The following is a 57503-nucleotide window of genomic DNA, read 5'->3' as shown; positions in this document are numbered from 1 at the left end:
CTCAACGTGGTTCCGGGCCGCATCTCCACCGAAGTGGATGCGCGTCTGTCCTTCGACCAGGATGCAATCCTCAAGCGTGCGCATCGCCTGATCGAGCTGTACGACAAGGCCGGCGTCGGCCGCGACCGCGTGCTGATCAAGATCGCCTCGACCTGGGAAGGCATCCGCGCTGCCGAGATCCTCGAGAAGGAAGGCATCCAGACCAACCTGACCCTGCTGTTCTCCTTCGCCCAGGCCGCCGCCTGCGCCGATGCCGGGGTGTTCCTGATCTCGCCGTTCGTGGGCCGTATCTACGACTGGTACAAGAAGGCCAACGGCAACGACTACACCGGCGCCGATGATCCGGGCGTGCAGTCGGTGACGCGCATCTACAACTACTACAAGGCCAATGACTACAAGACCGTGGTCATGGGCGCCAGCTTCCGTAACATCAACCAGATCGAGCAACTGGCCGGCTGCGATCGTTTGACCATCAGCCCGGAACTGCTGGAGAAGCTGGCCGCCGACACCGGCAAGCTGGAACGCAAACTGGCGCCGGGCAATGCCGGTGAAGCGCGTCTGAGCCTCAATGAAGCGCAATTCCGCTGGTTGTCCAACGAAGACGCGATGGCCACCGAGAAACTGGCTGAAGGCATCCGTCAGTTCGCCCGCGATCAGGAGAAGCTCGAAGCGCTGTTGCAGGCCAAGCTGTGATTTGAGTTTGTAGAATGCAAAAAGGGCGAACCTGTGAGGGTTCGCCCTTTTTCATTCTGCATTGAGAGGCGCCTTGACCGAACTGAAGCCTTCGCGAGCAAGCCCCGACACCATCAATTCACGAGATCAGTGTCTTTCCAGCGCATTCACCAGATCATGAAACGCTTCACGATTGGAATCGTTAAGGCCCATGAGAATCTTGTGCGCTTCCAGCACTTTGATCCGCACCACTTCTTCGGATTGGTCCTGGTCCGGCAAATCGTCCAGGCACTCCGGGCAAGGCACCGGGTGATTGACGATGTTGAACACCTGCTCGAAACCCATCGACTGCAACAGCCGAGTAATGTCTTCGTGGGTGGTGACAACCGTCGGCAACAGGCCGACCTTCTGCCGCGACAGGATCGACAGTTTGGCCAGCAGGCCCAACGTCGTGCTGTCGATGCTGCGGGTTTCGGTCAAATCGATCACGATCGCGTTGAAATTCAGCGCGGTGAAGATTTTCTCAATAGTCGCATCCAACGCCGAACACAGGGTCAGGCGAACTTCACCGACGAACTTCAGGACGAACGTGCCGTCCTGCTCGGCGAACTGGATTCTACCGGTACTCATTGAAGATTCCTGCTCAACACCAACAGGGCGATATCATCCGGCATCTCCCCTAGCGTGGCCAAACCAAACACTTGCCGCAGACCATCCAGGCTGCCGCCCGCCAACTTCACCCGCTCGGGCAAAGCAGCTTCTTTTTCTTTGAGCGTTGCTTCTGGCAAAAGATCCAGAATGCCATCAGACATCAGCGTCAGGCTGAACGTCGGTGGCAGCTCGAGCACGTGGTCTTCGTAGGTGGCTTCATTGAACAGCCCCACCGGCAGACCACGGCCTTCGAGATAACGAACACTGTCAGGCGTGTACAACACAGGCAAAGGCAGATGGCCGCCAATGCTATAGGTCAACAAACCGGTCTCCTCGTCGATGACTCCACCGACCATTGTGACGTGTTTACCCAGCTTACAACTGATCAGCCCCCGGTTGATATGACCGAGCACTTCCGAAGGCTTGAACTCCGGCAAGGTACCGCTGCGTTTCGACTCGAAGAGCAAACGCGTGGTCATGAATTTCAACAGCACGGTGACGAAGGCTGATGACGCGCCGTGACCGGAAACATCCGCCAGGTAAAACGCGACCCGGCGCTCATCGACGCGGAAATAGTCGACAAAATCACCCGACAGGTACAACGACGGGATGATCTGGTGGGCAAAGTGGAATTCGTCAATGCTCCACGGACTTTCCGGCAGCATGTTCATCTGCACCTGGCGACCGGCGTTCTGGTCTTCCTGAAGCAGGTTCAGGCTGGCTTCCAGCTCCCGGTTGGCCTTCTCCAGCTTCTCGCGGTAACGCTGGTTTTCCAGCAACAGCCGCGCACGATCCAGGGCCCGGCGCACGGAGTGCTCGAGCACAGCCAGACCTTCGAGAGGCTTGATCAGGTAATCCGCCGCGCCCAGGCGCAGGGCCTCGACCGCGTCGTTCATCACCCCGGCACCGGAGACGACGATCACCGGTGTCTCTGGCGAGCGCTCGGTGACCTGACGGATCAGTTCCAGACCGCCCATCTGCGGCATGCGCAGATCGCAGATGACCAGATCGGGCTCGTCTTGCTCGAATACCTGAAGACCCTGTTGACCGTTGCCGGCCTGCAGGACGCTGAAACCACTGTCTTCCAGATAGGCCGCGAGACTCGCGCGCACTACCTCGTCATCATCGATTATCAGCAGCGTGGCACTGGTTTTTGGCATGTGGGCAAACGGCGCCAGAATTAGGTTGGCGTAGTGAGCGGGGCAACGGCCCTGCGCAGACTACTGGATTCGCTTTCTAGCCTCTCTGCTGCAACGCTTTCAAGCATTCGCCTGGCGCGCGGTTTTAAACAGAGGTGCCCTTCTAAGGCGCAGACGGTACTCCCATCCGCAGAGCGTTTCAAGCATGCGCCGATTGTCGCTTGACGACTTTGTTTGTCAAATCACCGGGAGTTATAAGAACCGCTCTAACCGTAACCCGATGGAAGGTAGCGGCCGTTGCAGGCGACGCTCTGGCGCGGACAAAAAAGGCGACCCGAGGGTCGCCTTTCTGTCACCGGTCGAAATCAGAAATCGTCTTCGACCTGACCGTCCTTCACCTTGAACTCGCGGTTCTGCAGGTAAGCGTTGCGGATGAAGGTGTATTTGTCGCCGCTGATCAGCTTCTCGCTCGACAGCAGGCTGGCGCGGGTGTCGACGATGTTCAGGCCGAAGATCGAGTTACGCGTCGGCACGTGATCGATGTAGCGGTACATGCCAGTGTAGCTGTCGACGTACTTGGACGGCGCGTCCCGCAGGGTGCTCGGGCCCATCAGCGGCAACATCACGTAGGGACCGCTGCCCACGCCCCAGTAGCCGAGGGTCTGGCCGAAATCTTCGTCGCTGCGGTTCAAGCCCATTTTGGTGCCGACGTCGAAGAAGCCGAGCAGACCGAAGGTAGTGTTGAAAATCAATCGGGCGGTATCAACGCCCGCGGCAGCCGGTTTGGCCTGCAGAATGTTGTTCGCCAGGTTGGTGACGTCACCGACGTTGCGGAACATGTTGTGGATGCCGTCTTCGACAAACTGCGGGGTGACGAACTCATAACCTTGCGCCAAAGGCTTCAGCGCGTAGGTGTCAACGAAGTCGTTGAACTGGAAAATCGGCCGGTTGACGCTTTCCCAAGGGTCTTCTTCGGTGGCCGCCTGGGTGGCGAACGGCGCCAGCAACAGGCTGGCACATACACTTAGCTGAGTGAGCGAAGGGCTCCAGCGCATAGAAAAACTCCTTGGATTTGATACTGGCGCGGCCCTCTCGGCCCGCGCATTAAGGCCGCTAGTATAAGCGCAAACGGCGATTTGGGCAGTGCGCCGCTGCAACGATATGCAGGAAGTTTCCTACGTCGACTTTCACAGGGCTGTCATGCAACTGTCACCCGCGCGCCTTAGTCTTGGCGTTATTTCAGGGACGTTGCCATGACTCACGCCGAAACCTTGCCCGTCGCCGCGCCCAGTCTGACTGCCGTACTGTTCGGCCTGAGCGGTTGCCTGGTGGATTTCGGCGCCCGCGCCGCGCAAGAGCTCGACGCCCAGCCGGAACATGCCAAAACTACGCCCGGCGCACTCGATAGCCTGAAAAGTTTGCAGCGCCAGGGAATTCCCTGCGCGTGGCTCGACGAACTGCCCGCTGCCCTCGCTCGGTCACTGGCCGCCGCGCTGCCGGACTGGATCAAACCCACGCAACATTCAGCAACAATGAATCCGTGGCCAGCCCCCAATGCGTGCTGGCAAGCGTTGATGGATCTGAACATCGACCGCCTCGACGGTGGCGTGCTGGTCAGCGGTGAGCCGCGTCTGTTAAAGGCCGGCCTGAACGCAGGGCTATGGACGATTGGCCTGGCGTCCTGTGGATCACTGTGCGGCCTGAGCCCACGCGAATGGCAGGCCCTCTCGCAAAAGGAACGCGAACAGTTGCGCGGCAGGGCCACCGTGCAGTTGTTCAGCCTGGGTGTGCATTCGGTGATCGATCACCTCGGCGAACTCGATGCCTGTCTCGCCGACATCAGCCTGCGCCGTGCCAAAGGCGAAAAGCCCTGACCGGCGTCATGCAGGTTTACCGAGAGTGGATTAATCTAAAGGTCAGCCATAGACCTTTGGCGCGCGGCTGCGGTCAATGCCAGTGCCTATTGATAAAAGGAAACCACCATGCCCGCCCAAGAACTGCAAAAACAGCTCGATACCCTGCGCGAGCAGCTGGAACACAATCCACCGCTGTCGGAAGCCGAACGTGAAGATCTGCATGCGCTGATGGCGCAGATCGAATCGGAAATCCAGTTGGAAACTGCCACTCAGGACGCGAGCATCGCCGATGGCGTGAACCTGGCGGTCGAGCGCTTCGAAGTCGAACACCCGGCGATCGCCGGCACCCTGCGCAATATCATGAATACGCTGGGCAGCATGGGCATCTGAGCCCCGCCGGAAAATAGCCCTGCCAGCGATGGCAGGGCTTTTTCATATTGAAACGCGGTCAAATGTTTGAGCGGGCTTGCTCGCGAATGCGGGGTTTCATTTAACAATGATGTCGACTGACACAACGCTTTCGCGAGCAAGCCCGCTCCCACATTGGGTAGTTTATTGGCGTACGAGGCGATGGTTCGGCAGCTGTACGCTTTCGGTACTGCGATACGGATTGATATCCAGCCCACCCCGCCGCACATAGCGCGCAAACACCGTGAGTTTCTCCGGCTTCAACAACCGCTGCAGATCAAGAAAGATCCGCTCCACGCATTGCTCATGGAAGTCAGAGTGCTGGCGGAAGCTGACGATGTATTCGAGCAGGCTGGCGTGATCCAGCGCTGCGCCGCGATAGTCCACTACCACGCTGCCCCAGTCCGGCTGGCTGGTCACCGGACAGTTGGATTTGAGCAGATGGCTGTGCACGCTCTCTTCAACAATTCGCGAATCGTCGCAACGCAGCAGCTCCGGGCGTGGGTGTTCGTAGTTGCTGACGCTGATATCCAGATCGTCGATGCACACACCCGGCAATGCCACAACGCCTTCAGCTTCCACGTCTTTCAAACTGCGCACCCGCACGCCCACCGGTTTGCCGGCAGCGGCGGACAGATCCTTGACCAGCGTCGCTTCCAATGTCGCGACGTCGGCGAACGGCGTTTGGTTCAGCGAGTTGAGGTAGAGCTTGAACGACTTCGATTCGATGATGTTCGGCGAGTCCGCCGGGATGCTGAATTCAGCGATCGCCACCACCGGTTTGCCCGAGGGCAGCAGCCACGACAGTTCGAAGCAGTTCCAGAAATCCACACCTTTATAAGGCAGGGTTTCGGCGGTCAGGCCCAGCTCGGCCCATTTCGCGGTGCGCGGAATCGGGAACAACAGGGACGGCGTGTAAGTGGCGATGTATTCGCTGGATTTGCCCAGCGGCGAATGTTCGGCTGCGGGATGCATGGCGGAAACCTGACTGAAGAATCAGCGGATTCTACCAGCCTTTGCCCGCGCCTTTGAGTGCTTACTGACTGACTGTCAATTTGCCGACCATCCCCGCCTGATAATGCCCGGGAATATTGCAGGCAAACTCGAGCGCCGTGGCCTTGCTGAAAGTCCAGGTCAGCTCGGCGGTTTTACCCGGCTCGACCAACACGCTGTTGGGGTCGTCATGCTGCATGCCATGGCCCATCGCTGCGTGATCCATGCCTGCCACGTCGTGGGACATTTCCTTAATTCCAGTAGGCGTGAGCATGCCGCTTTGCTGCATCTGCAACATTTCCTGCTGGTGACTGGCATGCATCGCCGCATCACCGAGGTTGAATTCATGCAGCAACTGGCCTTTATTCACCAGCACAAAGCGAACCGTCTCACCGGCCTTGATCTGTATGGTTTTCGGATCGAAGTTCATGTCGCCCATGACGATCTCGATACTGCGTGAGGCCTGACTCGCGGCAGCCGGCTGGCCGAAGGCGAAGGCGTGCGCCGGTGTCGCCGAGACGGGCGAGCTCAATGCGAGCAGACAGGCGGCTAACGTCAGGGATAAACGAAAAAACATGGTCAGGCTCCAACAAGAGGAAGTTCAGCTTGTGGGAAACTCTAACCACCCTGCACTGGCATCGACCTGACAGGCAGATTACAACTTTGTCAGCTTGGCGCTTATTGCTCGCTCTCAAGGTATAACGCCCTCGCCCGTTATTCATCCCGAACCAGCCCCGAGTCGCCCATGAAACTGTTGATCGTCGAAGACCAAGCGAAAACCGGCCAATACCTGCGCCAGGGCCTGACCGAGGCCGGGTTCAATACCGAGCTGGCGGCCGACGGCTACAGCGGCCAGCAATTGGCCTTGAGCGGCGAGTACGCGCTGCTGATCCTCGATGTGATGCTGCCCGGGCGCAGTGGCTGGCAGATTGTCCAGGCGGTACGCAGTGCCGGGCTGGACACACCGGTACTTTTTCTGACCGCCAAAGACGCGGTGGATGACAGGGTTCACGGCCTTGAACTGGGCGCCGATGATTATCTGGTCAAGCCCTTCGCCTTTTCCGAACTGCTTGCGCGGGTGCGCAGCCTGTTGCGCCGCGGCAGCGCCACGCCGCCGGAAACCAGCCTGCAACTGGCTGATCTGCGTCTGGACCTGATCCGCCGCCGCGTCGAACGCAGTGGCCAGCGCATCGACCTGACCGCCAAAGAGTTCGCCCTGCTGGAAATGCTCTTGCGCCGTCAGGGCGAAGTGTTGCCGAAGTCGCTGATCGCTTCGCAGGTCTGGGACATGAATTTCGACAGCGACACCAATGTCATCGAAGTAGCGATTCGTCGGTTGCGCCTGAAGGTCGACGACGATTTCCCCAACAAGCTGATCCACACCGTGCGCGGCATGGGTTACGTGCTCGAGGAGCGCGCGCTGTGATGCGTCGATTGTCCTTGAGCACACGTCTCGCCCTGCTGTTTGCCGCCTGCACCGCAGTGGTTTCGCTGCTCGCCGGGGTCCTGTTCGACCGCGCCAGCGAGGCGCACTTCATCGAACTCGACCAACAGCAACTGGAAGCTCAGCTGATCGGCCTGCGCCGCGCCTTGCAGGATCTGCAGCCTGCTCAGCGCGAAGCGCGGCTGGCCGATGAACTCAGCCGTCAGGCGGATCTGTCGCTGCGCATTACCAGCGGCGACGGTCAGCACTGGTACGACAGCTCGGTTCAAATCCCGAAGAATCTGCCGCTGCTAACCGGACTGTCGACCATCAGCCATGAAGGGACCGACTACCGCGTACTTCGCGCCCCACTCTACCCGGAGACCATGGATACGCCGCAGCTGACGTTGCTCCTGGACATCACCCATCACCAGCATTTTCTTGAGCGCATGCAGCATCTGATCTGGCTCACCGTCGGCCTGTCAGCGCTAGCCACGGCCCTGCTCGGTGCCTGGGCCGCGCGCAGCGGTCTGCGCCCGTTGCGACGAATGAGCGCGGTGGCCCGTGGGATTTCTGCGCAATCGCTGAATGCCCGACTGCCTGAAGAGAAGATGCCGCCAGAGCTTGCGGAAATGGCCCACAGCTTCAACGCCATGCTCGCACGCCTCGACGACTCGTTTCAGCGTCTTTCGGCGTTCTCTGCCGACATAGCCCATGAACTGCGCACCCCACTGTCGAACCTGCTGACACACACTCAGGTCACCCTCACCCGCCCTCGCCCGCTCGAAGACTATCGCGAAGCGCTGCACAGCAACCTTGAAGAACTGCAATGGATGGCGCAACTGGTCAACGACATGCTCTATCTGGCCAAGGCTGACCACGGTTTGCTGATGCCCACCCGCGAACCGCTGGAATTGGCGGATGAGGCGGACATGTTGCTGGAGTTTTTTGCACCATTGGCCGAAGACGCCGGCGTGAGTTTGAGTCGTGAGGGCGAGGCGCACATCGATGGTGATCGCGGCATGTTGCGCCGGGCCTTGTCGAATCTGCTGGATAACGCGCTGCGGTTTACCCCGCCTCAAGGTTATGTGCGGTTGAGCATCGTCGATCAGGCGAACGCTGTTCGCGTCTGCGTCGAGAACAGTGGTCAGGGAATTTCAGCGCAGGTGTTGCCACGTTTGTTTGACCGATTCTATCGAGCGGATCCGGCGCGGCAGGAAGGCAGTAGTGAGCATGCCGGGTTGGGCTTGGCGATCACTCAGTCGATCGTGCGGGCCCATGGCGGGACGATTCATTGCGAATCTGGAGCGGGTTGGACGCGGTTTGTAATCGAGTTGCCTCGGACCTGATCGTTCCCACGCTCTGCGTGGGAACGCAGCCCGGGACGCTCCGCGTCCCTTCAAGAGCCGAACGCAGAGCGTCCGTTGAGACATTCCCACGCAGAGCGTGGGAACGAGCATGGAGTGGCTTACGAATATCTCAAGGCATGCGCCGGTTCGATCTTCGCCGCTCGCCATGCCGGATACACCGTCGCCAGAAAGCTCAGAATGAAACCTGCCGAGCAGATCAACAGCACATCGCCACTCTGCAGCTCCGAGGGCAGGTTGCTGACGAAGTACACGTCCGAACTGAAGATGTGCTGGCCTGTCACGCGCTCGACCCAGCCGACCATCTCGCTGACATTGAGCGCGGCAATCACGCCCAGCACACCGCCAATGATGGTGCCGACAATGCCGATCACCGTGCCCTGCACCATGAAGATCGCCATGATCTGCCGCGGCGTAGCGCCGATGGTGCGCAGGATCGCGATGTCGGCGCCTTTGTCGTTCACCACCATGATCAACGTCGCGATGATGTTGAACGCCGCTACCGCGACGATCATCAGCAACAGCAGGCCGATCATGGTTTTTTCCATCTTCATCGCGCTGAACAGGCTGCCCTGGGTGTGGGTCCAGTCGTCAGCCTTGAAGTCGGCACCGAGGCCAGCGGCAATGTCCGCAGACACCTTCGGCGCGGCGTACAGATCCTTGACCGCCAACCGCACGCTCTGCACCTGATTCGGCTGCCAATGCTGCATGGCCGCAGCGTCGGCAACGTGGATCAGGCCCATCGAGCCGTCCAGCTCGGCGCCGACCTTGAACACGCCAACCACATTCAGGCGCTGCATGCGCGGGGTGATACCGCCCGGCGCGGTACTGACTTCCGGAACGATTAGGGTGATCTTGTCGCCAACATTGAGGCGAAAACGCCGCGCGGTGATTTCACCGATCACCACACCGAATTCGCCCGGCTTCAAGGCATCCAGACGCCCTTGGACGATGTGCTGAGCAACGATCGAGACCTTGCCTTCCTGCGCCGGATCGACGCCGCTGATCTGGATCGGCTGCATCGAACCCTTGTAGGAAAGCATGCCTTCCATTTCAGTGAACGGCACGGCGGCGGTCACTTCTGGGTTTTTCATCGCGGCGGCGGCCACCGGCTGCCAGTCGTCGATCGGCTTGACGCCGACGATGGTCGCGTGCGGCACCATGCCGAGGATGCGCGAGCTCATTTCGCGCTGGAAGCCGTTCATCACCGACAGCACCACGATCATCGCCAGGACGCCGAGGGCGAGGCCGATCATCGAGGTCATCGAAATGAACGAAACAAAGCGATTGCGGCGCTTGGCGCGGGTATAGCGCGTGCCGATAAAGATCGATAACGGTCTGAACATTCGCTGGGGCACCGTATAGAAATAAAAGACCCGGCGCCCTTACGGGCGCCGGGTTTCAGCCAGTCAGATGGGAGTCAGGCAACCTTCCTGCAATTGCAGGACGCGGTCCATCTGCCGAGCCAGGTTCATGTCATGCGTCACCACCAGGAACGCCGTGCGCATCGACGTGCTCAGCTCCAGCATCAGATCCTGAATGCCTTCGGCGGTGTGCAGGTCGAGGTTGCCGGTTGGCTCGTCGAGCATCACCAGCCCCGGGTTGTTGACCAGGGCGCGGGCGATGGCCACACGCTGACGTTCGCCGCCGGACAGTTCCGCCGGCTTGTGTTCCAGACGATGGCCGAGACCGACACGCTCCAGCAATGCCGTGGCACGCTGACGCGCCTCCGGGATTGGCGTCTTGCCGATCAACAGCGGCATGCAGACGTTTTCCAGCGCGGTGAATTCCGGCAGCAAATGGTGGAACTGGTAAACGAAACCAAGGGCGCGGTTACGCAGCAAACCGCGCTTCTTCTCGCTCAGGGCCGAAAGCTCTTCGCCATCGAGCCAGACGCTGCCCTTGCTCGGCGTATCGAGACCGCCGAGCAGGTTGAGCAACGTACTCTTGCCGGAACCGGATTTGCCAACGATCGCCACACGCTCGCCCGGGTGCAACTCCAGTTGCAGGCCGGCCAGCACTTGTACCGACTCAGGCCCCTCCTCGTAGGATTTGCCCAGGTTACGGCAGCTCAGAATTGCTTGTTCACTCATGCCCGACTCACTCATAACGTAACGCCTCCGCCGGCTGGGTGCGCGCGGCACGCCAGGCGGGATACAGGGTGGCGAGGAAACTCAGGACCAACGCAGCGGCGCAAACCATGACGACGTCCTGGCTTTGCACCTGCGAAGGAAGATAATCGATGAAATACACGTCAGCATTAAGGAATTTGTGGCCGATCAACCCTTCAAGCGCCGAAATGGCCGCACTGACATTCAGCGCCGCAAGGATCCCGACCACCGCGCCGATGGCCGTGCCGACCACGCCGATCACCGTGCCCTGAACCATGAACGTGCGCATGATGGTGCCCGGCGTCGCGCCGAGGGTACGCAGAATGGCGATGTCACCCTTCTTGTCGTTCACCACCATCACCAGCGTGGAAATGATGTTGAACGCGGCGACGGCGACGATCAGCAGCAACAGCAGGCCGATCATGGCTTTTTCCATGCGGATCGCCTGATACAGGTTGCCGTGAGTGCGAGTCCAGTCGCGGGCGTAGTAACGATCTTCGCCGAGCTGCTGGGCGATGTTCCACGCCTCGCGCGGGGCCTGGAACAGATCGTCGAACTTCAGCCGCAGACCCTGCACCTGATCGGCTTTCCAGCGGTGCATCTTGGCCAGGTCCTGCAGGTTGGTCACGCCCAGGTAGCCGTCGAGCTCGCCGGCGCCGACGTGGAAAATCCCGACCACGGTGAAACGCTTCATGCGCGGGAACATGCCTGCCGGGGTGACGCTGACTTCGGGCGCGACGAAGGTGATCTTGTCACCGATACCAACGCCGAGCTTGGTCGCGGCCTTGTCGCCGATGACGATGCCGAAGCTACCCGGTGTCAGGTCGTCGAGTTTGCCCTGCTTCATGAAGTTGTCGATGATCGACACATTGCGCTCGAGCGCAGGATCAATGGCATTGAGCAGCACTTTGGAGACCTGACCATTGTTGGTCAGCAAACCCTGCATCTGGGTGAACGGCGCTACTGCCGTCACCTGCCGGTTCTGCTTGACCTTGTCGGCCAGGCTCTGCCAGTCGTTGATCGGCTCGCCGGTCTCAAGGGTGGCGTGGGGCACCATGCCCAGCACGCGGGTGCGCATCTCATGATCGAAGCCATTCATCACCGACAGCACGACAATCATCACGACCACGCCAAGGGCGAGTCCGATCATCGAAGTCAGGGAAATGAAGGACACAAAATGATTGCGACGCTTTGCACGGGTATAACGCGTGCCGATAAATACGAAGAGAGGTCTGAACATGTCGGGGCTTGTTCGGAGGGAAAAGGAACGTCCTTGTGGCGGGGGTCGAAAACCAGCTTTACACTCAGACCACCGCCGCTACCATGGGTTCGCCATGTCGACATTAGATGAAGAAGATCGCCGCGAATACTACCGTATCGAGGACATGATCGCACTGGAAATTCGGCCCCTGTCCGCTCCCGAAGCCGCAGGCGAGGAAGTGTTGCAGGATGCTTCCCCACTCTTCAACCTGCTCAGCGAATTACACCTGAGCGAATTCGAGTCGCAGCACCTGCTGCGCCAGATCAGCGAGCGCGACCGCGCCATCGCTGCGTTCCTCAAATCGCAGAACAAACGCATCGACCTGCTCAGCCAGGTGGTCGCCCTGACCGTGCTCGGCCACATCGGCGAGCCGCAACCGGTAATCATCTCCGAGGGCGGAATCGATTTTCAGTACCCGACCCCGATTGCCACTGGCGCGCACCTGTCGGTGAAACTGGTGCTGATGCCGCAAGCCTTGGGCCTGCTGTTGCGCGCCCGGGTTACCCATTGCGATCCGAAGGGCGATGGCTATGACGTCGGCACCGAGTTCGAGCGCCCGACCGATGCCCAGCGCCAGTTGCTTGCGCGCTACATCTTGCAAAAGCAGGCCCAGGAACGCCGTCTGGCCCGCGAACAGAACGACTCTGGCATTTAACTTAAGGAAGCACCGTGACCCTCATCTACGGCCACCGCGGCGCCAAGGGCGAAGCACCGGAAAACACCCTGAGCAGCTTTCAGGAATGCCTCAAGCACGGCGTGCGCCGCTGCGAACTGGATCTGCACCTGTCCAGGGACGGTGAACTGATGGTCATTCACGACCCGACGCTCAAGCGCACCACCGAGCGCCGCGGCAAAGTCGTCGAGCACACCGCCGCCGAACTGGTGACCTACGACGCGCGCAAGGGTGGCCCGGGCTGGATCAAGCCGTGCCCGATTCCGACGCTGGAAGAGTTGTTCGAGAAGTGTGATTTCGAGCACTGGCAGCTGGAAGTCAAAAGCGCTTCACGCACCCGCGCGGCAACTACCGTGCTGGCGATTCGGGAAATGGCTCAGCGCCATGGCCTGCTCGACAAGGTCACGATCACCTCGAGTTCGCGGGAAGTCTTGAAGGCAGCGCTGGATCTGGTGCCGGACGTGTCGCGTGGCCTGGTGGCCGAGTACGCCTGGCTTGATCCATTGAAGGTTGCGGCCAGTTACGGTTGCGAGATTCTCGCGTTGAACTGGACGCTGTGTACGCCGGAACGCCTGCAAAAAGCGCAACGTCAGGGCCTGCATGTGTCGGTGTGGACCGTCAACGAGCCTGCACTGATGCGCAGACTCGCCGACTTCGGCGTTGACAGCCTGATTACAGACTTTCCCGGTTTGGCCACTGCCACCCTTGAGAATTGCTGAAATCGGTCTCCCCGGCCGGCTCAGGCCACCGGCCGGAGCCCGTCAAAAAAGCCGGTTGAGGCCGTCGTACGCCGCTACCCGATAGGCTTCGGCCATGGTCGGGTAGTTGAACGTGGTGTTGACGAAATACTTCAGGGTGTTCAGCTCGCCCGGCTGGTTCATGATCGCCTGACCGATGTGAACGATCTCCGACGCCTGATAACCGAAGCAGTGCACGCCGAGCACTTCCAGCGTTTCGCGGTGGAAGAGAATCTTCAGCATGCCCTGCGGCTCACCGGCGATCTGTGCACGCGCCATGCTCTTGAAGAACGCCTTGCCGACTTCGTACGGCACTTTGGCCTGGGTCAGCTCCTGCTCGTTCTTGCCGATCGAGCTGATCTCCGGAATGGTGTAGATGCCGGTCGGCACGTCATTGACGAAGCGCCAGCTGCCATTGTCGACGATGCTGCCAGCGGCCGAACGGCCCTGGTCGTGGGCGGCACTGGCCAGGCTCGGCCAGCCGATCACGTCACCGGCGCCGTAGATGTTCTCTATGCAGGTGCGGTAGTTCTGGTCGACTTCGATCTGGCCACGGCTGTTGACCTTGACCCCGATGTTTTCCAGCCCCAGCGTGTCGGTGTTGCCAGTACGGCCGTTGCACCAGAGCAAGGCGTCGGCCTTGATCTTCTTGCCGGACTTCAGGTGCAGGATCACCCCGTTGTCCACACCTTCGACGCGGTCGTACTCCTCGTTGTGGCGCACGGTGATGTTGTTGTTGCTGAAGTGGTAGCTCAGCGCCTGGGAAATTTCCGAGTCGAGGAAGCTCAGCAACTGGCCACGGTTGTCGACCAGTTCGACCAGCACACCCAGACCACTGAAGATCGACGCGTATTCGCAACCGATCACACCAGCGCCGTAAACGATCAGTTTGCGCGGGGTGTGGCCGAGGCTGAGGATGGTGTCGCTATCGTAGATACGCGGGTGGTGGAAATCGATGTCCGCCGGGCGATACGGACGCGAACCGGTGGCGATGATGATGTGCTTGGCCACCAGCTTCTCGACCACGCCGTTGCCGCAGACCACTTCGATGGTTTGCTCGTCGGCGAAGCTGCCGGTACCGAAGAACACGTCGACGCGATTACGGGCGTAGTAGCCGGTGCGCGAGGCGACTTGTTTGGAAATGACTTTTTCGGCGCTTTTCAACACGTCCGGGAAGGAGAACCAGCGTGGCTCGCCGATCGCGCGGAACATCGGGTTGGTGTTGAACTGCATGATCTGCCGCACCGAGTGACGCAGTGCCTTGGACGGGATGGTGCCGAGGTGGGTGCAGTTGCCGCCGACCTGACGACGGCTATCGACCATCGCGACCTTGCGCCCCGCTTTGGCGGCGTTCATTGCCGCGCCTTCTCCCGCCGGGCCGGAACCCAGTACCACCACGTCGTAGTTGTAGACAGCCATGCGTACTCCTCAGAACAGGCCGCGGTGCCAACAGCACCGGCGGCTAAATCACGCCGAACGGCGGCGCGAAGGAACAATTGGGGGCCAGTGAAGAACCCGGACACAGTCTATAGAAGCGTCAACGCCGCGCACATTAACCCTTGGTCGCGTCGTAGGCTACTTTTGCCTGCACTACAACGCCAGCTTTCGTCTTGTCTTCGGTCAGTTTTTTTCACCGACAAGCTGCGTAAATGCCTGACTGCTGCGGGTGTCGAAACCTGTATCGGCACGCAGGACAAAGAATGCAGCAATGCCATGCTTTTGGGCATAGTCCCGCGCCCTTTCCGGCCCGAGAATCAGCAACAGCGTCGATAGTCCATCGGCCATCAACGCTGAAGGATGAATCACCGTGACTGACGCCAGGTCGTGTAGGACCGGCCGCCCGCTACGTGCATCGAAGGTGTGGGAATAACGCCGGCCGTCTTGCAGAAAGTAGTGGCGATAGTCACCAGAAGTGGAAACACCATAGCCATCGACATCGATAATCCGCTCGGCCACTTGCTGGTCATCCCGGGGTTCTTCGAGAGCGATGCGCCATGCTGAGCCGTCAGGCTTCTTGCCCTTGGCTTTGAGCTCTCCCGTGGCTTCGACCAGATAATTGTCGATGCCCATGTGCTGCAATCTGACCGCGATGACATCCACGGCATAACCGGCTGCGATGCTGTTGAAGTCGACTGCGACGGCGGCATCCTTGCACAAATGGTCACCGTCAATGCGCAGGTGTTGATGGCCGACCCGCTGCATGACTTCGGCCAGAGCGGCCGCATCGGGGACTTTTTCTTCGCGTCCTTGCGGGCCAAATCCCCAGAGGTCCAGCAGCGGCTCCACGGTCAGGTCGTAGGAGCCTTCGCTTTGTGTTGAAAGCTGGTCGCCGATGCGGACCAATTCGAGCACCGCCGCCGGCATGGACTGGCAGCTATCGGCGGGCAAGGAATTGAAACGTTCGATGACTGAATCACTGCGATAGGTCGACATCTGTTGATCGACTTCGCCAAGGACGGCTTCCACTTCGCCGCGCACCTGCGCAGGATCGGCGACCCCGGCGTGCCGTACATACTTGACCGACCAGGTGCTGCCCATGGTCGAGCCACCGATTTGTTCCACGCAAGCGCCGTTGCCACAGCCGGCCAATGCCATCGCGAGCACCACAAGCCCCAACCAGCATCCAGTTAACAATTCTTCATCTCCCGGCAAAACCACGGCGGCCATTATGAACTACAAGCGCCCGCTCGCTTCCCCATGGCTGCAACGCCTTTATACAAAATTGAACAGTGAGTACCTCCCATGTCCTCCACCACGGGCAAAGGCAAAGCGATCTTTCGTGTTGTCAGCGGCAACTTCCTCGAAATGTTCGACTTCATGGTCTATGGCTTCTACGCCACGGCCATCGCTAAAACCTTCTTCCCCACGGACAGCGCGTTCGCTTCACTGATGCTGTCGCTGGCGACCTTCGGTGCCGGCTTCCTGATGCGTCCGCTCGGGGCGATTTTCCTCGGCGCCTACATCGACCGTCACGGTCGACGCAAAGGGCTCATTATCACCTTGGCGATGATGGCCGCCGGTACAGTGCTGATTGCCTGCGTGCCCGGCTACGCGACGCTCGGCGTCGCCGCACCGCTGCTGGTGTTGTTCGGCCGCCTGTTGCAAGGTTTCTCGGCCGGCGTGGAATTGGGCGGCGTGTCGGTTTATCTGGCGGAGATCTCTACGCCCGGTCGCAAAGGGTTCTTTGTCAGCTGGCAGTCCGCCAGCCAGCAGGCTGCGGTCGTCTTCGCCGGTCTCCTTGGCGTCGGTCTCAACCATTGGCTGAGTCCGGAGCAAATGGGCGAATGGGGCTGGCGTGTGCCATTCCTGATCGGCTGCATGATCGTGCCGGTGATTTTCTTTATCCGCCGCTCGCTGGAGGAAACCCCGGAATTCCAGGCGCGCACCCACCGCCCTACCCTCGGCGAGATCGTCCGCTCGATCGGCCAGAACTTTGGCATTGTCATTGCCGGCATGGCGCTGGTGGTGATGACCACGGTGTCGTTCTATCTGATCACCGCTTACACCCCGACCTTCGGCAAGGCTGAGTTGCACCTGTCGGATCTCGATGCATTGCTGGTGACGGTGTGCATCGGCTTGTCGAATTTCTTCTGGCTACCGGTGATGGGCGCCGTGTCAGACAGGATCGGGCGAAAACCCTTACTGCTGGCAGCGACGATTCTGGCGATCCTGACGGCGTATCCGGCGCTGTCGTGGCTGGTGGCGAATCCGAGCTTCAGCCATTTGCTGGTTGTCGAATTGTGGCTGTCGTTCCTTTACGGCTCGTACAACGGCGCGATGGTCGTGGCGCTGACCGAAATCATGCCGGTGGAAGTGCGCACCACCGGCTTCTCGCTGGCCTACAGCCTGGCAACGGCGACGTTCGGCGGGTTTACGCCGGCGGCGTGTACCTATCTGATTCATGTGCTGGACAACAAGGCTGCACCGGGGATCTGGCTCAGTGGCGCAGCGGTATTGGGGTTGATTGCAACGCTGGTGTTGTTCCGTGGCAACCGACATGAGTTGCGCACGGCGCAAGCCGCTGTGGCCCGCGGCGTTAGTTAGATCGCACCCGCCAGCGCGATCGTTCCCACGCTCTGCGTGGGAATGCTTCAAGGGACGCTCCGCGTTCCAATGGGACGCAGAGCGTCCCGGGCTGCATTCCCACGCAGAGCGTGGGAACGATCACTCCACAAACAAAAACGCCCCGACACAGGTCGGGGCGTTTTCATTTTGCTAAGGCTTAGCGTGGGAACGCTGGCGGATTTACATCAGCCATGTCTTCCATCACGCGAACCACCTGGCAGCTGTAACCGAACTCGTTGTCGTACCAGACGTACAGCACAACGCGGTTGTCTTGCACGATAGTGGCTTCAGCGTCCACCACACCGGCGTGGCGCGAGCCAACGAAGTCGGTGGAAACTACTTCCTGCGAATTGACGAAGTCGATTTGCTTGTGCAGATCGGAGTGCAGCGCCATGTAGCGCAAGTACTCGTTCATCTCTTCACGGGTGGCGGCTTTCTCAAGGTTCAGGTTGAGAATGGCCATCGACACGTTTGGCGTCGGAACACGAATCGCGTTACCGGTCAGCTTGCCGGCCAGCTCAGGCAGGGCCTTGGCAGCAGCGGTGGCAGCACCGGTCTCGGTGATGACCATGTTCAGCGCGGCGCTACGGCCACGGCGATCGCCCTTGTGGAAGTTGTCGATCAGGTTCTGGTCGTTGGTGTACGAGTGAACGGTTTCGACGTGACCATTGATGATGCCGAACTTGTCATTTACGGCCTTGAGCACCGGCACGATGGCGTTGGTGGTGCAGGAAGCAGCCGAGACGATCTTGTCATCAGCGGTGATTTCACCGTGGTTGATGCCGTGAACGATGTTCTTCAGCTTGCCTTTGCCAGGTGCGGTCAGAACAACGCGGTCGATGCCCGGGCACGCCAGGTGCTGACCCAGGCCATCGGCGTCACGCCACACACCGGTGTTGTCCACCAACAGCGCGTCTTTGATGCCGTACTGGGTGTAATCCACCTCGGTCGGGTTCTTCGCGTAGATCACCTGGATCAGGTTACCGTTGGCGGTGATGGTGTTGTTTTCTTCGTCGATGGTAATGGTGCCGTTGAAGGAACCGTGTACCGAATCGCGACGCAGCAGGCTGGCGCGTTTGGTCAGGTCGTTCTCGGCGCCTTTGCGCACGACGATGGCGCGCAGACGCAGGCCGTCGCCACCACCGGTTTTCTCGATCAGGATGCGCGCCAGCAGACGGCCGATACGACCGAAGCCGTAAAGAACAACGTCGGTGCCTTTGCGGGCCGAGGCGTTCTGCTGGCCAACCACGTCCGCCATCTCTTCACGCACGAACTGCTCGGCGCTGCGGCCGTTGCCTTCGTTGCGGAATTTGAACGCCAGCTTGCCCAGATCCACCGACGCCGCGCCGAGCTTGAGCTCGCTCATGGCCTTGAGCAGTGGGAATGTTTCGTGGACGGAGAGTTCGCTGTCGTCGGAAGAACGGTGGCGAGCAAAGCGATGAGCTTTGAGAATCGCGATGACAGACTGGTTGATCAGGCTGCGGCCATAGATCGAGCTAACCACGTTGTTATTGCGGTAGAGCTGACCGATAAGCGGGATCATCGCTTCTGCGAGTGCTTCACGGTCGATCCATTCACCAAGACACTGGTCGGGCTTCTGAGTCACGGTAACCTTCCACATGTAGGGGCAGAAAAAAGGGGCTACATTATGCCGCCGACAAGCCCTTTCAGCAATGCGCGCTTGTCGCGCAATCGGTAACAAAATTCCGTTCAAAAAATTTACGCCCTTCTCCAGCCCAGTAAAACCGGGGCTTTCAGCACAGTCAATTTTTCGACGACTGTTAGACGATGTCTGTAACCCTCCGTAACACCGCCCGGTTTCGGCACTACATAACCACGAAAAAAGTGCTCGTTTTTATGGTTACCACTACATTTCGTCCAAACCGTGAAGATAGACGCAGTCTGCAACTGACAGGCGGCACCGGAGGCCGCTACAATTACCGACTTTGTCGCAACGCCTGGAGCTCAACCTTCCGTGCCTGTTCTGCGTCTACCGCTACTCCCTGCCGAGGCAGGTAAACAGCACTGGGGCAATCTGCCCGGTGCCGCCCTCAGCCTGGCGATTGCCGAGGCTGCAAGCGCTGCCAAGCGCTTTACCCTGCTGCTGACCGCCGACAGCCAAAGTGCCGAACGGCTGGAACAGGAGCTGAGTTTCTTCGCCCCGGATTTGCCCGTGCTGCATTTCCCCGACTGGGAAACCCTGCCCTACGACCTGTTCTCGCCGCACCAGGACATCATCTCCCAGCGCATCGCCAGCCTCTATCGCCTGCCAGAACTGGCTCACGGCGTGCTTGTGGTACCGATCACCACTGCCCTGCACCGACTGGCGCCAACCAAATTCCTGCTTGGCAGCAGCCTGGTGCTCGATATCGGCCAGAAACTCGACGTCGAACAAATGCGCGCGAGGCTCGAAGCCAGCGGCTATCGCTATGTCGACACGGTGTATGAGCACGGCGAGTTCACCGTACGCGGCGCGCTGATCGACCTGTTCCCGATGGGCAGCAAGCTGCCGTACCGCATCGACCTGTTCGATGACGAAATCGAAACCCTGCGCACCTTCGATCCGGAAACCCAGCGTTCGATCGACAAGGTCGAGTCGGTCAAGCTGCTGCCGGCCCGCGAGTTTCCATTGCAGAAAGACGCAGTCACCCGCTTCAAGGCGCGCTTTCGCGAGCGCTTCGACGTCGACTTCCGCCGCTGCCCGATCTTTCAGGATCTGAGCAGCGGCATCACCCCGGCCGGCATTGAGTACTACCTGCCGCTGTTCTTCGACGAAACTTCGACACTGTTCGATTATCTGCCCCAGGACACCCAAGTGTTCTCGCTGCCCGGTATCGAGCAAGCGGCGGAAAATTTCTGGAACGACGTGCGCAATCGTTACGAAGAACGTCGCGTCGATCCATCGCGTCCTTTATTGCCACCGGCCGAGTTGTTCCTGCCGGTAGAAGACTGCTTCGCGCGCTTGAAGAACTGGCCACGGGTTGTTGCCAGTCAACAGGACGTTGAAAGCGGCGTTGGCCGTGAGCGCTTCCCGGCGCACGCGCTGCCGGATCTGGCCATCGAAGCCAAGGCCACGCAACCGCTGGCGGCGCTGGCCGGCTTCCTCGAGGAATTCCCCGGTCGCGTGCTGTTCACCGCTGAATCGGCGGGGCGTCGCGAAGTCCTGCTGGAACTGCTGGAACGCCTGAAACTGCGGCCGAAAACCGTCGATAGCTGGCCGGATTTCGTCGCCAGCAAGGATCGTCTGGCGATCACCATCGCCCCGCTCGACGAAGGCCTGGTGCTCGACGACCCGGCGCTGGCGCTGGTGGCGGAGAGTCCGCTGTTCGGTCAGCGCGTCATGCAACGCCGCCGTCGTGAGAAACGCAGCGACGTCAGCAATGACGCGGTGATCAAGAACCTCACCGAGCTGCGCGAAGGCGCACCGGTGGTGCATATCGATCACGGTGTCGGGCGCTATCTGGGCCTGACGATTCTGGAAATCGACAATCAGGCTGCAGAGTTCCTCACTCTCGAATACGCCGAAAACGCCAAGCTCTATGTGCCGGTGGCCAACCTGCACCTGATCGCGCGCTACACCGGCAGCGACGATTCGCTCGCGCCGCTGCACCGCCTCGGCTCGGAAACCTGGCAAAAAGCCAAGCGCAAAGCCGCCGAACAGGTGCGCGACGTCGCGGCCGAACTGCTCGACATTTATGCCCGTCGCGCCGCCCGTGAAGGTTATGCCTTCGCCGATCCGAAGGCCGATTACGCAACCTTCAGCGCCGGCTTCCCTTTCGAGGAGACCCCGGATCAGCAAGCGACCATCGAGGCCGTGCGCGAAGACATGCTCGCGCCGAAACCGATGGACCGGCTGGTCTGCGGCGACGTCGGTTTCGGCAAGACCGAAGTGGCGATGCGCGCGGCGTTCATTGCCGTGCACGGCGGTCGGCAGGTGGCGATTCTGGTGCCGACCACCCTCCTCGCCCAGCAGCACTACAACAGTTTCCGCGACCGCTTCGCCGACTGGCCGGTGACCGTGGAAGTGATGAGCCGCTTCAAGTCCGCCAAGGAAGTGAATGCGGCGATCGCCGATCTGGCGGAAGGCAAGATCGACATTGTCATCGGCACGCACAAGCTGCTGTCCGACGACGTGAAGATCAAAAACCTCGGGCTGGTGATCATCGACGAAGAGCACCGCTTTGGCGTGCGCCAGAAAGAACAGCTCAAGGCCCTGCGCAGCGAAGTCGACATTCTGACCCTGACCGCGACGCCGATTCCGCGCACGCTGAACATGGCGGTGTCGGGGATGCGCGATCTGTCGATCATCGCCACGCCGCCGGCGCGTCGCCTGTCGGTGCGCACTTTCGTCATGGAACAGAACAAGAGCACGGTCAAAGAGGCTCTGCTGCGTGAACTGCTGCGCGGGGGTCAGGTTTATTACCTGCACAACGATGTGAAGACCATCGAGAAATGCGCCGCCGACCTCGCCGAACTGGTGCCGGAAGCGCGCATCGGTATCGGCCACGGGCAGATGCGCGAACGTGAACTCGAGCAGGTGATGAGCGACTTCTACCACAAGCGCTTCAACGTGCTGATCGCCTCGACCATCATCGAGACCGGCATCGACGTGCCGAGCGCCAACACCATCATCATCGAACGCGCCGACAAGTTCGGTCTGGCCCAGCTGCACCAGTTGCGTGGTCGTGTCGGCCGCAGCCACCACCAGGCTTACGCCTACCTGCTGACCCCGCCGCGCCAGCAAATCACCTCGGACGCGGAAAAGCGCCTCGAAGCGATCGCCAACACGCAGGATCTCGGCGCCGGTTTTGTGCTGGCGACCAACGACCTCGAAATTCGTGGCGCGGGCGAATTGCTCGGCGACGGCCAGAGCGGGCAGATTCAGGCCGTGGGCTTCACGCTGTACATGGAAATGCTCGAACGCGCGGTGAAGTCGATCCGCAAGGGCGAGCAGCCGAACCTCGATCAACCGCTTGGCGGCGGCCCCGAAGTCAATCTGCGAGTGCCGGCACTGATTCCTGAAGATTATCTGCCGGATGTGCATGCGCGGCTGATTCTGTATAAACGCATCGCCTCGGCCACCGACGAGGAAGGTCTGAAGGATCTGCAGGTCGAGATGATCGACCGTTTCGGCCTGCTGCCGGAGCCGACCAAGAACCTGGTGCGGATCACCGCGTTGAAATTGCAGGCCGAAAAGCTTGGCATCAAGAAAGTCGATGGAGGGCCACAAGGCGGACGCATTGAGTTCGAAGCGCAGACGCCGGTTGACCCGATGACCCTGATCAAGCTGATTCAGACGCAGCCCAAACGCTACAAGTTCGAAGGCGCGACGATGTTCAAATTCCAGGTGCCGATGGAGCGTCCGGAAGAACGTTTCAATACTGTCGAGGCGCTGTTTGAGCGTCTCATCCCGAAATCCGCTTGAAGGACGCCCAATGCGCCTGTTTCGCTCTGTGACTTTGTTGCTCGCACTTGCAGCACCGACGGCGTTTGCCGATGACACTTATCAGGTCGAAATGATCCTGGTGCGCCAGAATGCCGTGCCAGCGATTGTCAGCCGCGCCGCCCCGGAAGACTGGGCGGCTGGCGCTCAGCGTCTGGGCAACGACAGCCAGCGCACGCCGGCGCTGAATGACGTAGTGAGCAAACTCACCGCCAGCGGCGAGTACACCGTGCTGATGCACAAAGCCTGGCAGCAGACCCTCGGCGAAGCGCCGGCGAAAGTTGCAGTGAGCGAAGGTCAGGAACAGTTCGGCCAGTTCCCCATCGAGGGCACGCTGGAAATGAAACTCGGCCGTTTCACCGACGTGACCGCCGATTTCTGGGTCAATCAGATCGACGCCAATGGCCTGGTGACGGCCAGTGAGCGTCTGCGTCAGGACAGCCATACCAAGAACGGCCAGCTCAACTACCTCGACAACGGCCACTTGGCGTTGCTGATCAAGATCACTTCCCTGACCGCACCAGCGCCTCGCGAAGCGCCTGAAGTCGTGCCGGACTGATCGAAGTCCTTATGCCGCCACCCCTGAGCAAACCGCTGGCCCCGTCGTGGGTCAGCCGATTCAAAGAACAGAGTCTGGAGCGCGGCCGCCGCTACGCTTTGGAGAATCGAGTGCGCATCGCCCAGATCGGCGATGCGACCATCACCGCCAGTTGCGAAGGTTCTGGCGGTAGCGTTTACCGGCAGACCATCCATCTGCGCGAATCGGCCAAAGCCACCCTGCTACTGGTCGACGCCACCTGCACCTGCCCGGTGCGCAGCAACTGCAAACACTGCGCTGCGGTGCTGCTGAAAATCCAGGAAACCCTCGACTACCCCGCCGCCGCGAAAGATGCCGAACTGCTGGAAAAACTCCAGGCCGTGCTGGAGAACCGCAGCCCGAAAGCGCCGCCACAGGTACTGGTGGATAATGTGCAACCGGTGCCGCGCCTGTGGCTGGCGAGCGCCGAGTTCAGCGCCTTCGAGCCGCGCAACGGCAAGATGCAGCGCTACATTCAACACCGCGCGGCGCTGTCGTTCAGCTATCTGGACGAATACGTCAGCGGGCAAAAACACAGCGATATCCTGATCCGTCAGGAAGCCCAGACCCTGCGGATAAAACGCCACCCGGATGTCGAACAATCCTACCGCGAACAGTTGCGCATCCTCGGTTTCCGCATCGCCACCCGGCAGAGCAAAGCGCTGCCGGAAAGCGCCGGCGAACTGTATGAAATGGTCAACGACAGCGCCTGGCTGACCTTCACTCTCAATGACCTGCCGAAGTTGCGCAGCCAAGGCTGGGAGTTGCAGATCGATGAAGAATTCGGCTTCGACCTGACCGCCGTCGACGACTGGTACGCCACGGTCGAACAGGCGCCGGAGCGCGACTGGTTCGATCTGGAACTGGGCATCATCGTCAACGGTGAACGCCTGAGCCTGCTGCCGATTTTGCTGAACCTGATGCGCTCGCACGCCGAGATTCTCAACCCGGAGCGCCTGGCCCGTCGTCGCGATGACGAGCTGATTCTGGTGAACATTCCGCAACGCACCAGCGAGCATGGGCCGTTGCAAGTGGCGCTGCCGCTTGGCCGCTTGAAGCCGGTATTGATGACGCTGGGCGAGTTCTATTTGCAGGAGCCGGGCGAAACCACCCTGCGCCTGAGCAAGGCTGACGCCACCCGGCTCAATTCGCTGGAAAGCCTGCCGTTGCTTTGGGAAGGCGGCGAGCAGATCCGCACGCTCGCCCAGCGTTTGCGCGACATTCGCGACTTCAGCGCCCAAGCACCAGACGGTCTGAATGCGACTTTGCGCCCTTATCAGCTCGAAGGCTTGAGCTGGATGCAATCGCTGCGGCAACTGGAAGTCGGCGGGATTCTTGCGGATGACATGGGCCTGGGCAAAACCCTACAGACCCTGGCGCATATTCTCAGCGAGAAGAACGCCGGACGCCTCGATCGTCCCTGCATGGTAGTGATGCCGACCAGCCTGATTCCCAACTGGCTGGATGAGGCTGCGCATTTCACCCCGCAACTGAAAGTGCTCGCCCTATATGGCGCCAGCCGCAAGAAACATTTCGATAATCTGGCCGACTTCGACTTGCTCCTCACCACCTACGCCCTGCTGCCCAAAGATGTCGAACGTCTGGTCAAGCAGCCGCTGCACGTATTGGTGTTGGACGAAGCGCAATACATCAAGAACCCCAACAGTAAAGCCGCTCAGGCCGCGCGCGAGCTTAATGCGCGCCAGCGTCTGTGCCTCAGCGGTACACCGCTGGAAAACCATTTGGGCGAGCTGTGGTCGCTGTTTCACTTTCTGTTGCCGGGCTGGCTGGGCGACGTGAAAGGCTTCAATGCCGATTACCGCGTGCCGATCGAAAAGCGCGGCAGCGAAGTCAGACTGCAACACCTCAACGGTCGGATAAAACCGTTTCTTCTGCGCCGCACCAAAGAGCAGGTCGCCACTGAGCTGCCGCCGAAAACCGAGATCATTCATTGGATCGAACTCAACGAAGCGCAACGCGACGTGTACGAAACCATGCGTTTGGCGATGGACAAGAAAGTCCGTGACGAGATCACTCGCAAAGGCGTGGCACGCAGCCAGATCATCATTCTCGAAGCATTGCTCAAGCTGCGCCAGGTCTGCTGCGATCTGCGCCTGGTCAACGACGCCACCCTGCCCGCGCGCGGCAGCACCTCGGGCAAGCTCGATAGTCTGATGGACATGCTCGATGAATTGTTCGAGGAAGGCCGGCGGATTCTGCTGTTCTCGCAATTCACTTCGATGCTGTCATTGATCGAAGAGGAATTGAAAAAACGCAAGATCGCGTACGCCCTGCTCACTGGCCAGACCCGTGACCGGCGCACACCGGTGAAGGAATTCCAGAGCGGCAAGCGTCAGATCTTTCTGATCAGTCTGAAGGCTGGCGGCGTCGGCTTGAACCTGACCGAAGCCGATACCGTGATTCACTACGACCCGTGGTGGAACCCTGCGACCGAGAATCAGGCGACTGACCGCGCCTATCGCATCGGCCAGGAAAAACCGGTGTTCGTGTACAAGATGATTGCCCGGGGTACGGTGGAAGAAAAGATTCAGCACCTGCAGAAGGAAAAGTCCGACCTTGCAGCGGGCGTGCTGGATGGACGCAAAGCCGGGGACTGGAAGTTGCAGAGCGATGATATTGAAGCGCTGTTTGCGCCGCTGCCGGACAAGATCGACAAGCGCTGAGACTGGCGCTGCTGGTGTGATTGTTTTCGTGGCCAGGCTCGCTCCCACAGTGAATCCAGATGCACTGGAGACCCAATGTGGGCGCGACCTTCAAGCCGCTCGAGGAGAATGCTCAGGCGCTGTGATTAGCAGGCCAGCACCCGCGCCAGCGTTGATTTTACCTTGCCCATGCCATCGTGCAGTGCCTGCTCGATTTCGGCCATGGTGATCACTTCTGTGGTCTTGCCCGCGGCTGGATTCACCACCAGCGCCAAGCAGGCGTAATCCAGATCCAACTCCCGGGCCAGCGCGGCTTCCGGCATGCCGGTCATGCCAACGATGTCGCAGCCATCACGCTCCAGTCGCACGATCTCGGCGACCGTTTCCAGACGCGGGCCCTGGGTGCAGGCGTACACGCCTTGATCGCTGTATTCGCAGCCTTCGGCGGCGACCGCGGCAATCAGTTGCTGGCGCAACGGCTCGCTGTAGGGAAAGCTGAAATCGATGTGGGTGACGTGTTCCAGATCGTCGGCGAAATAAGTGTGTTCGCGCCCGCTGGTGTAGTCGACGATCTGGTGCGGCACGCAAAAATGCCCGGTACCCATGGCCGGGTGAATCCCGCCCACCGCATTCACCGCGATGATCGCTTCGGCACCCGCCTGCTTGAGCGCCCAGAGGTTGGCGCGGTAATTGACCTTGTGCGGCGGGTAACGATGCGGGTGACCGTGACGGGCGAGGAACAGCACTTCCTTGCCGGCGTACTCACCAATCTGCACCTCGGCCGAAGGCGCGCCGTACGGGGTGTCGACTGCCAGCGATTGGCGAATGCTCAGGCCTTCGAGCTGAGTCAGGCCAGTGCCACCGATGATTGCGTAAACGGTCATAACGAAAAATCCTTAATCGATCAGTTGAGCGTCTTTGAGCGCGCCGAGGGCGGTGAGCCAACGCGGGTCCTGACGATAATCAGTGCTGGCGAAGGCCTGACCGCGCATCTTCGCGATGCGCGCGGAAGGCTTGACCTTCATGCGCTGCGCCGCGCTTAGCGCCAGTTCGGCAGCGGCGCGATCGTTGCACACCAGCCCCATATCGCAGCCCGCAGTGAGTGCGGCTTCGATACGGCTGGCAGCGTCGCCGACCACGTGGGCGCCGGCCATCGACAGATCGTCGCTGAAGATCACGCCATCGAACTGCAATTCGCCGCGCAGGATGTCCTGCAGCCAGCGTCGGGAAAAACCGGCGGGCTGTGAATCGACTTGCGGATAGATGACGTGGGCCGGCATAACGGCGGCCAGTTGTTGACTGAGTCTGGCGAAGGGCACGAGATCGTTGGCGCGGATCTCGTCGAGACTGCGTTCGTCGTTCGGGATCGCCACGTGGGAGTCGGCTTCGGCCCAGCCATGGCCTGGGAAATGTTTGCCGGTGGCGGCCATGCCAGCGCTGTTCATGCCGCGAATGAATGCGCCGGCGAGCAAGGCTGCGCGCCCGGGATCCCCTTCGAAAGAACGGGTGCCGACCACGGCGCTGCGCTGATAGTCCAGATCCAGCACCGGGGCGAAGCTCAGGTCGAGCCCGACCGCCAGCACTTCGGTAGCCATGATCCAGCCGCACTGCTCGGCGAGATACTCTGCATTCGGGTTATCGGCAATGGCGCGCATGGCCGGCAGACGAACAAATCCCTGACGCAAGCGCTGCACGCGCCCGCCTTCCTGGTCCACCGCCAGCAACAGATCCGGACGAATCGCGCGGATAGCGGCGCTGAGTTCGCGCACCTGGCGTGGATGCTCGATGTTACGGGCAAAAATGATCAGGCCGCCCACTTCGGGCTGACGCAACAATTGGCGATCTTCGGCCGTCAGCCAGGTACCGGCGACGTCCACCATCAACGAGCCTTGCAGGCCAGCAGTCATAGAGATTCCTTGAAAACGAAAAACCCGATCCGCCTGTATTCGCTACCGCGGGCAGTGCCGGGACGGCCAACAGAATTCATGCAGATCGGGTTCAGTACGAGAGTCGGCATGGCCGGCTAGCTTAGCGGATACCAGCTGCCGCGCCCACCCGTGCGCGGTCAAACCTTGGCGGCGACCGGCGTGGACTTGCTGCGCGGCCGCAATTGCGCGCTGGCCATTGCGGTATCAGTAACGCCGGTCTCGGCGCGCATGCCGGCCGCGAGGAAAGGCACCATCAGGCGCATGACTTGCTCGATGGAGGTATTGACGCCGAAATCGGTCTCGGCAATCGCGCGCAAGGCTTTGATCCCGGACATACTGAACGCTGCAGCGCCGAGCATGAAGTGCACGCGCCAGAACAGCTCGATTGGTGGAATGCGCGGCGCCGCCTCGTTGACCAGCAGCATGTAGCGGCGGAACACCTTGCCGTACATGTCTTCCAGATAACGCCGCAAGTGGCCCTGGCTCTGACTGAACGCGAGGCCGAGCAAGCGCATGAAGATCGACAGATCGTTACCGCTGCGAGGCTGGACGACGAGCGCTTGCTCGACGAGGATTTCCAGCAGCTCTTCAAGCGTCGGCTTGTTTTCCGGTTTGGCTTGGCGGCGCTCCAGCTCTTTGTCAAGACTGACGCAGAACGGTCCGAGAAAACGCGAAAATACCGCCTGGATCAGCGCCTTCTTCGAGCCGAAGTGATAATTCACCGCAGCCAGATTGACGCCAGCCTTGCTGGTGATCAAACGCAATGAGGTTTCAGCGAATCCTTTCTCCGCGAACAACTGCTCGGCAGCATCAAGAATGCGTTCAACGGTTTCCGACTGGGCCATGGCTACTCCGCCTGACAAACACTTGTTTGAAACATACGTTTCAGCCTGTGCCTTGTCAAGCCTGCCGGTTCGTTTTGGGAATGGTGGGTCAGCTATTTAACCATATAAGGCGACAGCATTAATAAATGCTCTGGGCGACCACTCGGCGGGCAGCAAAAAAACGGCCATTGCCAAGAACGCTTCACTGTATATAATCCCAGTCACTGTATAAAAAGACAGAGCGATCAATATGCTAAAGCTGACGCCACGCCAAGCCGAGATTCTGGCCTTTATCAAACGTTGCCTCGAAGACAACGGTTATCCGCCCACCCGAGCGGAGATCGCTCAGGAACTGGGCTTCAAATCGCCAAACGCGGCGGAAGAACATCTCAAGGCGTTGGCCCGCAAGGGCGCGATCGAGATGACACCGGGTGCTTCCCGAGGCATCCGGATTCCCGGCTTCGAAGCCAAGGCCGACGATTCCACCCTGCCGATCATTGGCCGAGTGGCTGCCGGCGCGCCGATCCTCGCCCAGCAGCACATAGAAGAGTCCTGCAACATAAATCCGACCTTCTTCCATCCGCGCGCCGACTACCTGTTGCGTGTGCACGGCATGAGCATGAAGGACATCGGTATTTTCGACGGCGACCTGCTGGCAGTTCATACCACCCGCGAAGCGCGTAACGGTCAGGTTGTGGTTGCCCGCATCGGCGACGAAGTGACGGTCAAACGCTTCAAGCGTGAAGGCAGCAAAGTCTGGCTGATCGCTGAAAACCCCGAGTTCGCCCCTATCGAAGTCGACCTGAAAGATCAGGAACTGGTGATTGAAGGCTTGAGTGTCGGCGTCATTCGCCGCTAAAGGAGGCTCCATGCAGTTCCCACATGCACCTCAGCAAACACAACTGCCTTTATTCGAAGCGTTTCTGGCGCAGCCTATGGCGCCGACTCTGAAAGAAGTGGTCGAGCGAGACTGGAACGCCAAACCCGATGCTTTCAGTGAGCTGTCACTGCGTGGTGCCGCCGGGAACTGCCTGAACCTGCTGGCGCCGATTCTGCGTGAGCTCAGCGATGATCAGGACGCTCGCTGGCTGACACTGATCGCACCACCCACCAGCCTGACGCAAACCTGGCTGCGCGATGCGGGTCTGAACCGCGAACGCATCCTGCTGCTGCAACCGCGTGGCACGCAGAGTGCTCAGCAACTAGCGTGCGAAGCGTTGCGCCTGGGGCGCAGCCATACCGTAGTGACCTGGCTCAACCCATTAAATGCCAATTCACGACAACAACTGATCAGCGCCGCACGTACGGGCGAAGCTCAGAGTCTGAACATTCGTTTGGGTTAATTGCCTGGTTGCGCGCTGTGTGAAGCGTAGAGCTTCTCCAGGGACAGAGAAGCGGATCTATAGCGCAAGCGATTGAAACAGGGCCAAAGCGTGGGTCAATGAAGAACTCGCGGCCCTTCTTCCTTATCAAATTCGCCCTCAACCATACGACCTGCCATTTGCACGCCAACGCTCAACATCGCTTTGGCGATTTCAACGTGCTGACCCTGCAGAAACGCTTTGGCATCCTCGGAGAAATCCAGCGTCACCAGAGAACCTTCGTCCTCAGCCCTGCGCAGTTCGATTCGGCCGTCTGGTAACTCGACAATTTCTAGAAAGGACGTTGGCATATAGGTCTGTTCTCCACGAAAGGCAGCAATTATATAGACATCATTCGAGCTCCGCTCGGGATCTTGACCAGCAGCATGTTTCAGATTACCACTGCATCAAACCCCGTCAGCACTCGTTCAAGCCTTCACGGAATCTGATGGCCAAGCCTTTGAGGTTTTGCCGCCAGCTCTCTAGCTCTTCTCGACTCAATTCTTCTGGCGCTTGTTCTTCATCAAGATTGATCGCTTGAATCAGCGGCTGTGTCACGTCGCCTTTCGGTTTGTGTGGCACCTTTGGCGGCTGAAACAGTGCCGCGTGCGCCGCCAACAATTTGGCCAGCCAGGTTTCCGGGTTCCCGGCCAGCTCGACCATTTCCGCCAGCTCCGGGATCGCTATCGATTCCAGCACTTCCCGTTTCAGCAACTCTTCCGCCCTCGGCGTATGGGCCTGCGGCAGACGGTAAAAGCCGGCAATCTCATGACACAAACCCAGCAGTGCGCCATAGAGGTGGAACAACGCTGACTCACGCCCGGCCTGGATCAGCGCCAGAGAATTCATCGCCCGCCCCTCTTCAGCATGAGCCAAAGCTTCCAGTGACAGGCCGGCGAAATAGATCTTCTGGTTGGTACGGGTATAGAGCTCGTGGGCCATGACGGCAGCCTCCACAACGAAATAATTGCTTCACACAGGCCGAACAGTGTCGTGGATGAGCCGATGCCACTGCAAGCACAAAACAAAAAGGCCGCATGAAATCCTTATGGTTCCATGCGGCCTTTTCGCTGCTCAGACTAACGCTTACTCAGCCTTGGCTTTCGCGCTGCGCTTGTCTTCAACTGTCCACTTGCCACCGTCGTAATACGCCTTCCAGCCAGTCGGCTTGCCGTCGACTTCGGTCTGCACGTATTGCTCCTTGGTCTTGCGGCTGTAGCGGATGACCGCCGGCAGACCGTCAGGATCCTTCTGCGGAGCTTCACACAGGAAGTGGTACTTCGGATCGATCTCGTCCTTGTGCGGCAGAATCTCGATCACCAGCGGAGCACGGGTCTCGCGGTTTTTCGGGAACTGACTGGCCGCCAGGAACAAGCCGGAGGCGCCATCGCGCAGGATGTAGGTGTCGTTGACCTTTTCGCATTTCAGCTCAGGCATCTTCACCGGATCCATCTTCGGCGGCGCCGCATCACCGCTCTTCAGCAGCTTGCGGGTGTTTTTGCACTCCGGGTTGGTGCAGCCGAAAAACTTGCCGAAACGGCCGGTCTTGAGCTGCATCTCGCTTCCGCACTTGTCGCATTCCAGACTCGGACCTTCGTAGCCCTTGATGCGATAGCTGCCTTCTTCGATTTCGTAACCGGCGCAATCCGGGTTGTTGCCACAGATGTGCAACTTGCGCTTTTCGTCCAGCAGGTAGGCGTCCATCGCCGTGCTGCAGATCGGGCAGCGATGCTTGCCACGCAGTACCAGCGATTCCGATTCGCCCTCGTCGTCCGCTGCGATTTCATCGCCCGGCACCAGATTGACCGTCGCCTTGCAGCGTTCTTTCGGCGGCAGGCTGTAGCCCGAGCAACCAAGGAACACGCCGGTCGAGGCAGTACGGATCTGCATCGGACGACCGCAAGTGGTGCACGGAATATCGGTCATGACCGGCTGGTTAGCGCGCATGCCACTTTCCGGGTTCTCTGCTACTTCGAGTTTCTTCTTGAAGTCGCCGTAAAACTCGTCCAGCACGTTTTTCCAGTCGCGCTCGCCCTGCGCCACATCATCAAGGTTCTCTTCCATGCCGGCGGTGAAGCCGTAGTCCATGAGATTAGAGAAACTTTCAGACAGACGCTCTGTGACAATGTCGCCCATCTTTTCAGAATAGAAACGACGGTTGTGCAGCGTTACATAACCGCGATCCTGAATAGTCGAAATGATCGCAGCGTAAGTCGAAGGACGACCGATGCCGCGTTTTTCCATTTCCTTGACCAGACTGGCTTCGGAGTAACGCGCCGGCGGCTTGGTAAAATGCTGCGACGGATCGAGCTTGATCAGCTTCATCACATCGCCCTGCGCCATGTCAGGCAATACGTCATCATCGCCAGGCTTGGCAATTTGCGGCATGACGCGGGTGTAGCCATCGAACTTGAGGATACGGCCCTTGGCACGCAGCTCGAAGTCGCCAGCGCCGACGCTGACGGTGGTCGACAGGTATTGCGCCGGCAGCATCTGGCAGGCGAGGAACTGTCGCCAGATCAGCTCATACAGACGCTCAGCATCACGCTCCATGCCCGCCAGCTTGCTTGGCGTGGTATTGGCGTCAGACGGACGAATCGCTTCGTGAGCTTCTTGCGCGCCTTCTTTGCTGCTGTAAACGTTCGGTGTCTCCGGCAGGTACTTCTTGCCGAATTCGTCTTCGATGTAAGTGCGCGCCATCGCCACGGCGTCGGCCGAGAGATTGGTCGAGTCGGTACGCATGTAAGTGATGTAGCCGGCTTCGTAGAGACGCTGGGCCATCATCATGGTTTTCTTCACGCCGAAACCGAGACGGTTGCTCGCAGCCTGCTGCAAGGTCGACGTGATGAACGGTGCCGATGGCTTGCTGCTGGTCGGCTTGTCTTCACGCTTGACGATGCTGTAGCTGGAAGCCTTGAGCTTCTCCAGCGCGGCCATGGCCTGGGCTTCGTTCAGCGGCTTGAAGGCTTCGCCTTTTTCGCGAGCCACTTCGAAACGCACGGTCGAGCCTTTGGCAGTGCCGAGATCAGCGTGCACTTCCCAATATTCTTCCGGAATGAACGCACGGATTTCTCGTTCACGCTCGACCACCAGTTTCACGGCAACCGATTGCACGCGACCGGCGGACAGGCCGCGGGCAATCTTCGCCCACAGCAGCGGTGAGACCATGTAGCCGACGACGCGGTCGAGGAAGCGACGCGCCTGCTGGGCGTTGACACGATCAATGTCCAGCTCGCCCGGTTCGGAGAAGGCTTCCTGAATCGCTTTCTTGGTGATTTCGTTGAACACCACTCGCTTGTAGCGGCTGTCGTCACCACCGATGGCTTCGCGCAGGTGCCAGGCAATGGCTTCCCCCTCGCGATCCAAGTCGGTTGCGAGATAGATGGTGTCAGCATCCTTGGCGAGCCGGCGCAGCTCTTCGATGACCTTCTCTTTGCCTGGAAGGATCTCGTACTTGGCTTTCCAGCCATGCTCGGGATCTACGCCCATGCGCGAGACCAGCTGCTTACGCGCTTTCTCTTTCGGCGAGAGCACCGGACCTTCGCCCGCAGCCGCCTTGCCGCGCTTGGCGGCTGGCTCTTTGCTGGCGCTAGCCGAACCGCTGGTGGGCAGGTCTCGGATATGGCCGATACTCGACTTCACCACGTATTGGTTGCCCAGATACTTGTTGATGGTCTTGGCCTTAGCCGGGGATTCCACAATGACCAGCGATTTGCCCATGGATCAGAAAATTCCTGAATTCTAGAAGTGAAAGGCGGTTGGCGCCTGACGCGGCACCGCTATATATAGTTGATACAAGATGAGGTCAAGCACAGGGTTGCCTGCGCCCTGGCCTCATGCCTTGTCAAAAACGCTCGGTTCGGCTTGCACCAAAGCAAAGCGTGGCACCTGTTCGCCGTCAACCTCGACCGACTCGACGAACATGCTCAGCGGGCGCACCCAATAGCCATAATCGCCATACAGGGCTTGGTAAAAAACCACTTCTTCTTCGGTTTCGGAATGCCGCGCAACACTGAATACACGGTATTGCGGACCTTTGTAATGTTGGTAGAGCCCAGGTTGTATCGGCATGCTTCGGCCCTCACTGAAATCTTTTCGAAAATAAAATAAAAACCCAAAAACAAAAACCGGGGCACTGGGCCCCGGCTTCCATCGACGAGACGCTTAAACGCGTTCGAAGACGGTGGAGATGCCTTGGCCGAGACCAATGCACATAGTGGCCACCCCGAAGGTGCCGCTATTCTGCTTCATCACGTTCAGCAGGGTGCCGGAAATACGCGCACCGGAGCAACCGAACGGGTGACCCAAAGCGATCGCGCCGCCGTGCAGGTTAACCTTCTCGTTCATCTTGTCGAGCACTTTCAGATCTTTCAGCACTGGCAAGGCCTGTGCAGCGAAAGCTTCGTTGAGCTCGAAGAAGTCGATATCGTTGATGCCAAGACCCGCACGCTTGAGGGCTTTTTGTGTTGCCGGCACAGGACCATAGCCCATGATCGCCGGATCCACACCTGCCACCGCCATCGAACGGATCACCGCCATTGGCTGGATACCCAGGTCCTGTGCACGCTGCGCCGACATCACGATCATGCACGAGGCACCATCGGTGATCTGCGACGAAGTACCTGCAGTCACGGTGCCGCCCTTTGGATTGAATGCCGGCTTCAATGCCGCCAGACTTTCCAGGGTGGTTTCCGGACGAATGGTTTCGTCATAGTCGTACAGTTTCAGGAAACCGTTCTCGTCGTAACCCTGCATCGGGATGATTTCGTCTTTAAACTTGCCTTCCACGGTTGCCTTGTGGGCCAACTCGTGGGAACGCACGCCAAAAGCATCTTGCTGCTCGCGGGTAATGCCATGCATTTTGCCGAGCATTTCAGCGGTCAGACCCATCATGCCCGAGGCTTTCGCCGCGTACAGCGACATGTGCGGGTTAGGGTCGACACCGTGCATCATGCTCACGTGGCCCATGTGCTCGACGCCGCCGACCACGAACACGTCACCGTTACCGGTCATGATCGCTTGCGCAGCGGTGTGTAGCGCGCTCATCGACGAGCCACACAGACGGCTGACGGTCTGGCCTGCGGACGTGTGCGGGATCTGGGTCATCAGCGACGCCATGCGCGCGATGTTCCAACCCTGCTCCAGGGTCTGGTTGACGCAACCCCAGATCACGTCCTCGACTTCCGCCGGGTCGACCTTGCTGTTGCGTTCCAGCAGTTTGCTGATCAGGTGCGCCGACATGTCTTCGGCGCGGGTGTTGCGGTGCATGCCGCCCTTGGAGCGGCCCATCGGAGTACGACCGAAGTCGACAATCACGACGTCTCTAGGATTCAAGCTCATAAGTTCACTCTCACTCTAGTTGGGGGCGCTTAACCGAAGAAGCTCTGGCCGTTCTTGGCCATTTCGCGCAGCTTTTCGGTCGGGTGGTACAGCGCGCCCAAATCAGCGTACTGGTCAGCCAGGGCAACGAACTCGGCGACACCGATCGAATCGATGTAGCGCAGCGCACCGCCACGGAATGGAGGGAAACCGATACCGTAGACCAGACCCATGTCGGCTTCGGCGGCGGTTTCAACGATGCCGTCTTCCAGGCAACGCACGGTTTCCAGGCACAGCGGGATCATCATCCAATTGATGATGTCTTCGTCAGTGACTTCGCGCTGCTCGTAAACGATCGGCTTGAGCACTTCGAGTACCGACGGGTCGGCGACTTTCTTCTGCTTGCCTTTCTTGTCGGCCTCGTAGGCGTAGAAGCCCTTGCCGTTCTTCTGGCCCAGGCGCTTGGCTTCGTACAGCACGTCGATGGCCGAACGACGGTCATCCTTCATGCGATCCGGGAAACCTTCAGCCATCACGTCACGACCGTGATGACCAGTGTCGATGCCGACCACGTCCATCAGGTACGCCGGGCCCATTGGCCAGCCGAATTTCTCCATGACCTTGTCGATACGGACAAAGTCGACACCGGCGCTGACCAGCTTGGCGAAACCGCCGAAGTAAGGGAACAGCACGCGGTTGACCAGAAAGCCCGGGCAGTCGTTGACGACGATCGGGTTCTTGCCCATTTTCTTCGCGTAAGCCACGGTAGTGGCGATGGCCAGTTCGCTGGACTTCTCGCCACGGATCACTTCCACCAGCGGCATCATGTGCACCGGGTTGAAGAAGTGCATACCAACGAAGTTTTCCGGACGCTTGAGGGCCTTGGCCAACAGGCTGATGGAGATAGTCGAGGTGTTGGACGCGAGGATGGTGTCCTCTTTGACCTTGTCTTCGACTTCAGCCAGTACCGCTTGCTTGACCTTAGGGTTTTCGACCACCGCTTCGACGACCAGATCGACGTGACCGAAGTCACCGTACGACAGCGTCGGGCGAATGCCGTTGAGCACTTCAGCCATCTTCGCAGCGGTCATGCGACCTTTGTCAACGCGGCCGACCAGCAGCTTGGCAGCTTCTGCCAGGCCCTGTTCGATGCCGTGCTCGTTGATGTCCTTCATCAGGATCGGCGTGCCTTTGGAGGCCGACTGGTAGGCGATACCGCCGCCCATGATGCCGGCACCGAGTACGGCGGCCTGCTTCACGTCTTTGGCGATTTCGTCGTAAGCCTTGGCTTTTTTCTTCAGTTCCTGGTCGTTCAGGAACAGGCCGATCAGGCTCTGTGCGGCAGAGGTCTTGGCCAGCTTGACGAAGCCTGCTGCTTCCACTTCCAGTGCCTTGTCACGACCGAAGTTCGCGGCTTTCTGGATGGTTTTGATCGCTTCGACCGGCGCCGGGTAGTTCGGGCCGGCCTGGCCAGCCACGAAGCCTTTGGCAGTTTCGAAAGCCATCATTTGCTCAATGGCGTTCAACTTGAGTTTTTCAAGTTTCGGCTGACGCTTGGCCTTGTAATCGAACTCGCCGGAGATGGCGCGCTTGATCAGCTCAAGGGCTGCTTCCTGCAACTTCTCTGGGGCAACCACGGCGTCGACGGCGCTGACTTTGAGCGCGTCTTCAGGGCGGTTTTCCTTGCCGGCGGCAATCCACTCAATGGCGTTATCGACACCAATCAGGCGCGGTAGACGCACGGTACCGCCGAAGCCCGGGTAAATGCCCAGCTTGACTTCTGGCAGGCCGATCTTGGCCTTGGTGGACATGACGCGATAGTCAGCCGCCAGGCACATTTCCAGACCGCCACCGAGGGCAATGCCGTTGATGGCCGCGACGGTTGGTACGTTGAGGTCTTCGAAATCGCTGAAGATCTTGTTGGCTTCGAGATTGCCAGCAACCAGCTCGGCATCCGGCAGCTTGAAGTTGTCGACAAATTCGGTGATGTCGGCGCCGACGATGAATACGTCTTTGCCGCTGCTGACGATCACGCCCTTGATCGAAGCATCTGCCTTGATGGTGTCTACGGCCTGACGCAGTTCGTTCAGGGTTAGACGGTTGAACTTGTTGACGGACTCACCCTTGAGGTCGAATTTCAATTCGACGATGCCACTTTCAAGAGCGTTAACCGTGATGGCTTTACCTTCGTAAATCATCAACTGATCTCCACGATATGGAAGCTGAACAGTACACGTCGGACGCAGGCGAATGGCTCGGCAGGACGCTTTTTCGTCAATGCTAACGCCAATCCACCCGGCACCCCCGCCAACGCGATAGTCGGGATTCTGTAGGAGCAGTCTGTAAGACAAACGCTCAATTCATACGCCCGTTTGATTTGGGTACGTCACCTTCTCGGAATTCCCGGCAATTGTCAATCGCCCAAAATACCGGTTGAAATGCGACTTTGCGGTCATTTCCGTAGGGCGTAGACCTGCAATACGCACTTGCATGTCCAGCCATTCATAGAATCAATAATTAGAAAAATCGCCCTAATCCGTCGCAGCCTTTGTTTAAAGGGCTACGCTGGTGGGACTACAGGGAAATACACAGCGCGCTTGAAACCGCGTCAGCAGAAAAAACTATTTCCGGCCTGCCTGGCCAACCCCGCCCGATGAATCATGTCGGGCTTTTTAATGCGCGTCTGCCGGACGTTTCACACCGTTGCAGTGAGAAAAGTCCACGCATCACGCCAGCGCTTTAAGGGTCGCGTCGATATCCTGCAGAACCGTCGCCTCACCCTTCTCGCCCCAATACAATGCGATCATCTGCTTGTCCGCCTCGACCTTGAAAACATTGCCCGGCAATTTTTCGAAATAATCGAGCAGCGCCCGGTCACCGCAGACTTCCTGCCATTGATTGACCCACACGCCCGGAGTTTTCTGCCAGTAGGTCCAGCACGCCGGCTGACTGCCTCGCCGCGGCCGATGGTACTGGGCACAAGGATTCGGCGGCTCCGGCAGCAGCCAGTGCGGCCACTCCTGGGGCGCGAGTTGCATGGCGAGGCCCATGCGCCGCGCCTCCATACGCAAGGCCATGCGACCGCTCTGCGCACGCGATGGGCGCAGCCATGCCAGCGGACTTAAAACTACCAGCAGGATTGACACCACCAGCCAGACCGTCATATCTGTACTCCCGATTTTTGATGGGCCCATTGTCTCACTTGCGAACCAATGCGCTTGAAACCAGCCATACTTACCAATATCGAAACCTCAGGAGGAGCACCTCATGCCCTACCACCACATACTGGTCGCTGTAGATCTGACCGAAGAGTGCGACCCTGTGATCCACCGCGCCCGCGAGTTGTCGGTGAGCAACGGTGCCAAGTTGTCGCTGGTGCATATCGTTGAACCAATGGCCATGGCCTTCGGTGGCGATGTGCCGATGGACCTGTCACAACTGCAACAACAGCAGTTCGATCAGGCCAAGGAACGCCTTGAAAAGCTCAAATCCAAATATACCGAGCTTGTTGGCGCCAATTGCCACCTGACCTACGGCCAGCCACGCCAGGAAATTCATCATTTTGCCAAGGAACAAGCGTGCGATCTGATCGTGGTTGGCAGCCATGGCCGTCACGGTCTGGCGCTATTGCTAGGCTCAACCGCAAATGATGTGCTGCATGGCGCCCCTTGCGATGTGCTCGCGGTGCACCTGGTCAAACGCTGACTGGTCTCGCTCCCCACATTTTGATCTGATCCAGCCTGCTGATCGCGTTACATATGAAAAGCCCGGCGCTCATCACTGAGCGCCGGGCTTTTGCGCATCACGATCGATCAGGCATCCAGCTCGGCCCAACGCTCCACCAACGCATCCAGCTCGGCCTGCAATTGTTCCAGCGAAGCAATGACCTTGGCCGTTTCCGCCGGCGGACGCTGATAGAAACCGGCTTCAGCCATTTCAGCCTCAACCGCAGCAATCTGCTGTTCCTTGGCGTCGATGTCGCCCGGCAAGGCTTCCAGCTCGCGCTGCAGCTTGTAGCTCAGCTTTTTCTTTGCAGCCGGTGCAGCAGCGGCAGGCGCAGCAACCACAGCAGGCTCAGCGGTAACCACCGCCGAGTTCAGGTCAGCCTTGCCCGACTTGCTTTCAGTCACGCCCAACAGACGCGGTGAGCCGCCCTGACGGATCCAGTCCTGATAACCGCCGACGTATTCACGAACCTTGCCTTCGCCTTCGAACACCAGGGTGCTGGTCACCACGTTATCGAGGAATGCCCGGTCGTGGCTCACCATCAGCACGGTGCCATTGAAGGTCAGCAGCACTTCTTCGAGCAGTTCGAGGGTTTCCACGTCGAGGTCGTTGGTCGGCTCGTCGAGTACCAGCAGGTTGGCCGGTTTGCTGAACAGCTTCGCCAGCAACAGACGTGCACGCTCACCACCGGACAACGCCTTGACCGGCGTGCGCGCACGCTGCGGGCTGAACAGGAAGTCGCCGAGATAGCTCAGCACGTGACGGCTCTGCCCGTCGATGTCGATGAAGTCGCGACCTTCGGCGACGTTGTCGATCACGGTTTTTTCCAGATCCAACTGATGGCGCAACTGGTCGAAGTAAGCCACGTCGATGCGCGTGCCCTCTTCCACTTTGCCGCTGGTCGGTTGCAGACCGCTGAGCATCAGTTTCAACAGTGTGGTCTTGCCGGTACCGTTGGCGCCGAGCAGACCAATACGGTCGCCGCGCTGCAGGACCATCGAAAAATCCTTGATCAGGAACGGCCCGCCCGGATGCGCGAAGCTCACATTCTCCAGCACCATCACTTGCTTGCCGGACTTGTCCGCGGTTTCCAGCTGGATGTTGGCCTTGCCGGTACGCTCGCGACGCTCACTGCGCTCAACGCGCAAGGCTTTCAGCGCACGTACACGGCCTTCGTTACGGGTGCGACGGGCCTTGATGCCCTGACGGATCCACACTTCCTCCTGAGCCAGACGCTTGTCGAACAGCGCGTTGGCGGTCTCTTCAGCCGCCAGCGCGGCTTCCTTGTGTACGAGGAAACTGGCGTAGTCGCCGTTCCAATCGATCAGGCCGCCGCGATCCAGTTCGAGAATGCGCGTGGCGAGGTTTTGCAGGAAGGAACGGTCGTGCGTGATGAACAGCACGGCGCCCTGGAAATCTTTCAGCGCTTCTTCGAGCCAGGCAATCGCACCGATGTCCAGGTGGTTGGTCGGTTCGTCGAGCAGCAACAGATCCGGTTCGGACACCAGCGCCTGCGCCAGCAGCACGCGACGGCGCCAGCCGCCGGAGAGTTCGGCGAGGGTCTTGTCGGCCGGCAGTTGCAGACGGCTCAGGGTGCTGTCAACCAGCGTCTGCAAGCGCCAGCCGTCACGGGCTTCAAGGTCGTGCTGAACGTGCATCAGCTTGTCCAGATCGGCGTCGGTGACGATGTTCTGGCTCAGGTGATGGTATTCGGCGAGCAAGGCGCCGACGCCGTCGAGACCTTCAGCCACCACGTCGAATACAGTCCGGTCGTCGGCCACTGGCAATTCTTGCGGCAATTCGCCGATTTTCAGACCAGGCGCACGCCAAACCGAGCCGTCATCGGGCTTCTGGTCGCCCTTGACCAGTTTCATCATGCTGGACTTGCCAGTGCCGTTGCGGCCGATGATGCACACCCGCTCACCACGGGCGATCTGCCAGGACACCTTGTCCAACAACGGCATAGCGCCGAACGCAAGGGACACATCGCTGAATTTGAGCAGGGTCATGAGCTTCTCCAAAAACCGGGCGCGCATTCTACCTGACTTGAGGCTTCAGCAGGCCGGCAATTTGTCGGTCGAAGCACTCTGCACAACATTTGTTGCGAACTTGTGCAGCGAGGCGCGCAAAGCTTTCGCCGCTTGCTGGCAAAAGGCTAAGCTACAGGCAATTCAGTGCGGATTCCGATCGGCACTTGTCATGATTTCTCTGCCCGGATGTCTCATGCGCAGTCGCCTTTTCAGTGTTTTGTCCTGCTTGTTTCTTACCGCCGCTGCCGCTCAATCCGTCCAGGCGGTCGACCTGTCCACCCAACGCCAGTATTACGATGAAGCCAAGCGCGCCTTGGCCAAGGGTGATACCGGCCCGTATTTCCGTTACAGCCAGGCGCTGGCCGATTATCCGCTGGAACCGTATCTGGCTTACGACGAACTGACCGCGCGTCTGAAGACGGCGAGCAACGCGGAGATCGAGAAATTCCTCGCCGAACACGGTGATCTGCCGCAAGCCAACTGGATGAAGCTGCGCTGGTTGCGCTGGCTCGCCGACCGTGGCGACTGGGCGACCTTCGTCAAATACTACGATCCGAAGCTGAACTTCACTGAGCTAGACTGCCTCAACGCGCAGTATCAGATCAGCCACGACAAGAAAGCTGAAGGCTACGCCAACGCGGAAAAACTCTGGCTGACCGGCAAATCGCAACCCGCCGCCTGTGACGCCCTGTTCGGCATCTGGGCTGCCGACGGCCAACTGACCGAACAGAAACGCTGGGAACGCACCAAACTCGCCGCGCAGGCGCGTAACTATCCGCTGGCGAACAGCCTGATCAACGGCTTGACCAGCCTCGCCCCGCGCGGTCGCTTGCTGGTCGACGTCGCGCAGAAACCCGAACTGCTTAACCAGCCGTCGCGCTTCACCCCGGCCGACGAGCCGATGTCAGACGTTGTCAGCCTCGGCCTGCGCCGCCTCGCAAGGCAGGATCCGGACAAGGCCATGGCTCTGCTCGACGGTTACGCCAGCAGCATGCATTTCTCTCGCGATGAAAAAGTCGCGATTGCTCGCGAGATCGGCCTGACCCTTGCGCGCCGCTTCGACAGCCGCGCGCTGGACGTTATGACCAAATACGATCCGGAGCTGCGCGACAACACCGTATCGGAATGGCGCCTGCGCCTGCTGCTGCGTCTGGCACGCTGGAACGATGCCTACGAACTGACCAAACGTCTGCCGCAAGACCTGGCCATCACCAACCGCTGGCGCTACTGGCAGGCGCGCAGCCTGGAACTGGCCCAACCGCAAAACCCGCAAGCGCTTACCCTGTACAAGAATCTGGCGCGGGAACGGGACTTCTACGGTTTCCTTGCCGCTGATCGCTCGCAGTCGCCTTACTCGTTGAACAATAAGCCGCTGGTGCTCAGCCAGGCGTTGATCAGCAAGGTTCGCAACACCCCCGGCGTGCGTCGTGCGCTGGAGTTTCATGCACGTGGGCAGATCGTCGACGGGCGTCGCGAGTGGTATCACGTCAGCCGTCATTTCAATCGCGATGAAATGGTCGCCCAGGCGAAACTGGCGTATGACCTGAAATGGTACTTCCCGGCAATCCGCACCATCAGTCAGGCGCAGTACTGGGACGACCTGGACATCCGCTTCCCGATGGCTCACCGCGATACCCTCGTGCGTGAAGCCAAGGTCCGCGGCCTGCATTCAAGCTGGGTGTTCGCCATCACCCGGCAGGAAAGCGCCTTCATGGACGACGCGCGCTCCGGCGTCGGCGCCAGCGGTCTGATGCAACTGATGCCCGGCACCGCCAAGGAAACCGCGCGCAAGTTCAGCATTCCGCTGGCCTCGCCCCAGCAAGTGCTCGATCCGGACAAGAACATTCAGCTCGGTGCTGCTTACCTCAGTCAGGTGCACAGCCAGTTCAACGGTAACCGCGTCCTCGCCTCCGCCGCTTACAACGCCGGCCCCGGCCGCGTGCGTCAGTGGCTGCGCGGCGCTGATCACCTGAGTTTTGACGTCTGGGTGGAAAGCATCCCGTTCGACGAAACCCGTCAATACGTGCAGAACGTACTGTCATATTCGGTGATCTACGGGCAAAAGCTCAACTCGCCGCAACCGTTGGTGGATTGGCATGAGCGGTATTTTGATGATCAGTAACCGGTAATCTCGGGTAGGCAAGAGCTGCCGAAAACTGCGATCTTTGATGTAAAAATGCCCGCATTCAATGCGGGCATTTTTTGTAAAGCAAGATCAAAAGATCGCAGCCTTCGGCAGCTCCTACAAGTCGACTGCGTGGCCATCATTAAACTGCAACGCCGCCAGCCGCGCATACAGCGGGTTGCTGGCGATCAATTGCTGATGTGTCCCAACCGCCACCAACTTGCCTTGATCCATCACCGCAATCCGATCAGCGTTTTTCACCGTGGCCAGTCGGTGGGCGATGACCAGCGTGGTGCGGTTTTCCATCAGCGTTGGCAAGGCTTGCTGGATCAGATGCTCGCTCTGTGCGTCGAGGGCGCTGGTGGCTTCGTCCAGCAGCAGGATTGGCGCGTCCACGAGCAAGGCCCGAGCGATGGCCAGGCGCTGGCGTTGACCGCCGGACAGGCCGAGGCCGCCATCGCCCAGATGAGTCTGATAACCATCCGGCATTTGTTCGATGAAGTCGTGGGCGTGGGCAATTCGCGCGGCTTCCTTGACCTGCGCCAGTGTGGCGGTCGGGCAGCCGTAGCGAATGTTCTCCTCCACGCTGCCAAAAAACAGCGCCGGGGTTTGCGACACCAGCGCGAAACAGCGGCGCAGATCCAGCGGGTCAAGGCTGGTCAGCGGCGCTCCATCCAGCAGAATCTGCCCTTCGCGCGGATCGTAGAAGCGCAGCAACAGGTCGTAAACCGTGGATTTGCCCGCGCCGGACGGCCCCACCAATGCCAGGGTTTCGCCCGCCCTCACCGTCAAACTCAAGCCATCGACTGCGTAACTTTCCGGACGAGAGGGGTAGGAAAAGCGCACGTCGCGCAATTCAAGCTCACCTTTGACTCGCGCTGGCAAAGTGACCAGTCCGGCCACCGGTGGCTGGATAATGTTTTCCGAGCGCAGCAATTCCGCGATGCGTTCAGCGGCACCCGCAGCGCGTTGCAGTTCGCCGATCACTTCGCTCAGCGTGCCGAACGCGCTACCGACGATCAGGCTATAAAAAACGAATGCCGCCAGCTCGCCGGCCGATATCCGCCCGGCCATGACATCCATGCCACCAACCCACAACATCACCGCCACCGCGCCAAGCACCAGCACGATCACCAGCGTGATCAACCACGCCCGCTGGAAGATCCGCTTGCGTGCGGTCTCGAACGCCTGCTCTACGGTGGAGGCGAAACGCTGCTCATCCTGCACCTGATGGTTGTAGGCCTGCACGGTTTTGATCTGGCCGAGGGTTTCAGACACGTAACTGCCAATGTCAGCGATACGATCCTGACTCTGGCGCGACAGATTGCGCACGCGACGGCCGAATATGAGGATCGGCGCAATCACCAGCGGCAGCGCAATCACCACAATGCTGGTGAGTTTGGGATTGGTGATGAACAGCAGCACCACACCGCCAATTACCATCAACAGGTTGCGCAGGAACAACGAAAGCGACGAGCCAATCACCGATTGCAGTAGCGTGGTGTCGGCGGTCAGGCGCGACTGGATTTCCGAACTGCGGTTGTCCTCATAAAAGCCTGGATGCAGGTACACCAAGTGATTGAACACTTGGCGACGAATATCAGCGACCACGCGCTCACCGATCCATGACACCAGATAGAAACGGGCGAAAGTGCCCAGTGCCAGGCCTAACACCAGCAACATGAAGATCGCGATGGACTGATTAAGAAGATGCGGCGATCGGGTCATGAAACCCTGGTCCACAAGCAGCTTGATGCCCTGCCCCATTGACAAGGTAATGCCCGCGGTGACGATCAGCGCGAGTAAAGCGCCGAAGGCATGCCAGCGGTACGGCAGGAGAAAATGACTGGTCAGGCGCAAGGCGCGCCGGTGTCGGGAAGATAGCAAGGAGATCATGGAATTCACGTCTGCGCAGATGAATCGGGCCAGCCTACAGACTCAAATGGGGTGGAACTCTGTAAATCACAATGAGTCAGGTTAAATATGCCCGGTATGTCCGGATGCTAGAAACGATTGGTCTAAGGTTGCGGTTGAGACGAGACGGCATTTCTGTTTGAGTAGAGATGCCGCTCGCCGACAGATCGCAGGGAGTTGTCACAGCCTGGTCACGTGGCGGTTTTAACTTAGGCACACAACCTGATGAGGAGACAGGCCATGTCCTTGCAACACAGCAGCGAAGACAAGATTGAAGTGATCCGCACCCAACCCGACCAGTCTCTGGGTTGCTCGATTATCGATGAGCAGGGCCGCGAAGTACCAATCACTGAAGACATGATCCAGGACGCCTGCCGCGAACTGGAGAAGCGATTGGTCAAGCCTGCCGAACAAGAGTGATGTAGCCAACGTCTTCCCGACCCGGCCCTGATTGGCCGGGTTTTTTCTGCGCCTGATTTAGCTGCGAATCGTGTAGGAGCTGCCGAAGGCTGCGATCTTTTGATCTTCAATAAGCAAGATCAAAAGATCGCAGCCTCGTTTCACTCGACAGCTCCTACAGGCCAATGCGGTTATGGGACCGGGGTTGCGCCGAGCGCCGCCACAATCTGGCGCAACACCGGCGCATCCCCTTCAATCCGCACCTTCAGCCCTTCGATCTCGCGTCGTACCGGGTACTGCTTGCGCAATTGGTCAAATGCCGCACGCTGCTCAGCGACATTTCCTACCAGACTGCGGCGAAAATCCGCGTCGTCGCGGCGCGGGTCATACACGCCCCGACACAACATAGCCAGCGCCCACGCCGGATCACTGTCGCCATGCAAGGAAACTTCCGACAACCACGGCGCTGGCAACAGATCACTCAGCTGGATAATCGCAGGCTGGCCGCTGAAAGCGCAGTAGGCCTGGTAGATCTGCGCGGTTCCGCGTTGCTTGCCGTCAAGGCTGTAACCGGCAATATGCGGTGTCGCCAACACACAGAGTTCGGCCAGCGCAGGATCAACTTCCGGCTCCTTTTCCCAGACGTCGAGCACTGCCTGCAGGTCTTCACGCTCCAGCAGCACTTCACGCAGCGCAACGTTATCGACCACAGGGCCGCGCGCCGCATTGATCAGCCACGCACCTTGCTTGAGTTGCTGCAGACGCTGTCGATCAAACAGATGCCAGGTCGCATCGTCGCCGTTACGGGTCAAAGGTGTATGCAGACTGATCACGTCGCACTGCTCGAGGATCTGCTGGAGGCTGACATGATCGCCGCCGTCGGCAGCCTGACGCGGCGGATCGCAAACCTTTACGTTCCAGCCCAAACCTTTCAAGACCTTGATCAGGCGACCACCGACTTCACCGGCGCCGACAACGCCGTAGGTACGCTGAGTCAAATCAACGCCTTCGATTTCGGCCAGTGTCATCAAACTGCCCAGTACGTAGTCGACCACGCCACGAGCATTACACCCCGGCGCGCTCGACCAGCCAATCCCGGCCTCTTTGAAGTAATCGAGATCCAGATGGTCGGTGCCGATGGTGCAGGTACCGACAAAGCGCACCTTGCTGCCCTCAAGCAGCGCACGGTCAACGCGGGTCACCGAACGCACCAGCAACACATCGGCGTGCTCGACCGTGGCACGGTCAATGGAGCGGCCCGACACACGGCGGATTTCACCGAAACCGGCAAAATAAGCATCGAGCAGCGGGATATTTTCGTCGGCAACAATCAGCATGGCGGGCTCCTTGGGCGGATCGGCAGTTTAGGTGCAGACGCGCCGATCAGCCAGCAGGGTTTGCGCTTACAAATACGCAACAGAGGATTTTTCCTGACCGAGGCGTCAGCGGCGTAGAATGCGCCGCTCTGCGCATCAATACTTTCTGGACGCTTCGCCTGTGAACTCTGTAACTGACCAACCCGTCGCCGTCTCCCTGTCCCGCCCTGCGCGGATTCGCCTGGAGTTGAAAAACCTGCTCGCCCTGGCGCTGCCGATCATCATCGCGCAACTGGCGACCACGGCCATGGGCTTCGTCGATGCGGTGATGGCGGGACGCGTAGGGCCCAAGGATCTGGCGGCGGTAGCATTGGGCAACTCGATCTGGGTCCCGGTGTTTCTGTTGATGACCGGCACCTTGCTGGCCACCACGCCGAAGGTCGCGCAACGCTTCGGCGCTGGCAAGCACAGCGAGATCGGTCCGATCGTGCGTCAGGCGCTATGGCTAGCGTTGGTGGTGGGGTTGATCGCCACTGCGATGCTGGTCGCCGCCGAACCGGTTTTGCACCTGATGAAGGTCGATGCCGAACTGATCGACCCGAGCATGCAGTACTTGCACGGCATCGCCAGCGGTCTGCCGGCAGTGGCCATTTATCACGTGCTGCGTTGCACCAGTGACGGCATCGGCCGCACGCGCCCGGCCATGGTACTGGGCCTGTGCGGGCTGGCGCTGAACATTCCGCTGAATTACATCTTCATCTATGGCCACTTCGGCGTGCCGGCCATGGGTGGCGTCGGCTGCGGCTGGGCCACGGCGATCGTGATGTGGGTGATGGCGCTGGGCCTGGCCGGCTACGAACGCTGGGCACCGGCCTATCGCTCAAGCGAACTGTTCAGCCGTTTCGACTGGCCGCAGTGGGCGGTGATCAAACGTCTGCTATCGATTGGTTTGCCGATCGGCATCGCGGTGTTTGCCGAGTCGAGCATCTTCGCCGTGATCGCCCTGCTGATCGGCAGCCTCGGCGCGACGGTGGTGGCCGGGCACCAGATCGCGCTGAACGTCAGCTCGCTGGTGTTCATGATTCCCTATTCGCTGGGCATGGCGGTCACCGTGCGTGTCGGCCAGGCGCTGGGCCGTGAGGAACCGCGTGAGGCACGTTTTGCCGCTGGAGTCGGCATGGGCACCGCACTGGCCTACGCCTGCCTGTCGGCGAGCCTGATGCTTTTGCTGCGCGAGCCGATTGCATCGATCTACACCGCTGATCCGACGGTGATTCATATTGCGGCGATGCTGATTGTCTATTCGGCGCTGTTCCAGTTTTCCGATGCGATCCAGGTGACCGCCGCCGGCGCGTTACGTGGCTACCAGGACACTCGCGTGACGATGATCCTGACCCTGTTCGCTTATTGGGGGATCGGTTTGCCGGTAGGTTATGCGCTGGGGCTGACCGACTGGCTCGGCGAGTCACGTGGCCCGAGCGGGCTGTGGCAGGGTTTGATTGTCGGCTTGAGTTGCGCGGCGCTGATGCTGTCGATTCGTCTGACACGCAGCGCGCGCAAGCGGATCCGGATCAGTCGTTCGCTCGGCTGATCACCCATAAAAAAAGACCTGCATTTGCAGGTCTTTTTTTTGCCCAGAGTCAGGGTTTCTTGCGAATCCAGTACAGATAAGTACCCGCTTCTTCATGCTGGCTGACCAACTCATGGTCGAGGAACACGCAAAACTTGGGGATGTCACGTTTGGTCGAAGGATCGGTAGCGATCACCTTCAAGAGGCCGCCGGGCACCAGGTCGCGGATGTGCTGATGCAACATCATCACCGGTTCCGGGCAATTGAGGCCGGTGGCGTCGAGGGTGCCGTCGACCGGAGAATCGATCATTTCACTCATGGTTCACTCCAGAAACTGGCCGGCATTGTCGCGCATTGCCCGGGATCTCGTCCAACCTCTATGGGTCAGCGAGACTTGGGCTTTTTGCTGTCATGCCGGCGCAGGTGGCAGGTCACTTCCTCACGATCGTGATACAGCTGCTTGCAGCCAATATCTACCTTGATTCCCCGCGCCTTGAAACCATCGGCAATGCGTTCCAGCAGCCGCTTTACTTCGGCATAACGCTGCTTCATCGGCAGCTTCAGGTTGACCACTGCTTCGCGGCAATGTCCCTCGCCAATCCATTCTTCCAGCATCGCCGCGTTGCGCGCCGGTTTCTCGACGATGTCGCAAACCATCCAGTCAACCGGCTGCTTGGGCTTGAAGGTGAACCCGTCCGCCATCAAATGCTGAACCAGGCCGGTGTCCATCAGGCTTTCAGCCATCGGGCCGTTGTCGATGGCGGTGACCAGCATGCCGCGGTTAACCAGTTGCCAGGTCCAGCCGCCCGGCGCCGCGCCGAGGTCGACGCCGGTCATGTCGCTGTGCAGACGGTCGTCCCACTGATCACGCGGAATGAAGTGGTGCCACGCCTCTTCCAGCTTCAGGGTCGAACGGCTTGGCGCTTCGCGGGGAAACTTCAGGCGCGGAATGCCCATCGGCCACATGGCCGAATTGCCGGCATCAGCCATGCCGAGGAACACCTCACGACCACTTTTAAAGGTCAGCAACAAACGCGGCTTGCTGGCGTCCTCCACCAGTTTGCCGGCGGCGGTCAGCGCCTTGCGCAGCGGGCCCTCGAATTTTTTGCAGAAGTTCGACAGTTCCTTGCCGTCATTGGTATCGACCACTTCCAGCCACAGGCTGCCGCACACCCGGAAATCGGCCATGTGCGCCAGGATCACGCTGATGCGGTCGTTTTCTGGCAGATCGATGAAAAAACCACGCGCCCACTGGCGCGGGAAGATCAGCTCAGCGAAACGCTGACCGCGCATCAGGCGTTCAGCGCCATCGGCTTCGGTGCAGACAAACTCGGCGCAGGCCGCGGCCGTTTTGGCTTTGGCGTAACCGGCGACATTGAGACGGGCGGCGAGGTCGGAAATCTCCGAACAGACTTCGCCTTCGAAGCCGGGCCGGCAATGCATGAATAGGGTGTTCATTCTTACTCCTGGGCAGCGGCCGATGATTCGGCCGCTGCGCGATGCTCAAGCCTTGCGTTGCCGCAATGCCTGTCACGAAAACCGGCGCATGATAGCCGAAGTCGGAACCTTGGTTCCGCTCATAGAGTCCAGTTATTAGCCAGCTACTCAAAACAGGGCTAGGTTTAATGCTCTGCCCGTCCCCTCAGTCCGTAGCCGTGCGGACTCAAAGGAGTGATCGTAATGCCGTCCCTCGATAGTCTGAAGTCACTGAAAACCCTACAAATTGACGCCACGACCTACCACTATTTCAGCCTGCCGGAAGCCGCCAAAAGCCTGGGCGACCTCGACAAGCTGCCGATGTCGTTGAAGGTCCTGCTGGAAAACCTGCTGCGCTGGGAAGACGAAAAAACCGTCACCGGCGCCGACCTCAAGGCCATCGCCGCGTGGCTCAAGGAGCGCCGCTCCGATCGGGAAATCCAGTACCGCCCGGCCCGTGTATTGATGCAGGATTTCACCGGCGTCCCCGCCGTGGTCGACCTGGCGGCGATGCGCGCCGCTGTGGCCAAGGCCGGCGGCGATCCGCAACGGATCAATCCATTGTCGCCGGTGGATCTGGTGATCGACCACTCAGTAATGGTCGACAAGTTCGCCAGCGCCAGTGCGTTCGAGCAGAACGTCGACATCGAAATGCAACGCAACGGCGAGCGCTACGCCTTTCTGCGCTGGGGCCAGAGCGCATTCGATAACTTCAGCGTGGTACCGCCGGGGACCGGCATCTGCCACCAGGTCAACCTCGAATACCTCGGCCGCACCGTGTGGACCAAAGACGAAGATGGCCGCACTTACGCATTTCCCGACACGCTGGTCGGCACGGACTCCCACACCACCATGATCAACGGACTCGGCGTACTTGGCTGGGGCGTTGGCGGGATCGAAGCGGAAGCCGCCATGCTCGGGCAACCGGTGTCGATGCTGATTCCCGAAGTGATCGGCTTCAAACTCACTGGCAAGCTCAAGGAAGGTATCACCGCGACCGATCTGGTGCTGACCGTGACGCAGATGCTGCGCAAGAAAGGCGTGGTCGGTAAATTCGTCGAGTTCTATGGCGACGGCCTCGCCGACTTGCCACTGGCCGACCGCGCAACCATCGCCAACATGGCTCCGGAGTACGGCGCGACGTGCGGCTTCTTTCCGGTCGACGATGTCACGCTCGAATATTTGCGCCTGTCGGGCCGGCCGCCGGAAGTGGTGAAGCTGGTCGAGGCATACACCAAAGCTCAAGGCCTGTGGCGGCTGCCGGGTCAGGAGCCGGTGTTCACCGACAGCCTGGCGCTGGACATGGGCAGCGTCGAAGCGAGTCTGGCCGGGCCGAAACGCCCGCAGGATCGCGTTTCGCTGCCGAATGTCGCGCAGGCCTTCAGTGATTTCATCGACCTGCAATTCAAACCCACCAGCAAGGAAGAAGGACGCCTGGAAAGCGAGGGCGGTGGCGGCGTGGCGGTGGGCAACGCCGATCTGATAGGCGAAGCTGACTACGAATACGAGGGCAAGACGTATCGCCTGAAAAACGGTGCCGTGGTTATCGCCGCGATCACTTCCTGCACCAACACTTCCAACCCGAGCGTGATGATGGCGGCCGGGTTGCTGGCGAAGAAAGCCGTCGAGAAAGGCCTGACGCGCAAGCCGTGGGTAAAAAGCTCACTAGCCCCTGGTTCGAAAGTCGTCACTGATTACTACAAGGCTGCCGGGCTGACGCAGTACCTTGATCAACTCGGTTTTTCACTGGTCGGCTATGGCTGCACCACCTGCATCGGCAACTCCGGGCCACTGCCGGAGCCGATCGAGAAAGCCATTCAGAAGGCCGATCTGACCGTCGCTTCGGTCTTGTCCGGCAACCGCAACTTCGAAGGCCGCGTACATCCGCTGGTGAAGACCAACTGGCTGGCCTCACCTCCGCTGGTCGTCGCCTACGCATTGGCCGGTAGCGTGCGCACCGATATCAGCAGCGAACCGCTGGGCGAAGACCAACAGGGCAATCCGGTATATCTGCGCGACATCTGGCCAAGTAGTCGGGAAATCGCCGAGGCGGTGGCTCAGGTCAATACGGCGATGTTCCACAAGGAATACGCCGAAGTGTTCGCCGGTGATGAGCAATGGCAAGCCATCGAAGTCCCGCAAGCGGCGACTTACGTTTGGCAGGACGATTCGACCTACATCCAGCATCCGCCTTTCTTCGACGACATTTCCGGTCCTCTGCCGGAGGTAAAAGACGTCAAGGGCGCGCGGGTCTTGGCTTTGCTGGGTGATTCGGTAACCACAGACCACATCTCCCCCGCCGGCAACATCAAGGTCGACAGCCCTGCGGGGCGTTATCTGCAGGAAAAAGGCGTCGAGCCACGCGACTTCAACTCTTATGGATCCCGTCGCGGCAATCATGAGGTGATGATGCGGGGCACGTTTGCCAACATCCGTATTCGTAACGAGATGCTCGGGGGCGAGGAAGGCGGGAATACCTTTTACATTCCCACCGGGGAGAAAATGGCGATCTATGACGCTGCGATGAAATATCAGGCTGCGGGCACGCCGCTGGTGGTGATTGCCGGTCAGGAGTATGGCACCGGGTCGAGCCGTGACTGGGCGGCGAAAGGCACCAATCTGCTGGGCGTCAAAGCTGTAATTGCGGAGAGCTTCGAGCGTATTCACCGCTCGAATCTGGTTGGCATGGGTGTGCTGCCATTGCAGTTCAAGCTTGATCAGAATCGCAAGAGCCTCAATCTGACCGGCAAAGAGACGTTCGAGATTCTGGGATTGACCGGCGTTGAGCTGAGGCCGCGGATGAACCTGGCTTTGGTGATCACTCGCGAGGACGGGCGTCAGGAGAAGATTGAAGTCTTGTGCCGGATTGATACGTTGAATGAGGTCGAGTACTTCAAATCCGGGGGGATTCTGCATTACGTATTGCGGCAGTTGATTGCTTCGTAACGGGTGACATTCGCAGCAGGCTGCGGTTTCTTTGACTTTGGCTTTAGAAGCAAAATCAAAAGATCGCAGCCTTCGGCGGCACCTGCATACAGACGAAAAAAAACCCGCCGAAGCGGGTTTTTCCCAAGACCATTATCGACTCCCTGTCGGCAGCGATCCTTGCAAATGGTCGATCATCCATGATCCTGAAACACTCCCTGCGTCTCAGTTGATGTGTGTAGATTACCGAGTGGATCCAATCAGCAATAGTCGTAAAAGCTATCAACGCGTGTAAGACATTCGCCATACAACCACTTCCGAAAACCCTTAGACCCTTCAGGCATTTCCGCTTTCACGGGCCTTCGCGCTTTCGGCGAGGAACTGTTCAAGCCTGCTCAATTGCTCCTCCCAACCACGACTGTCCATGTAATACGCCTCCTTCTGGCGGATGTCGGGAATGTGTGCAAAGCCCGATTCCGAAACCTTGAGCAACGTACCCTTTTCGAAGTCCTGCAATTCGAACTTGACCAGCGTGGTCGGCTCTTGCGAGTAATCGATCTTCGGATTGACCGCATACGGGTGCCAGCGGAAAGAAAACAACTGCTGCGGCTCGACGCGCTCGATCAGCACATTCCACAACACGTGTTCATAACCGGGGTACGTGACCTGGCCTTGCGTCCATTCACCTGCAATGAACCGCCGGCCCTCGAGCGCCACGCCAAACCACTGACCAAATGCCTCGGCATCGACCAATGCACGCCAAACGTGGGAACGCGACGCCTTGAGCGTGATTTTGCGTTCGAAACTGTTAGGTACTGGTTTCATACGTCACCTCCTGTTCTGAACACTAGGCTTGTATGACCACATGTCCAATGCGAAGTTGTATCGAAGCGCTGCAGCCAGTGATTCGAGCGGACACATCCTGCCGTAGTTTCCGCTCTGTGATCAGCCTCGTCTGACCTGTTATCTTTCCCGCGAATTCGCAGAAACAAGGAAGAATCATGCAGCCTTCTCTCGCCGATCGTTATCGCGGCGCCCTCCTCGGTTTGGCTTGCGGCGATGCGGTCGGCACAACAGTGGAGTTTCAACCGCGAGGATCATTCCAGCCGGTCAGTGATATGGTTGGCGGTGGTCCGTTCCAGCTCAAACCTGGGCAATGGACCGATGACACCTCAATGGCGCTGTGCCTGGCCGAGAGCCTGCTGAGCAAGAATGGGTTCGACGCGGCTGATCAGATGGGCCGCTATCTCAACTGGTGGAAATGGGGATACCTGAGCTCCACCGGTGAATGTTTCGACATCGGCATGACCGTTAGCCGGGCGCTGCATCAGTACCAGCAAACTGGGGAGCCTTTTGCCGGCTCGACTGACCCGCTGACTGCCGGCAACGGATCGCTGATGCGATTGGCGCCCGTCGTGCTGTTCTATTTCCCCGACATTCGACAGATCCAGGCCTTTGCGGCCGACAGTTCGCGCACAACTCATGCCGCGCCGGAGGCAGTCGAGTGCTGCCAATTGCTGGCTGATCTGATCAGAAGAGCGCTTGAGGGTGCGGACAAAACGCAGCTTCGCCGGTCGTCACTGTCAGAGCTTTCCCAGCCCAAGGTGGTTGCTATCGCGCGGGGTGAATACCTCGACAAAGGCGAGACTCAAATCAAAGGCAGCGGCTATAGCGTCCAATCACTGGAAGCCGCTTTGTGGTGCTTTCATCACACGCATACGTACACCGACGCCGTACTCACAGCAGCCAATCTGGGTGACGATGCGGATACGACAGCGGCTATCGTGGGCCAATTGGCAGGAGCCTACTACGGGGCTCGAGGAATTCCCGAACACTGGCTGGAGCGACTGCATGAAGTCGAGGAAATCACGGCCACGGCGGATCGCTTGCTTGAGGCGTCCCGCTTTCGTACATAACAATCGCTACACTGTGGTGCTCTTTACATTCGATACCGTGAGAACCTCATGTCAGTACGCGTGCTTCTGGCCTTTGCGCCCTTTGTGTTTTCCCCATTCGCCCATGCCGCCACTGACTGTGCCAATGCCAGCGATCAGGCAACGATGAATCAATGTGCGGGGCAAGCGTTCAAAGCGGCAGACAAGGAACTGAATGCGCTGTACCAGCAGGTCACCGGGCGCTTGAAGGACAACCCGGAAGGCAAGAAGCTGCTGGTCAACGCGCAGCGGGCGTGGATCAGCTTCCGGGATGCCGAGTGCAAGTTTTCGGCATCTGGGGTGGCGGGCGGGAGTGTCTATCCATTGATTTACAGCGTTTGCCTGACCGGCATGACCAAGACGCGTGTCGAGGCACTCAAACACTATTTGAAATGCGAGGAAGGTGACATGAATTGCCCGGTTCCCGGAGCGTAATTACAGGCTCGCCTCGCGGGAGCCTGTACTGTGAAACCGTTACGCCTCAGACGTGAGGATCGCCCGGCGCTTTGCTCGGCGCTGCGTATTGCGGCTTGAGGTGGCCATCCTGGTCGAGTAACCAAGCGTCCATGATCTGTCTCACTACTGGACCGGCAACACGACCACCCGCCTCGCCGTTTTCGATCATTACCGAGATGGCGATTTTCGGATGTTCGGCCGGTGCGAATCCTACAAACAGGGCGTTGTCACGGTGGCGCTCGAGGGTTTTTTCGCGGTTGTAGCGCTCACCCTGCTTGATCGCCACCACTTGCGCCGTACCACTCTTGCCGGCGATGCGGTATTGCGCGCCCGCAGCGGCCGCTCGGGCAATGCCTCGAGCATCGTGCATGACCATCTGCATGCCGTGGTTGACCTGCTCCCAATCGCGCGGATCCTTGAGCAGGATATTCGGCATCGGATGCTCGTCAACCGGCGCAACGCCATCGACAGACTTGGCCAGATGCGGCCGATTCCATATCCCCTTGTTGGCGATCAGGGCAGTGGCTTGAGCCAATTGCAGTGGCGTGACCTGCATGTAGCCTTGGCCGATGCCAAGAATAACCGTCTCGCCGGGATACCAGGCCTGTCGCCTTGTAGCGCGTTTCCACGCTTGCGACGGCATCAGGCCGGGCGACTCTTCAAACATGTCCAGCGAGACTTTTTCACCTAGGCCAAACATCGCCATGTAGTCGTGCAGACGATCAATGCCAAGCTTGTGCGCAAGGTCGTAGAAGTAGGTGTCGTTGGAACGCATGATCGCCGCGTCCATGTCCACCCAGCCATCACCGCTGTGGTTCCAGTTGCGATACTTGTGTTCGAAGTCCGGGAGTTGGTAATAGCCGGGATCGAACACGCGGGTCTGCGGAGTCACGACCCCAGCGTCCAGCCCCGCGATGGCGACTTCCGGTTTAATCGTCGAGCCTGGGGCGTAGAGGCCACGCAACACGCGGTTGAACAGCGGCCGGTCGATGGAATCCCGCAGCGCCGAATATTCCTTCGAGCTGATGCCTGTGACGAACAGATTCGGATCGAAACTCGGATTGCTGACCATCGCCAGCACTTCTCCCGTGGACGGATCGAGGGCTACCACTGAACCACGACGATCGCCCAACGCCGCTTCAGCGGCTTCCTGCAGCTTGACGTCGAGGCTGAGGACGATGTTTTTACCTGGCACCGGATCGGTGTGCTTGAGCACCCGCAGCACTCGGCCTTGAGCGTTGGTTTCGACTTCTTCGTAACCGACATGGCCATGCAGCTGCGCTTCATAGAAGCGCTCGATACCGGTCTTACCGATGGATTGCGTACCACGGTATTCAACGGAGTCCAGGGTTTTCGATTCTTTTTCATTGATCCGGCCGACATAACCGATCGAATGGGCGAAATGTGCGCCGAGGGGGTAGTGCCGGACGAACTGCGGTTCGACATCAAGACCCGGCAGACGGAACTCGTTGACCGCCAGGACGGCGATTTGCTCTTCCGTCAGCTCATAAAACAAAGTGACCGGTGTGAACGGATGCCGGGATTGCTTCATCGCCTTATCGAATACCGTGCGGTCTTCTGCAGGCAAGTGCAGCAAGTTGATGACTTCGCCCAGCTCCTGATTGATGTCAGTTGCACGCTCACGGGTGATGGTCAGGTTGTAGCTGGGACGGTTGTCGGCGAGAAGGACACCGTTGCGGTCGTAGATCAGCCCGCGCGTCGGCGGAATCGGCAAGACGTGGACACGGTTGTTTTCGGAGATGGTCGAGTGGTACTCGAACTCCACGACCTGGAGGATGTATAGGCGCACAACCAGAGCACAGCTGATGGCGAAGACGAACAGAGCACAGGCAATCAATCGTTTATTGACCAGCCGCGTCTCTTTTTCATGGTCCTTGATCGGGATTGGTTCAGGCATTTCTACAGCAACTCTTTGACATAAATGAGTGCCGATCCGTGGGCAGAATATCAGTCCGTTAAAAAACGAGCTGCACCATACCAAAACTGGCTGTCCACTTCAGAATGAAATTACCCGATGGCACCTGAAAAACTTTCTCGCAGGCAAAACAAAACCCCAACTGCTTACGCAATTGGGGTTTCGGAATTTAATCTTGACGATGACCTACTCTCACATGGGGAAACCCCACACTACCATCGGCGA

The 57503-nt window shown here is 59.4% G+C and carries 48 protein-coding genes (1 of these 48 running past the window's edge); 20 read left to right on the top strand and 28 right to left on the bottom strand.

What is annotated here, in order from left to right; genetic code table 11:
- Positions 1-693, top strand: partial view of a transaldolase gene (tal, locus tag ACP7D9_RS29330; RefSeq protein ID WP_041477315.1) — the 3' portion only. The gene continues 234 nt to the left of window position 1, outside the view; the window shows 693 of its 927 coding nt (coding positions 235-927); the start codon falls outside the window, past its left edge; it ends in the stop codon at positions 691-693.
- Positions 694-819: 126 nt separating this feature from the next.
- On the opposite strand, the gene rssC is transcribed toward tal, so the two are convergent.
- The 3 genes from rssC to ACP7D9_RS29315 all read right to left on the bottom strand — a co-directional run bounded on the left by rssC (position 820) and on the right by ACP7D9_RS29315 (position 3517).
- Positions 820-1302, bottom strand: a complete 483-nt coding sequence (gene rssC, locus ACP7D9_RS29325; protein WP_003226553.1) for an anti-sigma factor antagonist RssC — start codon at positions 1300-1302, stop codon at positions 820-822.
- The gene (rssB, locus tag ACP7D9_RS29320; protein WP_426160405.1) at positions 1299-2483 is read right to left on the bottom strand and encodes a two-component system response regulator RssB; all 1185 of its coding nucleotides are present in this window, start codon (positions 2481-2483) and stop codon (positions 1299-1301) included. The genes rssC and rssB overlap by 4 nt, the downstream gene beginning before the upstream one ends.
- A 344-nt stretch (positions 2484-2827) precedes the next feature.
- Positions 2828-3517 (bottom strand): MlaA family lipoprotein, encoded by a 690-nt coding sequence (locus ACP7D9_RS29315; RefSeq protein WP_101158860.1) that lies wholly within the window; start codon positions 3515-3517, stop codon positions 2828-2830.
- A 198-nt stretch (positions 3518-3715) separates the two neighbouring features.
- Between ACP7D9_RS29315 and ACP7D9_RS29310 the strand changes: the two genes are divergently transcribed.
- Together ACP7D9_RS29310 and ACP7D9_RS29305 are read left to right on the top strand one after the other, a co-directional pair.
- On the top strand, positions 3716-4336 hold the full coding sequence (locus tag ACP7D9_RS29310) for an HAD family phosphatase (RefSeq protein WP_426160404.1): 621 nt from the start codon (positions 3716-3718) through the stop codon (positions 4334-4336).
- 108 nt (positions 4337-4444) lie between these two features.
- Positions 4445-4708, top strand: coding sequence for a DUF4404 family protein (locus ACP7D9_RS29305; RefSeq protein ID WP_016775472.1), 264 nt, complete (start codon positions 4445-4447; stop codon positions 4706-4708).
- Positions 4709-4870: 162 nt separating this feature from the next.
- Here the strand turns inward: ACP7D9_RS29305 and queF are convergent, their stop codons facing one another.
- Both queF and ACP7D9_RS29295 read right to left on the bottom strand, forming a co-directional pair.
- Positions 4871-5701 (bottom strand): NADPH-dependent 7-cyano-7-deazaguanine reductase QueF, encoded by an 831-nt coding sequence (queF, locus tag ACP7D9_RS29300; RefSeq protein ID WP_101158750.1) that lies wholly within the window; start codon positions 5699-5701, stop codon positions 4871-4873.
- 61 nt (positions 5702-5762) lie between these two features.
- Positions 5763-6296, bottom strand: coding sequence for a cupredoxin domain-containing protein (locus tag ACP7D9_RS29295; protein ID WP_101158751.1), 534 nt, complete (start codon positions 6294-6296; stop codon positions 5763-5765).
- Positions 6297-6464: 168 nt separating this feature from the next.
- Here ACP7D9_RS29295 and ACP7D9_RS29290 point away from each other — a divergent pair, with 168 nt between their 5' ends.
- Complete coding sequence (locus tag ACP7D9_RS29290; protein ID WP_426160403.1) at positions 6465-7145, top strand: heavy metal response regulator transcription factor; 681 nt, start codon at positions 6465-6467, stop codon at positions 7143-7145.
- The gene (locus ACP7D9_RS29285) at positions 7145-8491 is read left to right on the top strand and encodes a heavy metal sensor histidine kinase (protein WP_426160402.1); all 1347 of its coding nucleotides are present in this window, start codon (positions 7145-7147) and stop codon (positions 8489-8491) included. Before ACP7D9_RS29290 ends, ACP7D9_RS29285 begins: the two co-directional genes overlap by 1 nt.
- A 119-nt stretch (positions 8492-8610) precedes the next feature.
- Here ACP7D9_RS29285 and ACP7D9_RS29280 read toward each other — a convergent pair whose 3' ends face one another.
- From ACP7D9_RS29280 to ACP7D9_RS29270, 3 genes are all read right to left on the bottom strand, one after another.
- Entirely contained in the window at positions 8611-9855 is a 1245-nt protein-coding gene (locus ACP7D9_RS29280) for a lipoprotein-releasing ABC transporter permease subunit (protein WP_101158754.1), read from the bottom strand.
- A 63-nt stretch (positions 9856-9918) separates the two neighbouring features.
- Positions 9919-10617 carry a lipoprotein-releasing ABC transporter ATP-binding protein LolD gene (gene lolD / locus ACP7D9_RS29275; protein WP_101158755.1) on the bottom strand — a complete coding sequence of 233 codons (699 nt, stop codon included), beginning with the start codon at positions 10615-10617 and terminating at the stop codon, positions 9919-9921.
- Positions 10610-11860: a lipoprotein-releasing ABC transporter permease subunit gene (locus ACP7D9_RS29270; RefSeq protein WP_101158756.1), complete on the bottom strand. Its 1251-nt coding sequence runs from the start codon at positions 11858-11860 to the stop codon at positions 10610-10612. Before ACP7D9_RS29270 ends, lolD begins: the two co-directional genes overlap by 8 nt.
- A gap of 94 nt (positions 11861-11954) precedes the next feature.
- Between ACP7D9_RS29270 and ACP7D9_RS29265 the strand changes: the two genes are divergently transcribed.
- Both ACP7D9_RS29265 and ACP7D9_RS29260 read left to right on the top strand, forming a co-directional pair.
- Positions 11955-12536 (top strand): PilZ domain-containing protein, encoded by a 582-nt coding sequence (locus ACP7D9_RS29265; RefSeq protein ID WP_101158757.1) that lies wholly within the window; start codon positions 11955-11957, stop codon positions 12534-12536.
- A 14-nt stretch (positions 12537-12550) separates the two neighbouring features.
- A complete protein-coding gene (locus tag ACP7D9_RS29260; protein WP_426160401.1) occupies positions 12551-13273 on the top strand; it encodes a glycerophosphodiester phosphodiesterase in 723 nt (240 codons plus the stop codon).
- 42 nt (positions 13274-13315) lie between these two features.
- Here the strand turns inward: ACP7D9_RS29260 and sthA are convergent, their stop codons facing one another.
- Positions 13316-14710, bottom strand: a complete 1395-nt coding sequence (gene sthA, locus ACP7D9_RS29255) for a Si-specific NAD(P)(+) transhydrogenase (RefSeq protein WP_039760770.1) — start codon at positions 14708-14710, stop codon at positions 13316-13318.
- 201 nt (positions 14711-14911) lie between these two features.
- The gene (locus tag ACP7D9_RS29250; protein ID WP_426160399.1) at positions 14912-15958 is read right to left on the bottom strand and encodes an FAD:protein FMN transferase; all 1047 of its coding nucleotides are present in this window, start codon (positions 15956-15958) and stop codon (positions 14912-14914) included.
- Positions 15959-16033: 75 nt separating this feature from the next.
- On the opposite strand from ACP7D9_RS29250, the gene ACP7D9_RS29245 reads away from it, so the two are divergent.
- A complete protein-coding gene (locus tag ACP7D9_RS29245) occupies positions 16034-17335 on the top strand; it encodes an MFS transporter (protein WP_426160398.1) in 1302 nt (433 codons plus the stop codon).
- A gap of 178 nt (positions 17336-17513) precedes the next feature.
- Here ACP7D9_RS29245 and ACP7D9_RS29240 read toward each other — a convergent pair whose 3' ends face one another.
- Entirely contained in the window at positions 17514-18977 is a 1464-nt protein-coding gene (locus ACP7D9_RS29240) for a glyceraldehyde-3-phosphate dehydrogenase (protein WP_101158759.1), read from the bottom strand.
- 354 nt (positions 18978-19331) lie between these two features.
- Here ACP7D9_RS29240 and mfd point away from each other — a divergent pair, with 354 nt between their 5' ends.
- The 3 genes from mfd to ACP7D9_RS29225 are packed head-to-tail and all read left to right on the top strand — an operon-like array spanning position 19332 to position 26060.
- Positions 19332-22781, top strand: coding sequence for a transcription-repair coupling factor (gene mfd / locus ACP7D9_RS29235; RefSeq protein ID WP_150634827.1), 3450 nt, complete (start codon positions 19332-19334; stop codon positions 22779-22781).
- 10 nt (positions 22782-22791) lie between these two features.
- Positions 22792-23358: a CsiV family protein gene (locus ACP7D9_RS29230; RefSeq protein WP_101158761.1), complete on the top strand. Its 567-nt coding sequence runs from the start codon at positions 22792-22794 to the stop codon at positions 23356-23358.
- A gap of 11 nt (positions 23359-23369) precedes the next feature.
- Positions 23370-26060 carry an SNF2-related protein gene (locus ACP7D9_RS29225; protein WP_426160397.1) on the top strand — a complete coding sequence of 897 codons (2691 nt, stop codon included), beginning with the start codon at positions 23370-23372 and terminating at the stop codon, positions 26058-26060.
- Positions 26061-26185: 125 nt separating this feature from the next.
- On the opposite strand, the gene ACP7D9_RS29220 is transcribed toward ACP7D9_RS29225, so the two are convergent.
- The 3 genes from ACP7D9_RS29220 to ACP7D9_RS29210 form a co-directional block, all read right to left on the bottom strand.
- Positions 26186-26923: an S-methyl-5'-thioinosine phosphorylase gene (locus tag ACP7D9_RS29220; protein WP_426160395.1), complete on the bottom strand. Its 738-nt coding sequence runs from the start codon at positions 26921-26923 to the stop codon at positions 26186-26188.
- A 12-nt stretch (positions 26924-26935) separates the two neighbouring features.
- Positions 26936-27946: a beta-N-acetylhexosaminidase gene (gene nagZ, locus ACP7D9_RS29215; protein ID WP_426160394.1), complete on the bottom strand. Its 1011-nt coding sequence runs from the start codon at positions 27944-27946 to the stop codon at positions 26936-26938.
- Positions 27947-28104: 158 nt separating this feature from the next.
- Positions 28105-28812 (bottom strand): TetR/AcrR family transcriptional regulator, encoded by a 708-nt coding sequence (locus ACP7D9_RS29210; protein ID WP_042609037.1) that lies wholly within the window; start codon positions 28810-28812, stop codon positions 28105-28107.
- A 229-nt stretch (positions 28813-29041) separates the two neighbouring features.
- Here ACP7D9_RS29210 and lexA point away from each other — a divergent pair, with 229 nt between their 5' ends.
- Positions 29042-29650, top strand: a complete 609-nt coding sequence (gene lexA / locus ACP7D9_RS29205; RefSeq protein ID WP_016775490.1) for a transcriptional repressor LexA — start codon at positions 29042-29044, stop codon at positions 29648-29650.
- 10 nt (positions 29651-29660) lie between these two features.
- Positions 29661-30134, top strand: a complete 474-nt coding sequence (gene sulA / locus ACP7D9_RS29200; protein ID WP_426160393.1) for an SOS-induced cell division inhibitor SulA — start codon at positions 29661-29663, stop codon at positions 30132-30134.
- A gap of 95 nt (positions 30135-30229) precedes the next feature.
- On the opposite strand, the gene ACP7D9_RS29195 is transcribed toward sulA, so the two are convergent.
- From ACP7D9_RS29195 to ACP7D9_RS29165, 7 genes are all read right to left on the bottom strand, one after another.
- The gene (locus ACP7D9_RS29195) at positions 30230-30463 is read right to left on the bottom strand and encodes a hypothetical protein (protein WP_003226592.1); all 234 of its coding nucleotides are present in this window, start codon (positions 30461-30463) and stop codon (positions 30230-30232) included.
- A gap of 106 nt (positions 30464-30569) precedes the next feature.
- Positions 30570-31094, bottom strand: a complete 525-nt coding sequence (locus ACP7D9_RS29190; protein WP_426160392.1) for a DUF6586 family protein — start codon at positions 31092-31094, stop codon at positions 30570-30572.
- Between the two features lie 144 nt (positions 31095-31238).
- Entirely contained in the window at positions 31239-33872 is a 2634-nt protein-coding gene (gene topA / locus ACP7D9_RS29185; protein ID WP_101158768.1) for a type I DNA topoisomerase, read from the bottom strand.
- 114 nt (positions 33873-33986) lie between these two features.
- Positions 33987-34223 (bottom strand): DUF1653 domain-containing protein, encoded by a 237-nt coding sequence (locus ACP7D9_RS29180; protein ID WP_101158769.1) that lies wholly within the window; start codon positions 34221-34223, stop codon positions 33987-33989.
- 93 nt (positions 34224-34316) lie between these two features.
- Positions 34317-35492: an acetyl-CoA C-acyltransferase FadA gene (fadA, locus tag ACP7D9_RS29175; protein WP_426160391.1), complete on the bottom strand. Its 1176-nt coding sequence runs from the start codon at positions 35490-35492 to the stop codon at positions 34317-34319.
- A 29-nt stretch (positions 35493-35521) separates the two neighbouring features.
- Positions 35522-37669: a fatty acid oxidation complex subunit alpha FadB gene (gene fadB / locus ACP7D9_RS29170; RefSeq protein ID WP_313005782.1), complete on the bottom strand. Its 2148-nt coding sequence runs from the start codon at positions 37667-37669 to the stop codon at positions 35522-35524.
- A 528-nt stretch (positions 37670-38197) separates the two neighbouring features.
- The gene (locus tag ACP7D9_RS29165) at positions 38198-38635 is read right to left on the bottom strand and encodes a hypothetical protein (RefSeq protein ID WP_313005784.1); all 438 of its coding nucleotides are present in this window, start codon (positions 38633-38635) and stop codon (positions 38198-38200) included.
- 103 nt (positions 38636-38738) lie between these two features.
- Here ACP7D9_RS29165 and ACP7D9_RS29160 point away from each other — a divergent pair, with 103 nt between their 5' ends.
- Positions 38739-39176 (top strand): universal stress protein, encoded by a 438-nt coding sequence (locus ACP7D9_RS29160; protein WP_101158772.1) that lies wholly within the window; start codon positions 38739-38741, stop codon positions 39174-39176.
- A gap of 107 nt (positions 39177-39283) precedes the next feature.
- Here ACP7D9_RS29160 and ACP7D9_RS29155 read toward each other — a convergent pair whose 3' ends face one another.
- Positions 39284-41206: an ATP-binding cassette domain-containing protein gene (locus ACP7D9_RS29155; protein WP_116658582.1), complete on the bottom strand. Its 1923-nt coding sequence runs from the start codon at positions 41204-41206 to the stop codon at positions 39284-39286.
- A 214-nt stretch (positions 41207-41420) separates the two neighbouring features.
- Here ACP7D9_RS29155 and ACP7D9_RS29150 point away from each other — a divergent pair, with 214 nt between their 5' ends.
- Positions 41421-43349, top strand: coding sequence for a transglycosylase SLT domain-containing protein (locus ACP7D9_RS29150; RefSeq protein ID WP_426160390.1), 1929 nt, complete (start codon positions 41421-41423; stop codon positions 43347-43349).
- Positions 43350-43469: 120 nt separating this feature from the next.
- Here ACP7D9_RS29150 and ACP7D9_RS29145 read toward each other — a convergent pair whose 3' ends face one another.
- On the bottom strand, positions 43470-45248 hold the full coding sequence (locus ACP7D9_RS29145) for an ABC transporter transmembrane domain-containing protein (protein WP_426160389.1): 1779 nt from the start codon (positions 45246-45248) through the stop codon (positions 43470-43472).
- Between the two features lie 258 nt (positions 45249-45506).
- Here ACP7D9_RS29145 and ACP7D9_RS29140 point away from each other — a divergent pair, with 258 nt between their 5' ends.
- Entirely contained in the window at positions 45507-45686 is a 180-nt protein-coding gene (locus ACP7D9_RS29140; protein WP_101158776.1) for a PA1571 family protein, read from the top strand.
- A gap of 170 nt (positions 45687-45856) precedes the next feature.
- On the opposite strand, the gene pdxB is transcribed toward ACP7D9_RS29140, so the two are convergent.
- Positions 45857-47002: a 4-phosphoerythronate dehydrogenase PdxB gene (gene pdxB / locus ACP7D9_RS29135; RefSeq protein WP_426160388.1), complete on the bottom strand. Its 1146-nt coding sequence runs from the start codon at positions 47000-47002 to the stop codon at positions 45857-45859.
- A gap of 160 nt (positions 47003-47162) precedes the next feature.
- On the opposite strand from pdxB, the gene ACP7D9_RS29130 reads away from it, so the two are divergent.
- Positions 47163-48572, top strand: coding sequence for an MATE family efflux transporter (locus tag ACP7D9_RS29130; protein WP_101158787.1), 1410 nt, complete (start codon positions 47163-47165; stop codon positions 48570-48572).
- A gap of 49 nt (positions 48573-48621) precedes the next feature.
- Here ACP7D9_RS29130 and tusA read toward each other — a convergent pair whose 3' ends face one another.
- Both tusA and rlmM read right to left on the bottom strand, forming a co-directional pair.
- A complete protein-coding gene (tusA, locus tag ACP7D9_RS29125) occupies positions 48622-48870 on the bottom strand; it encodes a sulfurtransferase TusA (RefSeq protein ID WP_101158778.1) in 249 nt (82 codons plus the stop codon).
- Between the two features lie 65 nt (positions 48871-48935).
- Positions 48936-50009 (bottom strand): 23S rRNA (cytidine(2498)-2'-O)-methyltransferase RlmM, encoded by a 1074-nt coding sequence (gene rlmM / locus ACP7D9_RS29120; protein ID WP_101158779.1) that lies wholly within the window; start codon positions 50007-50009, stop codon positions 48936-48938.
- Positions 50010-50231: 222 nt separating this feature from the next.
- On the opposite strand from rlmM, the gene acnA reads away from it, so the two are divergent.
- The gene (acnA, locus tag ACP7D9_RS29115; protein ID WP_313005796.1) at positions 50232-52973 is read left to right on the top strand and encodes an aconitate hydratase AcnA; all 2742 of its coding nucleotides are present in this window, start codon (positions 50232-50234) and stop codon (positions 52971-52973) included.
- A 315-nt stretch (positions 52974-53288) separates the two neighbouring features.
- Here acnA and ACP7D9_RS29110 read toward each other — a convergent pair whose 3' ends face one another.
- Complete coding sequence (locus ACP7D9_RS29110) at positions 53289-53777, bottom strand: SRPBCC family protein (protein WP_101158782.1); 489 nt, start codon at positions 53775-53777, stop codon at positions 53289-53291.
- Between the two features lie 176 nt (positions 53778-53953).
- Between ACP7D9_RS29110 and ACP7D9_RS29105 the strand changes: the two genes are divergently transcribed.
- Together ACP7D9_RS29105 and ACP7D9_RS29100 are read left to right on the top strand one after the other, a co-directional pair.
- Positions 53954-54868 (top strand): ADP-ribosylglycohydrolase family protein, encoded by a 915-nt coding sequence (locus ACP7D9_RS29105; RefSeq protein WP_397480161.1) that lies wholly within the window; start codon positions 53954-53956, stop codon positions 54866-54868.
- Between the two features lie 48 nt (positions 54869-54916).
- Positions 54917-55321: a lysozyme inhibitor LprI family protein gene (locus ACP7D9_RS29100; RefSeq protein WP_101158784.1), complete on the top strand. Its 405-nt coding sequence runs from the start codon at positions 54917-54919 to the stop codon at positions 55319-55321.
- Between the two features lie 46 nt (positions 55322-55367).
- Here ACP7D9_RS29100 and mrdA read toward each other — a convergent pair whose 3' ends face one another.
- Positions 55368-57260, bottom strand: a complete 1893-nt coding sequence (mrdA, locus tag ACP7D9_RS29095) for a penicillin-binding protein 2 (RefSeq protein WP_426160387.1) — start codon at positions 57258-57260, stop codon at positions 55368-55370.
- Positions 57261-57503: the final 243 nt, after the last annotated feature.

It is taken from the genome of Pseudomonas sp. TSRC2-2, from assembly GCF_049897785.1.
Classification (GTDB): domain Bacteria; phylum Pseudomonadota; class Gammaproteobacteria; order Pseudomonadales; family Pseudomonadaceae; genus Aquipseudomonas.
The sequence above is the reverse complement of the archived record's forward strand: the minus strand, read 5'-3'. Positions and strand labels throughout refer to the sequence as shown.

What these genes read in the sequence shown, in the direction of transcription:
- rssC (WP_003226553.1), bottom strand. Translation starts at nt 1,302, where the DNA reads ATGAGTACCGGTAGAATCCAGTTCGCCGAGCAGGACGGCACGTTCGTC.
- rssB (WP_426160405.1), bottom strand. Translation starts at nt 2,483, where the DNA reads ATGCCAAAAACCAGTGCCACGCTGCTGATAATCGATGATGACGAGGTA.
- ACP7D9_RS29315 (WP_101158860.1), bottom strand. Translation starts at nt 3,517, where the DNA reads ATGCGCTGGAGCCCTTCGCTCACTCAGCTAAGTGTATGTGCCAGCCTG.
- ACP7D9_RS29310 (WP_426160404.1), top strand. Translation starts at nt 3,716, where the DNA reads ATGACTCACGCCGAAACCTTGCCCGTCGCCGCGCCCAGTCTGACTGCC.
- ACP7D9_RS29305 (WP_016775472.1), top strand. Translation starts at nt 4,445, where the DNA reads ATGCCCGCCCAAGAACTGCAAAAACAGCTCGATACCCTGCGCGAGCAG.
- queF (WP_101158750.1), bottom strand. Translation starts at nt 5,701, where the DNA reads ATGCATCCCGCAGCCGAACATTCGCCGCTGGGCAAATCCAGCGAATAC.
- ACP7D9_RS29295 (WP_101158751.1), bottom strand. Translation starts at nt 6,296, where the DNA reads ATGTTTTTTCGTTTATCCCTGACGTTAGCCGCCTGTCTGCTCGCATTG.
- ACP7D9_RS29290 (WP_426160403.1), top strand. Translation starts at nt 6,465, where the DNA reads ATGAAACTGTTGATCGTCGAAGACCAAGCGAAAACCGGCCAATACCTG.
- ACP7D9_RS29285 (WP_426160402.1), top strand. Translation starts at nt 7,145, where the DNA reads ATGCGTCGATTGTCCTTGAGCACACGTCTCGCCCTGCTGTTTGCCGCC.
- ACP7D9_RS29280 (WP_101158754.1), bottom strand. Translation starts at nt 9,855, where the DNA reads ATGTTCAGACCGTTATCGATCTTTATCGGCACGCGCTATACCCGCGCC.
- lolD (WP_101158755.1), bottom strand. Translation starts at nt 10,617, where the DNA reads ATGAGTGAGTCGGGCATGAGTGAACAAGCAATTCTGAGCTGCCGTAAC.
- ACP7D9_RS29270 (WP_101158756.1), bottom strand. Translation starts at nt 11,860, where the DNA reads ATGTTCAGACCTCTCTTCGTATTTATCGGCACGCGTTATACCCGTGCA.
- ACP7D9_RS29265 (WP_101158757.1), top strand. Translation starts at nt 11,955, where the DNA reads ATGTCGACATTAGATGAAGAAGATCGCCGCGAATACTACCGTATCGAG.
- sthA (WP_039760770.1), bottom strand. Translation starts at nt 14,710, where the DNA reads ATGGCTGTCTACAACTACGACGTGGTGGTACTGGGTTCCGGCCCGGCG.
- ACP7D9_RS29250 (WP_426160399.1), bottom strand. Translation starts at nt 15,958, where the DNA reads ATGGCCGCCGTGGTTTTGCCGGGAGATGAAGAATTGTTAACTGGATGC.
- ACP7D9_RS29245 (WP_426160398.1), top strand. Translation starts at nt 16,034, where the DNA reads ATGTCCTCCACCACGGGCAAAGGCAAAGCGATCTTTCGTGTTGTCAGC.
- ACP7D9_RS29240 (WP_101158759.1), bottom strand. Translation starts at nt 18,977, where the DNA reads ATGTGGAAGGTTACCGTGACTCAGAAGCCCGACCAGTGTCTTGGTGAA.
- ACP7D9_RS29230 (WP_101158761.1), top strand. Translation starts at nt 22,792, where the DNA reads ATGCGCCTGTTTCGCTCTGTGACTTTGTTGCTCGCACTTGCAGCACCG.
- ACP7D9_RS29225 (WP_426160397.1), top strand. Translation starts at nt 23,370, where the DNA reads ATGCCGCCACCCCTGAGCAAACCGCTGGCCCCGTCGTGGGTCAGCCGA.
- ACP7D9_RS29220 (WP_426160395.1), bottom strand. Translation starts at nt 26,923, where the DNA reads ATGACCGTTTACGCAATCATCGGTGGCACTGGCCTGACTCAGCTCGAA.
- nagZ (WP_426160394.1), bottom strand. Translation starts at nt 27,946, where the DNA reads ATGACTGCTGGCCTGCAAGGCTCGTTGATGGTGGACGTCGCCGGTACC.
- ACP7D9_RS29210 (WP_042609037.1), bottom strand. Translation starts at nt 28,812, where the DNA reads ATGGCCCAGTCGGAAACCGTTGAACGCATTCTTGATGCTGCCGAGCAG.
- lexA (WP_016775490.1), top strand. Translation starts at nt 29,042, where the DNA reads ATGCTAAAGCTGACGCCACGCCAAGCCGAGATTCTGGCCTTTATCAAA.
- sulA (WP_426160393.1), top strand. Translation starts at nt 29,661, where the DNA reads ATGCAGTTCCCACATGCACCTCAGCAAACACAACTGCCTTTATTCGAA.
- ACP7D9_RS29195 (WP_003226592.1), bottom strand. Translation starts at nt 30,463, where the DNA reads ATGCCAACGTCCTTTCTAGAAATTGTCGAGTTACCAGACGGCCGAATC.
- ACP7D9_RS29190 (WP_426160392.1), bottom strand. Translation starts at nt 31,094, where the DNA reads ATGGCCCACGAGCTCTATACCCGTACCAACCAGAAGATCTATTTCGCC.
- topA (WP_101158768.1), bottom strand. Translation starts at nt 33,872, where the DNA reads ATGGGCAAATCGCTGGTCATTGTGGAATCCCCGGCTAAGGCCAAGACC.
- ACP7D9_RS29180 (WP_101158769.1), bottom strand. Translation starts at nt 34,223, where the DNA reads ATGCCGATACAACCTGGGCTCTACCAACATTACAAAGGTCCGCAATAC.
- fadA (WP_426160391.1), bottom strand. Translation starts at nt 35,492, where the DNA reads ATGAGCTTGAATCCTAGAGACGTCGTGATTGTCGACTTCGGTCGTACT.
- fadB (WP_313005782.1), bottom strand. Translation starts at nt 37,669, where the DNA reads ATGATTTACGAAGGTAAAGCCATCACGGTTAACGCTCTTGAAAGTGGC.
- ACP7D9_RS29165 (WP_313005784.1), bottom strand. Translation starts at nt 38,635, where the DNA reads ATGACGGTCTGGCTGGTGGTGTCAATCCTGCTGGTAGTTTTAAGTCCG.
- ACP7D9_RS29160 (WP_101158772.1), top strand. Translation starts at nt 38,739, where the DNA reads ATGCCCTACCACCACATACTGGTCGCTGTAGATCTGACCGAAGAGTGC.
- ACP7D9_RS29155 (WP_116658582.1), bottom strand. Translation starts at nt 41,206, where the DNA reads ATGACCCTGCTCAAATTCAGCGATGTGTCCCTTGCGTTCGGCGCTATG.
- ACP7D9_RS29150 (WP_426160390.1), top strand. Translation starts at nt 41,421, where the DNA reads ATGCGCAGTCGCCTTTTCAGTGTTTTGTCCTGCTTGTTTCTTACCGCC.
- ACP7D9_RS29145 (WP_426160389.1), bottom strand. Translation starts at nt 45,248, where the DNA reads ATGATCTCCTTGCTATCTTCCCGACACCGGCGCGCCTTGCGCCTGACC.
- ACP7D9_RS29140 (WP_101158776.1), top strand. Translation starts at nt 45,507, where the DNA reads ATGTCCTTGCAACACAGCAGCGAAGACAAGATTGAAGTGATCCGCACC.
- pdxB (WP_426160388.1), bottom strand. Translation starts at nt 47,002, where the DNA reads ATGCTGATTGTTGCCGACGAAAATATCCCGCTGCTCGATGCTTATTTT.
- tusA (WP_101158778.1), bottom strand. Translation starts at nt 48,870, where the DNA reads ATGAGTGAAATGATCGATTCTCCGGTCGACGGCACCCTCGACGCCACC.
- rlmM (WP_101158779.1), bottom strand. Translation starts at nt 50,009, where the DNA reads ATGAACACCCTATTCATGCATTGCCGGCCCGGCTTCGAAGGCGAAGTC.
- acnA (WP_313005796.1), top strand. Translation starts at nt 50,232, where the DNA reads ATGCCGTCCCTCGATAGTCTGAAGTCACTGAAAACCCTACAAATTGAC.
- ACP7D9_RS29110 (WP_101158782.1), bottom strand. Translation starts at nt 53,777, where the DNA reads ATGAAACCAGTACCTAACAGTTTCGAACGCAAAATCACGCTCAAGGCG.
- ACP7D9_RS29105 (WP_397480161.1), top strand. Translation starts at nt 53,954, where the DNA reads ATGCAGCCTTCTCTCGCCGATCGTTATCGCGGCGCCCTCCTCGGTTTG.
- ACP7D9_RS29100 (WP_101158784.1), top strand. Translation starts at nt 54,917, where the DNA reads ATGTCAGTACGCGTGCTTCTGGCCTTTGCGCCCTTTGTGTTTTCCCCA.
- mrdA (WP_426160387.1), bottom strand. Translation starts at nt 57,260, where the DNA reads ATGCCTGAACCAATCCCGATCAAGGACCATGAAAAAGAGACGCGGCTG.